51 protein-coding genes, 1 tRNA gene and 1 pseudogene (2 of these 53 running past the window's edge) are annotated in these 56,848 nt (G+C 64.3%); 33 read left to right on the top strand and 20 right to left on the bottom strand.

Annotation, left to right across the window (positions count from 1 at the left end; translation table 11 throughout):
* The 5 genes from hisD to ACTJI5_RS11910 all read left to right on the top strand — a co-directional run.
* Positions 1-1,035: the 3' portion of a histidinol dehydrogenase gene (gene hisD / locus ACTJI5_RS11930; protein ID WP_440860467.1), read on the top strand. It extends 258 nt beyond the left edge of the window; only the last 1,035 of its 1,293 coding nucleotides appear in the window; the start codon falls outside the window, past its left edge; its stop codon occupies positions 1,033-1,035.
* Between the two features lie 10 nt (positions 1,036-1,045).
* On the top strand, positions 1,046-1,495 hold the full coding sequence (gene nusB / locus ACTJI5_RS11925; RefSeq protein ID WP_440860466.1) for a transcription antitermination factor NusB: 450 nt from the start codon (positions 1,046-1,048) through the stop codon (positions 1,493-1,495).
* Positions 1,496-1,685: 190 nt separating this feature from the next.
* Positions 1,686-2,618, top strand: a complete 933-nt coding sequence (thiL, locus tag ACTJI5_RS11920) for a thiamine-phosphate kinase (protein ID WP_440860465.1) — start codon at positions 1,686-1,688, stop codon at positions 2,616-2,618.
* Positions 2,619-2,746: 128 nt separating this feature from the next.
* Positions 2,747-3,778, top strand: a complete 1,032-nt coding sequence (locus tag ACTJI5_RS11915; RefSeq protein WP_440860464.1) for a tetratricopeptide repeat protein — start codon at positions 2,747-2,749, stop codon at positions 3,776-3,778.
* Between the two features lie 202 nt (positions 3,779-3,980).
* A complete protein-coding gene (locus ACTJI5_RS11910; protein ID WP_440860463.1) occupies positions 3,981-6,107 on the top strand; it encodes a sodium-translocating pyrophosphatase in 2,127 nt (708 codons plus the stop codon).
* 233 nt (positions 6,108-6,340) lie between these two features.
* Here the strand turns inward: ACTJI5_RS11910 and ACTJI5_RS11905 are convergent, their stop codons facing one another.
* On the bottom strand, positions 6,341-7,159 hold the full coding sequence (locus ACTJI5_RS11905) for an SDR family NAD(P)-dependent oxidoreductase (protein ID WP_440860462.1): 819 nt from the start codon (positions 7,157-7,159) through the stop codon (positions 6,341-6,343).
* A 313-nt stretch (positions 7,160-7,472) separates the two neighbouring features.
* On the opposite strand from ACTJI5_RS11905, the gene ACTJI5_RS11900 reads away from it, so the two are divergent.
* Entirely contained in the window at positions 7,473-8,000 is a 528-nt protein-coding gene (locus ACTJI5_RS11900) for a CarD family transcriptional regulator (RefSeq protein ID WP_037511307.1), read from the top strand.
* A gap of 194 nt (positions 8,001-8,194) precedes the next feature.
* On the opposite strand, the gene truA is transcribed toward ACTJI5_RS11900, so the two are convergent.
* Together truA and fmt are read right to left on the bottom strand one after the other, a co-directional pair.
* On the bottom strand, positions 8,195-8,935 hold the full coding sequence (gene truA, locus ACTJI5_RS11895) for a tRNA pseudouridine(38-40) synthase TruA (RefSeq protein ID WP_440860461.1): 741 nt from the start codon (positions 8,933-8,935) through the stop codon (positions 8,195-8,197).
* Positions 8,936-9,147: 212 nt separating this feature from the next.
* Positions 9,148-10,052, bottom strand: a pseudogene (gene fmt, locus ACTJI5_RS11890) (methionyl-tRNA formyltransferase).
* 35 nt (positions 10,053-10,087) lie between these two features.
* On the opposite strand from fmt, the gene recR reads away from it, so the two are divergent.
* Both recR and def read left to right on the top strand, forming a co-directional pair.
* Positions 10,088-10,684 (top strand): recombination mediator RecR, encoded by a 597-nt coding sequence (gene recR, locus ACTJI5_RS11885; protein WP_440860460.1) that lies wholly within the window; start codon positions 10,088-10,090, stop codon positions 10,682-10,684.
* A gap of 32 nt (positions 10,685-10,716) precedes the next feature.
* Positions 10,717-11,250 (top strand): peptide deformylase, encoded by a 534-nt coding sequence (gene def / locus ACTJI5_RS11880; protein ID WP_440860459.1) that lies wholly within the window; start codon positions 10,717-10,719, stop codon positions 11,248-11,250.
* A 72-nt stretch (positions 11,251-11,322) separates the two neighbouring features.
* Here the strand turns inward: def and grpE are convergent, their stop codons facing one another.
* On the bottom strand, positions 11,323-11,877 hold the full coding sequence (gene grpE, locus ACTJI5_RS11875; RefSeq protein WP_058536534.1) for a nucleotide exchange factor GrpE: 555 nt from the start codon (positions 11,875-11,877) through the stop codon (positions 11,323-11,325).
* A 5-nt stretch (positions 11,878-11,882) separates the two neighbouring features.
* Entirely contained in the window at positions 11,883-12,926 is a 1,044-nt protein-coding gene (gene hrcA, locus ACTJI5_RS11870) for a heat-inducible transcriptional repressor HrcA (protein ID WP_439514055.1), read from the bottom strand.
* A 224-nt stretch (positions 12,927-13,150) separates the two neighbouring features.
* On the opposite strand from hrcA, the gene ACTJI5_RS11865 reads away from it, so the two are divergent.
* The 5 genes from ACTJI5_RS11865 to ACTJI5_RS11845 all read left to right on the top strand — a co-directional run bounded on the left by ACTJI5_RS11865 (position 13,151) and on the right by ACTJI5_RS11845 (position 17,593).
* Entirely contained in the window at positions 13,151-13,951 is an 801-nt protein-coding gene (locus ACTJI5_RS11865; RefSeq protein ID WP_440860458.1) for a dienelactone hydrolase family protein, read from the top strand.
* Positions 13,952-13,999: 48 nt separating this feature from the next.
* Positions 14,000-14,716: a ribonuclease PH gene (gene rph, locus ACTJI5_RS11860; protein ID WP_440860457.1), complete on the top strand. Its 717-nt coding sequence runs from the start codon at positions 14,000-14,002 to the stop codon at positions 14,714-14,716.
* A 1-nt stretch (position 14,717) separates the two neighbouring features.
* The gene (rdgB, locus tag ACTJI5_RS11855; RefSeq protein WP_440860456.1) at positions 14,718-15,341 is read left to right on the top strand and encodes an RdgB/HAM1 family non-canonical purine NTP pyrophosphatase; all 624 of its coding nucleotides are present in this window, start codon (positions 14,718-14,720) and stop codon (positions 15,339-15,341) included.
* 107 nt (positions 15,342-15,448) lie between these two features.
* Positions 15,449-16,594 carry a radical SAM family heme chaperone HemW gene (gene hemW / locus ACTJI5_RS11850; protein WP_440860455.1) on the top strand — a complete coding sequence of 382 codons (1,146 nt, stop codon included), beginning with the start codon at positions 15,449-15,451 and terminating at the stop codon, positions 16,592-16,594.
* 108 nt (positions 16,595-16,702) lie between these two features.
* Complete coding sequence (locus tag ACTJI5_RS11845; RefSeq protein ID WP_440860454.1) at positions 16,703-17,593, top strand: tyrosine recombinase XerC; 891 nt, start codon at positions 16,703-16,705, stop codon at positions 17,591-17,593.
* On the opposite strand, the gene ACTJI5_RS11840 is transcribed toward ACTJI5_RS11845, so the two are convergent.
* The 4 genes from ACTJI5_RS11840 to rsmI all read right to left on the bottom strand — a co-directional run bounded on the left by ACTJI5_RS11840 (position 17,590) and on the right by rsmI (position 20,528).
* The gene (locus ACTJI5_RS11840; RefSeq protein ID WP_440860453.1) at positions 17,590-18,195 is read right to left on the bottom strand and encodes a DedA family protein; all 606 of its coding nucleotides are present in this window, start codon (positions 18,193-18,195) and stop codon (positions 17,590-17,592) included. The genes ACTJI5_RS11845 and ACTJI5_RS11840 overlap by 4 nt on opposite strands.
* Before the next feature lie 22 nt (positions 18,196-18,217).
* Positions 18,218-19,168 carry a glutathione synthase gene (gene gshB, locus ACTJI5_RS11835; RefSeq protein ID WP_440860452.1) on the bottom strand — a complete coding sequence of 317 codons (951 nt, stop codon included), beginning with the start codon at positions 19,166-19,168 and terminating at the stop codon, positions 18,218-18,220.
* A gap of 152 nt (positions 19,169-19,320) precedes the next feature.
* Positions 19,321-19,671, bottom strand: a complete 351-nt coding sequence (locus ACTJI5_RS11830; protein ID WP_058539078.1) for a YraN family protein — start codon at positions 19,669-19,671, stop codon at positions 19,321-19,323.
* Complete coding sequence (gene rsmI, locus ACTJI5_RS11825) at positions 19,668-20,528, bottom strand: 16S rRNA (cytidine(1402)-2'-O)-methyltransferase (RefSeq protein WP_440860451.1); 861 nt, start codon at positions 20,526-20,528, stop codon at positions 19,668-19,670. The genes ACTJI5_RS11830 and rsmI overlap by 4 nt, the downstream gene beginning before the upstream one ends.
* A gap of 61 nt (positions 20,529-20,589) precedes the next feature.
* Here rsmI and ACTJI5_RS11820 point away from each other — a divergent pair, with 61 nt between their 5' ends.
* Together ACTJI5_RS11820 and infC are read left to right on the top strand one after the other, a co-directional pair.
* Positions 20,590-21,726 (top strand): penicillin-binding protein activator, encoded by a 1,137-nt coding sequence (locus ACTJI5_RS11820; protein WP_440860528.1) that lies wholly within the window; start codon positions 20,590-20,592, stop codon positions 21,724-21,726.
* A gap of 172 nt (positions 21,727-21,898) precedes the next feature.
* Positions 21,899-22,435: a translation initiation factor IF-3 gene (gene infC / locus ACTJI5_RS11815; protein WP_037511353.1), complete on the top strand. Its 537-nt coding sequence runs from the start codon at positions 21,899-21,901 to the stop codon at positions 22,433-22,435.
* 11 nt (positions 22,436-22,446) lie between these two features.
* Here infC and ACTJI5_RS11810 read toward each other — a convergent pair whose 3' ends face one another.
* Positions 22,447-23,145 (bottom strand): NRDE family protein, encoded by a 699-nt coding sequence (locus tag ACTJI5_RS11810; protein WP_440860450.1) that lies wholly within the window; start codon positions 23,143-23,145, stop codon positions 22,447-22,449.
* 133 nt (positions 23,146-23,278) lie between these two features.
* Between ACTJI5_RS11810 and ACTJI5_RS11805 the strand changes: the two genes are divergently transcribed.
* Positions 23,279-23,716, top strand: coding sequence for a hypothetical protein (locus tag ACTJI5_RS11805; RefSeq protein WP_058539109.1), 438 nt, complete (start codon positions 23,279-23,281; stop codon positions 23,714-23,716).
* A gap of 120 nt (positions 23,717-23,836) precedes the next feature.
* Here ACTJI5_RS11805 and ACTJI5_RS11800 read toward each other — a convergent pair whose 3' ends face one another.
* Together ACTJI5_RS11800 and uvrB are read right to left on the bottom strand one after the other, a co-directional pair.
* Positions 23,837-25,345, bottom strand: a complete 1,509-nt coding sequence (locus tag ACTJI5_RS11800) for a S10 family peptidase (protein WP_440860449.1) — start codon at positions 25,343-25,345, stop codon at positions 23,837-23,839.
* 98 nt (positions 25,346-25,443) lie between these two features.
* Positions 25,444-27,630 carry an excinuclease ABC subunit UvrB gene (gene uvrB, locus ACTJI5_RS11795; RefSeq protein WP_058539072.1) on the bottom strand — a complete coding sequence of 729 codons (2,187 nt, stop codon included), beginning with the start codon at positions 27,628-27,630 and terminating at the stop codon, positions 25,444-25,446.
* Between the two features lie 88 nt (positions 27,631-27,718).
* Here uvrB and ACTJI5_RS11790 point away from each other — a divergent pair, with 88 nt between their 5' ends.
* The 11 genes from ACTJI5_RS11790 to ACTJI5_RS11740 all read left to right on the top strand — a co-directional run bounded on the left by ACTJI5_RS11790 (position 27,719) and on the right by ACTJI5_RS11740 (position 37,588).
* The gene (locus ACTJI5_RS11790) at positions 27,719-28,237 is read left to right on the top strand and encodes a DUF3617 domain-containing protein (protein ID WP_056370746.1); all 519 of its coding nucleotides are present in this window, start codon (positions 27,719-27,721) and stop codon (positions 28,235-28,237) included.
* A 168-nt stretch (positions 28,238-28,405) separates the two neighbouring features.
* A complete protein-coding gene (locus ACTJI5_RS11785) occupies positions 28,406-29,071 on the top strand; it encodes a hypothetical protein (protein WP_440860448.1) in 666 nt (221 codons plus the stop codon).
* Between the two features lie 331 nt (positions 29,072-29,402).
* Positions 29,403-31,157, top strand: coding sequence for a tetratricopeptide repeat protein (locus ACTJI5_RS11780; protein WP_440860447.1), 1,755 nt, complete (start codon positions 29,403-29,405; stop codon positions 31,155-31,157).
* A 31-nt stretch (positions 31,158-31,188) separates the two neighbouring features.
* A complete protein-coding gene (locus tag ACTJI5_RS11775; protein WP_440860446.1) occupies positions 31,189-32,388 on the top strand; it encodes a serine hydrolase domain-containing protein in 1,200 nt (399 codons plus the stop codon).
* A gap of 46 nt (positions 32,389-32,434) precedes the next feature.
* The gene (locus tag ACTJI5_RS11770) at positions 32,435-32,671 is read left to right on the top strand and encodes an acyl carrier protein (RefSeq protein ID WP_003039428.1); all 237 of its coding nucleotides are present in this window, start codon (positions 32,435-32,437) and stop codon (positions 32,669-32,671) included.
* Between the two features lie 169 nt (positions 32,672-32,840).
* Entirely contained in the window at positions 32,841-34,100 is a 1,260-nt protein-coding gene (fabF, locus tag ACTJI5_RS11765; RefSeq protein WP_137890616.1) for a beta-ketoacyl-ACP synthase II, read from the top strand.
* 288 nt (positions 34,101-34,388) lie between these two features.
* Complete coding sequence (mltG, locus tag ACTJI5_RS11760; RefSeq protein ID WP_440860445.1) at positions 34,389-35,330, top strand: endolytic transglycosylase MltG; 942 nt, start codon at positions 34,389-34,391, stop codon at positions 35,328-35,330.
* A 105-nt stretch (positions 35,331-35,435) separates the two neighbouring features.
* Positions 35,436-36,188 carry an alpha/beta fold hydrolase gene (locus ACTJI5_RS11755; RefSeq protein WP_082639956.1) on the top strand — a complete coding sequence of 251 codons (753 nt, stop codon included), beginning with the start codon at positions 35,436-35,438 and terminating at the stop codon, positions 36,186-36,188.
* 142 nt (positions 36,189-36,330) lie between these two features.
* A complete protein-coding gene (locus ACTJI5_RS11750) occupies positions 36,331-36,891 on the top strand; it encodes a peroxiredoxin (protein ID WP_037511378.1) in 561 nt (186 codons plus the stop codon).
* Positions 36,892-36,964: 73 nt separating this feature from the next.
* Positions 36,965-37,450, top strand: coding sequence for a 2'-5' RNA ligase family protein (locus tag ACTJI5_RS11745; protein ID WP_440860527.1), 486 nt, complete (start codon positions 36,965-36,967; stop codon positions 37,448-37,450).
* A 61-nt stretch (positions 37,451-37,511) separates the two neighbouring features.
* Positions 37,512-37,588 (top strand) — tRNA-Met (locus ACTJI5_RS11740).
* Positions 37,589-38,290: 702 nt separating this feature from the next.
* On the opposite strand, the gene ACTJI5_RS11735 is transcribed toward ACTJI5_RS11740, so the two are convergent.
* Positions 38,291-39,481: a lipid-transfer protein gene (locus ACTJI5_RS11735; RefSeq protein ID WP_440860444.1), complete on the bottom strand. Its 1,191-nt coding sequence runs from the start codon at positions 39,479-39,481 to the stop codon at positions 38,291-38,293.
* Between the two features lie 135 nt (positions 39,482-39,616).
* On the bottom strand, positions 39,617-40,510 hold the full coding sequence (locus ACTJI5_RS11730) for a LysR family transcriptional regulator (RefSeq protein WP_310252362.1): 894 nt from the start codon (positions 40,508-40,510) through the stop codon (positions 39,617-39,619).
* A 93-nt stretch (positions 40,511-40,603) separates the two neighbouring features.
* Here ACTJI5_RS11730 and ACTJI5_RS11725 point away from each other — a divergent pair, with 93 nt between their 5' ends.
* The gene (locus tag ACTJI5_RS11725) at positions 40,604-41,746 is read left to right on the top strand and encodes a CaiB/BaiF CoA transferase family protein (RefSeq protein WP_440860443.1); all 1,143 of its coding nucleotides are present in this window, start codon (positions 40,604-40,606) and stop codon (positions 41,744-41,746) included.
* 54 nt (positions 41,747-41,800) lie between these two features.
* Here ACTJI5_RS11725 and ACTJI5_RS11720 read toward each other — a convergent pair whose 3' ends face one another.
* The 6 genes from ACTJI5_RS11720 to ACTJI5_RS11695 form a co-directional block, all read right to left on the bottom strand.
* Complete coding sequence (locus tag ACTJI5_RS11720; protein ID WP_440860442.1) at positions 41,801-43,957, bottom strand: TonB-dependent receptor; 2,157 nt, start codon at positions 43,955-43,957, stop codon at positions 41,801-41,803.
* A 130-nt stretch (positions 43,958-44,087) separates the two neighbouring features.
* On the bottom strand, positions 44,088-44,867 hold the full coding sequence (locus ACTJI5_RS11715; RefSeq protein ID WP_440860441.1) for an enoyl-CoA hydratase-related protein: 780 nt from the start codon (positions 44,865-44,867) through the stop codon (positions 44,088-44,090).
* A 31-nt stretch (positions 44,868-44,898) separates the two neighbouring features.
* Entirely contained in the window at positions 44,899-46,449 is a 1,551-nt protein-coding gene (locus ACTJI5_RS11710) for an acyl-CoA synthetase (RefSeq protein ID WP_440860440.1), read from the bottom strand.
* A 52-nt stretch (positions 46,450-46,501) separates the two neighbouring features.
* Positions 46,502-46,999 (bottom strand): DUF4442 domain-containing protein, encoded by a 498-nt coding sequence (locus tag ACTJI5_RS11705; protein ID WP_440860439.1) that lies wholly within the window; start codon positions 46,997-46,999, stop codon positions 46,502-46,504.
* Between the two features lie 29 nt (positions 47,000-47,028).
* Entirely contained in the window at positions 47,029-49,269 is a 2,241-nt protein-coding gene (locus ACTJI5_RS11700) for an SDR family NAD(P)-dependent oxidoreductase (protein ID WP_440860438.1), read from the bottom strand.
* Between the two features lie 29 nt (positions 49,270-49,298).
* On the bottom strand, positions 49,299-50,441 hold the full coding sequence (locus tag ACTJI5_RS11695; RefSeq protein ID WP_440860437.1) for an acyl-CoA dehydrogenase family protein: 1,143 nt from the start codon (positions 50,439-50,441) through the stop codon (positions 49,299-49,301).
* 722 nt (positions 50,442-51,163) lie between these two features.
* Here ACTJI5_RS11695 and ACTJI5_RS11690 point away from each other — a divergent pair.
* The 5 genes from ACTJI5_RS11690 to ACTJI5_RS11670 all read left to right on the top strand — a co-directional run.
* A complete protein-coding gene (locus tag ACTJI5_RS11690; RefSeq protein ID WP_440860436.1) occupies positions 51,164-51,775 on the top strand; it encodes a hypothetical protein in 612 nt (203 codons plus the stop codon).
* Positions 51,772-52,518: an HAD-IIB family hydrolase gene (locus tag ACTJI5_RS11685; RefSeq protein ID WP_058539052.1), complete on the top strand. Its 747-nt coding sequence runs from the start codon at positions 51,772-51,774 to the stop codon at positions 52,516-52,518. Before ACTJI5_RS11690 ends, ACTJI5_RS11685 begins: the two co-directional genes overlap by 4 nt.
* A 197-nt stretch (positions 52,519-52,715) precedes the next feature.
* Complete coding sequence (locus ACTJI5_RS11680; RefSeq protein ID WP_440860435.1) at positions 52,716-54,986, top strand: glycosyltransferase family 4 protein; 2,271 nt, start codon at positions 52,716-52,718, stop codon at positions 54,984-54,986.
* A gap of 12 nt (positions 54,987-54,998) precedes the next feature.
* Positions 54,999-56,279 (top strand): glycoside hydrolase family 130 protein, encoded by a 1,281-nt coding sequence (locus ACTJI5_RS11675; RefSeq protein WP_439514081.1) that lies wholly within the window; start codon positions 54,999-55,001, stop codon positions 56,277-56,279.
* A 68-nt stretch (positions 56,280-56,347) separates the two neighbouring features.
* On the top strand, positions 56,348-56,848 hold the 5' end (the start) of the coding sequence (locus ACTJI5_RS11670; RefSeq protein WP_440860434.1) for a catalase. The gene runs 1,650 nt beyond the window's last position; the window shows 501 of its 2,151 coding nt (coding positions 1-501); its start codon is at positions 56,348-56,350; its stop codon lies beyond the right edge, outside the window.

Here is a 56,848-nt window from a genome sequence, read left to right as displayed (position 1 = left end):
CTGAACCTCGCCGCCGACCGTATCCGCGCCTATCACGCCGCGCAGCTCCCCGAGAACCGCGACTATCGCGATAGCACGGGCGCCCGGCTCGGTGTCCGCTGGAGTGCCGTCGATGCCGCTGGCGTCTATGTGCCGGGCGGTCGCGCCGCTTACCCCTCGTCGGTCTTGATGAACATCCTCCCGGCGAAGGTCGCGGGGGTCGAACGCATCGTGATGATGACCCCAACCCCGGGTGGTGAAACCAACCCCGTGGTGATGGCCGCCGCGCATATCGGCGGGGTCGACGAGATATGGCGCATCGGCGGGGCGCAGGCGGTTGCCGCGCTCGCTTATGGCACCGGCCGCATCGCGCCGGTCGATGTCGTCACCGGCCCGGGCAACGCCTGGGTCGCCGAGGCGAAGCGGCAGGTCTACGGCGTCGTCGGCATCGACATGGTAGCGGGACCGAGCGAGATCGTCGTCGTCGCCGACAATCGGAACGTGCCGCATGTCATCGCCGCCGACCTGCTCAGCCAAGCCGAGCATGACCCGACGAGCCAGTCGATCCTGTTCACCGACGACGCGGCTTTTGCCGATGCGGTTGCGGCGGCGGTCGATGCGATCATCCCGACGCTCGGGACCGCTACGACGATGCGCGAAAGCTGGGATGCGAATGGCGCGATCGTCATGGTGCCGACGCTCGCCGACGCGATTCCGCTCTGCGACCGGCTCGCGCCCGAACATCTCGAACTCGCGGTCGATGCCGCCGAGGCCGATGCGCTCTTTGCCAAGGTGCGCCATGCCGGCTCGGTCTTCCTCGGCCGCCAGACCCCCGAAGCGATCGGCGATTATGTCGCCGGCCCCAACCATGTGCTGCCGACCGGCCGCCGCGCGCGCTTTTCGAGCGGGCTGTCGGTCAGCGACTTCATGAAGCGCACCAGCTTCCTCGCGCTCGACGAAGCGAGCCTTGCCGCGATCGGTCCGGCCGCGGTCGCGCTCGCGGGCGCCGAGGGGCTTCCTGCCCATGCGCTTTCGGTCAGCCAGCGTCTCAGCTAAGAAAAGAGTCATGAACAAACGCGCCCAGTCCCGATCCGCCGCCCGTCTCGCCGCCGTCCAGGCGCTCTATCAGCATGAGATGGAGGGCACGCCCGTGCCCAAGCTGATCCACGAATTCCATCAGCACCGCATCGGCGCGACGATCGAGGACGAGGAATATGCCGACGCCGACACCGCTTTCTTCGACGATATCGTCAAGGGCACGCTCGCGCGCATCGAAGAGATCGACGTGGCGATCGTCGCGCGGCTCGCGAGCGGCTGGTCGATGGAGCGGCTCGACCGCACGATGAAGGCGATCCTGCGCGCCGGTTCCTATGAGCTGATGGCGCGCGGCGATGTGCCCGTCGGCGCCGTGGTCAGCGAGTATGTCGATGTCGCAAAGGCGTTTTTCGATACGCGCGAGGCGGGGTTCGCCAACGGGCTGCTCGATGCGATCGGCAAGGATGTGCGGGCCAAGTGATGAAAGATCCTCCCTGTGGCGAAGCCATGGGGAGGGGGACCGCTCGCTGAAAGCGAGTGGTGGAGGGGCGGCGACGTTGCGCCAATAGCCCCTCCGTCAGCGCTGCGCGCTGCCACCTCCCCACCGCTGCGCGGCAGGGAGGATCGACGGTATCTTTTATACCGTAGCGGTATCCTCTAGGCTTCCCCGTATGAGCGAAGCCGACTTCATCGCCCGCCTGCGTGCCATCGCGACCGATCCCGCCGCGCGCGGGCTGGCCGACGACGCCGCGGTGCTGGGCGACCTTGTCCTCACCCACGACATGATCGTCGAGGGCGTCCATTTCCTTCCCGACGAGCGGCCACAGGATGTCGCGTGGAAGCTCGTCGCGGTGAACCTCTCCGACCTCGCCGCCAAGGGCGCCGCGCCGCTCGGCGTACTCGTCGGCTACAGCCTGACCGGTGACGAGTTTTGGGACGCCGCCTTTGTCCGCGGTCTGGGCGAGGTGCTGCGGCGGTATGAGGTGCCGCTGCTCGGGGGCGACACGGTGGGCATCCCGGGAGGCGCGCCGCGCACATTCGGGCTCACCGCGATCGGCAAGGCGCCCGCGACCGGCGCGCCGGCGCGGAGCGGCGCAAAGCCCGGCGACCAGATCTGGGTTACCGGCACGATCGGCAATGCCGGGCTCGGCCTCGCGATGCGGCTCGGGCAGGTCGATCCGAACGAAACCTGCCTCGCCGCTTATAACCGTCCCGAGCCGCAGCTGGCCTTCGGGCAAGCGGTGGCGCCGCACGTCCATGCGATGATGGACGTGTCCGATGGCCTGTTGATCGATGCGCAGCGGATGGCCGAGGCGAGCGGATGGCAGCTCGGCATCATGCTGGAATCGGTGCCGCTCTCGGCGGCGTTGCTCGCGGTACGCCCCGACATACTCGACACGCGGCTCGCGGCGGCGACCGCGGGCGACGATTATCAGCTACTGTTTACCGCCGATCCCTCGGCCGCCGCGACGATCCGCGAGACCGCGGCCGGGTTGAATGTCACCGTCACACTTCTTGGTCACGCCGGGGTCGGTGAGGGAATCACGCTGACACACCGGGCACAACGCATCGCGCTGCCCGATCGCCTTGGCTTCATGCACTAGCCACCATTCCCGCCTGCGCCCTGGATCGGCAACGGGATATTTTGCTTTGAAATCCGTTTGATGGCAAAGCGATGCGCTCGGGTGGAACCGTCCGCCCCGGCAGGTGCGGTGAATCAGAAGGACCGGGAATGGTCGACCGAAAAAGCGGGCGTCAAGGCTTTGCCCGGGCGCTTCTCGCGATCTGTTTCGTATGTTTCTGTCATCCCGCGCAGGGCGCCGGCACCCCGGACCCGGCAGAAGACATGCAGGCGCAGACGGTCGCGACCGATCCCGAGCCTCCCGAAGCCGACGAACCACCCGATCAAGTCACGACGCTTGCGACTGACTGCGCGGCGGACGATGCCGAGGCGTGCACGCGGCTTGGCTATGTCCATCACGAGGGCGATGGCGTTCCGAGGGACGACGCGCGTGCGACACCGCTGTTTGCCCGGGCCTGCCATCTCGGCGACATGACGGGCTGCACGATGGCAGGTTATGCCTATAGCGAAGGGAGTGGCGTCGAACGCTCGCGCGAGTTCGCCGCCGCCTATTACGCCTTCGCGTGCCACGGCGACGAGGCGACGGCATGCTCGAACCTTGGCCTCGCCTATGTGGGCGGAGACGGAGTTGCCAAGGATACCCGGCGCGCCACACAGCTGTTCGCAAAGGCCTGCGATCTGGGCAGCGTGTCGGGATGCGCGAACCTTGGCGCATCCTATTCGCTGGGCAAGGGCGTCGCACCGGACCAGCGTCAGGCAGCGCGGATCTTCGAGCGCGCCTGCAAGGCGGAAGATCAGCACGCCTGCTATAATCTCGGCGTCCTCCACCGCGACGGGCTCGGCATGCCGCGCGACGAAAAGAGAGCCGTCGCGCTGTTCGAACAAAGCTGCCGCGCCGACGACGCATCGGCCTGCGGCAATCTGGCGACGCTGGTCGACGACGGGCGCGGTGTGCGCCGGAACCGCCAGCGCGCCCTCGAACTGTTCGACAAGGCGTGCGCACTGGGTGAGGCCGAAAGCTGCTTCACGCTCGGGCGCGCCTATCAGACGGGCAAGGGCATCGAACGCGATAATGCGCGCGCGATCGAGCTGCTCGAGCGGGCGCTGAAGCTCGACCCCGACACCGAATCCGCTGCCGACGCGCAAAAGGCGCTGAAGGCCGCACGCGACGAAGCCGCTTGACGCCGGCGGCCGCTCGTGCGGCGGAAATCACGGGAAACTCCCGAATAAGCGGGGTTGCGTGTCGCTTTCTTTCTTCCCATAAATCGGCGTCCAAATTTGGGGCGGTCGCATCAGGGGAGAGAGCGAACCGGCATCAATAAGTCGGACGTGCTCGACTGCTATCTTCTGCGTCGCCCTTCTCAATGGGAAGGAATAGTCACGCATGAATCCGGTTTTGATCGCGATAGCGTGCGGCCTGTTGGCCGTACTCTATGGGTTCATTACCTCGCGGCAGGTGCTCAGCGCCTCCGCCGGTAATGAAAAGATGCAGGAAATCGCCGCCGCCATTCAGGAAGGCGCCAAGGCCTATCTCGGCCGCCAATATCGTACCATCGCCATCGTCGGCGTCGTTGTCGCCATTCTTGTCGGGCTGTTCCTTGGCCCAATCTCGGCAACCGGCTTCGTCATCGGCGCCGTGCTGTCGGGGGTTGCCGGCTTCGTCGGCATGAACATCTCGGTCAAAGCCAACGTCCGCACCGCAGCCGCGGCGCAGACCGGGCTGCAGGCGGGCCTGACCATGGCGTTCCGCGCCGGCGCGATCACCGGCATGCTCGTGGCGGGGCTCGCCTTGCTCGCGATCTCGGTCTTCTTCTGGTATCTGACCGGCCCGGGTGGCTTCACCGTCGGCGGTGAGGATCGCACCGTCGTCGACGCGCTCGTCGCGCTCGCGTTCGGCGCCTCGCTGATCTCGATCTTCGCGCGTCTCGGCGGCGGTATCTTCACCAAGGCCGCCGACGTCGGCGCCGACCTTGTCGGCAAGGTCGAGGCCGGAATTCCCGAGGACGATCCGCGCAATCCGGCGGTGATCGCCGATAACGTCGGTGACAATGTCGGCGACTGCGCCGGTATGGCGGCCGACCTGTTCGAAACCTATGTCGTCACCGTCGGCGCCACCATGGTGCTGATCGCGCTGCTGCTGAAGGGCACCGGCGATATGCTGCTCCCGCTGATGACGCTGCCGCTGCTCATGGGCGGCGTGTGCATCATCACCTCGATCATCGGCACCTATTTCGTTCGTCTCGGCAGCGGGAAGAACGTCATGGGCGCGATGTACAAGGGCTTCCTCGTCACCGCGGTGCTCTCGATCCCGGCGATCTGGTTCGCGACCAGCTATGTGCTGAAGGGCGACATGACGACGACGATCGCCGAGGTTGGTGGCAAGGCGTTCAACGGCAGCGACCTTTTCTATTGCTCGCTGCTCGGCCTCGTCATCACCGGGCTGATCATCTGGATCACCGAATATTACACCGGCACCAATTTTCGTCCGGTGCGCTCGATCGCCAAGGCTTCGGAAACGGGCCACGGCACCAACGTGATCCAGGGTCTCGCGGTCAGCCTTGAATCGACCGCGCTGCCGACGCTCGTGATCTGCGTCGGTATCGTCGTCGCGTTCCAGACCGCGGGCATCGTCGGTATTGCCTTTGCCGCCACCGCAATGCTGGCGCTCGCCGGCATGGTTGTTGCGCTCGACGCTTATGGCCCCGTCACCGACAACGCCGGCGGCATTGCCGAAATGGCAGGCCTCGACGATTCGGTGCGTGAAAAGACCGACCTGCTCGACGCCGTGGGCAACACGACCAAGGCCGTCACGAAGGGCTATGCCATTGGGTCGGCGGGTCTCGCGGCGCTGGTGCTGTTCGGCACTTATACCGCCGACATCACCGAATATTCGGCGAAGCTCGGGCTGACCGAGCCGCTGACCTTCTCGCTGTCGTCGCCCTATGTCATCGTCGGGCTGCTGCTCGGCGCGCTCCTGCCGTATCTGTTCGGTGCGATGGGGATGACCGCGGTTGGCCGCGCGGCGGGCGAGGTGGTCAAGGATGTTCGCGACCAGTTCAAGAACAACCCGGGCATCATGACCTATGAATCGAAGCCCGACTATGCGCGCACGGTCGACCTCGTCACCAAGGCGGCGATCAAGGAAATGATCATTCCGTCGCTGCTTCCGGTGCTCGCGCCGATCGTCGTGTTCTTCGTGATCCGTGCGGTGGCGGGGCCCGCCGCGGCATTGGAAGCGCTCGGCGCACTCCTGCTGGGCGTCATCGTCGGCGGGCTGTTCGTCGCCATCTCGATGACCTCGGGCGGCGGCGCATGGGACAATGCCAAGAAATATATCGAAGACGGCAACCACGGCGGCAAGGGCAGCGAGGCCCATAAGGCCGCGGTGACCGGCGACACCGTGGGCGATCCGTACAAGGATACCGCGGGTCCGGCGGTCAACCCGATGATCAAGATCACCAATATCGTGGCGATCCTGCTCCTCGCGGCGCTGGCGCACGGCGCGGTCTGACCCACGCCGCCTGCGGGCAAAAGAAAAGCCCCGCCGGAGCGATCCGGCGGGGCTTTTTCATAGTGACGGCTTGGGGTGGGAAGTCGTCGTTGCTTCCTTACCCTTCGTCATCCCGGACTTGATCCGGGATCCCGCTTTTGTGATGCATCGGCAGGCTTCGACCTCAAGCGGGACCCCGGATCAAGTCCGGGGTGACGAGAGTGTAGGAGTCGGCGACCGTTCGTTGCAGCCGTTCAGGTCGTGTTCGTCGCTTTCATCTGCTGTGCATAGCCCGCCTGTACCATCGCGCTCATCCGGTCGAACAGCGCATCGGGGTCGCTGCGGCGGAGGCCGGCGATCATCGCTTCGGCGCCCTCGGCGACGACCAGTTCGCGCGTCCCGGCATCGACCGCCGCCAGCATCTGTGCCGCGGCGTCGTCGGGTGACAGGCCGTTATCGATCGCCGCGTCGCTTTCCCCGCGCGTGCTGCCGTCGGCGTTGAGCGCGTTGCGGCTGACGTTCGTCCGCACCGATCCCGGCGCGACGACGAGGACTTTCAGCCCCAGATGCTCATTTTCGGCGCGCACGCTGTCGTGATAGCCGATCAGGCCGTGCTTGGCGGCTGAGTAAGCGCTGCGCAGCGGCACCCCCGCGATCCCCGCGACGCTGGAGATCGCGATAATCTGGCCGCCGCCCGCGCCGACCATGCGCGGCAAGAGTTGCTGGGTCAGCGCGATCGGGGCGAGCAGGTCGACGCCGATGATTTGCTGATAAACCGCAAAATCGGTTTCGATCGCGAGGCTGCGCTGCGAGATGCCGGCGTTGTTGACGAGCCCGTCGATGCGGCCCTGCCAGCCCCATGCCTGCTCGGCGATGGCGGGGAGGGCGGCATAATCGGTCGCCTCGAACGGCAGGACCAGCGTCTCGGTGGCGCAATCGGCGGCGACGGCTTCCAACGCCGCGACGTTGCGGCCCGACAGAATCAGCTTTGCGCCGCGTGCCCCGAGCGCGCGAGCGAGCGCGGCGCCGATGCCCGAGGAGGCGCCCGTGATCCACCAAATTTGATCCTGCATACCGGCTCCCTATCTATGATTTCGTTTCAACCTGAAACGGGTCTGCGGAGCCGTCAAGGTGCCGACCGACGCATTTCCGCGCAGGGGTGGCAATTTTGTTGCGAATCTGTTATAATAAATATCAACACGCCGACACCCTGCCTCTTCCCGCCGCTCGGGCTGGGGCACATTCGGCGTTTCCGATGGAGCCATATCCCTTGTCACTCTGACTGGCTAGCGCCGCCCGAATGCTCATCCCCCTCAATACGGAGGGCCGGATGTCCCGGTGTTGTCGCAGTTTCCGGTCAGGGTCAAGGCACAGAAAGGAATTTGCATGTCCGTGAACACGCTCTTGTTCGAAGTCGGCGATTATGTTGTTTATCCCAAGCATGGCGTGGGGCGCGTCATCGAACTGCAGCGGTCGGAAATCGCCGGCATGCAGCTCGAACTTTATGTCCTGCGCTTCGAAAAGGAAAAAATGACGCTTCGCGTGCCGACGAACAAGGCCGAAGGCGTGGGCATGCGCAAGCTGTCGTCGGACAAGACGCTGAAGGAAGCGCTGCAGGTTCTGACCACCAAGCCGAAGGTCAAGCGCACCATGTGGTCGCGCCGTGCGCAGGAATATGAAGCGAAGATCAATTCGGGCGACCTCGTGTCGATCGCCGAAGTGACCCGCGACCTGTTCCGCGCCGACGACCAGCCCGAGCAGAGCTATTCGGAGCGCCAGATCTTCGAAGCGGCATCGAGCCGCCTCGCGCGCGAACTCGGCGCGATGGAAGAAAGCGACGAAAAGACGGCGCAGGCGAAGATCCTCCAGATCCTCAACGAGCATGCGCCGCTGTACTACGCCGAAAAGGTGTAATTGCGTCCACAGCGATGAAGGAACGGGCGGTCCGAAAGGGCCGCCCTTTTCGATTCAGGCGAGCCCTGTTTCTCGTCATGTCGGACTTGATCCGGCATCGCGCTTTCTTGCGTAGCAAAGCGACGTCAGCGGGACCCCGGATCAAGTCGAACGAGCCACGTGTCTCGTTCGAGGGTGACGAAGGGGGTTGTATTCTATGGATAGGTCGCGCTCACGAAATAGAGCCCGTCGGGGGGCGCATTCAGCCCCAGCGCGTTGCGGTCGGCGGCATCGAGCGCGGCCTTCAGGTGGCGCGCCGACCATTTGCCATAGCCGACGAGCGCGAGGCAGCCGACCATCGAGCGTACCTGATGATGCAGGAAACTGCGCGCCGCGGCCTCGATAATCAACTCGTCGCCGTGGCGGCTGACGGTCAGTTTATCGAGCGTCTTCACCGGGCTTTGCGACTGGCAATGCGCCGAGCGGAAGGTGGTGAAGTCGTGGAGGCCGATGAGTAGCTGCGCCGCGGCGTGCATCGCATCCGAATCGAGCGGCCTGGCGACCTGCCACGACAGACCCTTGTCCCACGTCAGCGGCGCGCGGCGGTTGACGATGCGATACTCGTACGACCGGCCGATGCAGGCGAAGCGCGCGTGCCAGTCGTCGGGGACGATCTCGCAGGCCACCACCGCGACCGGCGCGGGCCTCAGCTGCGCGTTGAGTGCCTCGGTCAGCTTGAACGGGGTCAGCGGTTTTTCGATGTCGACATGCGCGCGCATCGCGATGGCATGGACACCCGCGTCGGTGCGTCCGGCGCTGAATACCTGCACGGTCTCGGCGGTGAAGCGGTGGATTGCTTCCTCGATCGCCTGCTGGACGCTCGGGCCGTGCGCTTGCCGCTGCCAGCCCATGAACGGGCGGCCGTCAAATTCGATCGTGAGGGCGAAACGGGTCATGGGTGCCCCTTAGCGTCGCGATACAAAATTGTCGAAGCGGGTAATTACCCCCTCTCCCGTCGGGAGAGGGTTGCGCAGCCTTGGCGGCTTTGCCGCCTAGGCGAAGCTGGGTGAGGGGTTTTGCCCTCGCGATGGCGCACAACCCCTCACCCGCTGCGACTAGCGAACAAGTTCGCAAGTCTCGCTGCCCTCTCCCGGTGGGAGAGGGAGATTCAGGCGAGCCGTGTGCCCTTGGCTATCGCGCGCCCGCGCAGCAATTCGCCGGCATCCATCGCCGGCTTGCCCGCACGCTGCACCCGCGTCGCGTGGATCGCGCCGGGGTTGCATGCGATGGTCAGCGCATCGTCGAGCGTGACGCCGGGCGCCGCCCCCGCGACCGTTTCCGCCGGATGGACAACCTCGGCCGCCAGGATCTTGTACCGCTCGCCGTCCAGCTCGAAGAAAGCCCCCGGCATCGGATTGAACGCGCGCACCTGCCGTTCGACCTGCACCGCGCTGGTCAGGAAATCGAGCCGCGCCTCGCTCTTGTCGATCTTGGCGGCGTAGGTAACGCCGTCGTCGGGCTGCGCTTCGCATGCGAAGGCGTGGAGGTCGCTCAGAACCTTGACCATCAGCCCGGCGCCGATCGCCGCCAGCTCGTCGGTCAATTCGCCCGCGGTCTTGCCATCGACCGGGGTCCGGCCGATCAGCCGCATCGCGCCGGTGTCGAGCCCGACATCCATCTGCATGATCGTCACGCCGGTCTCGGCATCGCCCGACAGGATCGCGCGCTGCACCGGCGCGGCAGGATCGAGCCATGGACGTTGAGGCAGCCTTCGCGCGGCGCATCGAGGATCGCCTGCGGCAGGATCAGGCCATACGCCGCGACCACCGCGACATCGAGGTCGAGCGCCGCAAATTCGGCCTGCGCTTCCTCATTCTTCAGGCTCTTCGGTGTGCGGACGGGCAGGCCATGTGCCTCGGCCCAGACATGTACCGCGCTCTGCTGCACCTTCTTGCCGCGCTGCGCCGGGCGCGGCGGCTGCGTATAGACGGCCACGACCTCATGCCCCGCGGCATGAAGCGCGGCGAGCGCCGGCACCGCGAAGGGCGGCGTTCCCATAAAGGCGATGCGCATTGTCATTTCTTGCGCGCCGCTTAAGACCATCCGTCATGGCATCGCAAGAGATTGAAGCGCTCGTCCAGCAACTCGCCCGCCTGCCGGGCCTCGGCCCGCGTTCGGCGCGGCGTGCTGTTCTGCACCTGATGAAGAAGCGCGAGAGCGCGTTTGTGCCGCTGCTCGCGGCGCTGCAGACGGTGTCCGAACGGCTCATCACCTGCGGAATCTGCGGCAATGTCGACACGCACGATCCCTGCGCGATCTGCGCAGACCCGCGCCGCGATGCGCGGTCCTTGTGCGTCGTCGAGGAGGTGTCGGACCTGTGGGCACTCGACAAGTCGCGGCTGTTCCCCGGCAAATATCATGTGCTCGGCGGGCGATTGTCGGCGCTCGAGGGCATCCGCCCGCAAGATCTCGCGATCGACGCGCTGGTCGCGCGCGTCGCCGCGGGCGGCATCGACGAGGTCGTGCTCGCGATGAACGCGACGCTCGAGGGACAAACGACGGCGCATTATCTCGCCGAACGGCTTGAGGGTTATCCGGTGCGGTTGACCCAGCTTGCGCACGGTCTGCCTGTTGGCGGCGAGCTTGATTATCTCGACGAGGGGACGCTGGCGCAGGCGCTGCGGGCGCGGCGGCCGGTGGGTTGACGTCGGGCGTTCGAGTTCATACCTGAGCCCCCATGGCCTTACTTCCTATCATAGAGACCCCGGATCCCCGGCTGCGTATCATTTCGAAGCCCGTCGAGACCTTCGACGCCGAGCTGAAGACGCTGATCGCCGATATGTTCGAGACGATGTACGACGCCCCCGGCATCGGGCTGGCCGCGATTCAGGTCGGGGTGCCGAAGCGCATCCTCGTCATCGACCTGCAGGAACCCGATCCCGAGGACGAAGAGGGCCAAAGGCTCATCCGCGAGCCGCGCGTGTTCATCAATCCCGTCTTTTCGGACGAGAGCGAAGAGCATAGCGTCTATTCGGAAGGCTGCCTGTCGGTCCCCGAGCAATATGCCGATGTGACGCGCCCCGCCGAGGTTACCGTCGACTGGCAGGACGAGGACGGCAAGCATCATCAGGAACGGATGACCGGCCTGATGGCGACGTGCATCCAGCACGAGCATGACCATCTGGAAGGCATCCTCTTCATCGACCATCTGTCGCGGTTGAAGCGCGACATGGTGCTGAAGAAGCTCGCGAAGATGCGCAAGGCGGCGTGACCGGCCAATAACCGACAAAAAGAAACCCCGGCTTCCACCGGGGTTTCTTTTTGTCTGCGATATCGCGGCGGCTTACCCCGCCTTTGCGACGCCCACCATCGCGGGGCGCAGCAGGCGATCCTTCAGCATATAGCCCGCCTGCATTTCCTGCACGATCGTGCCCGGCGTCTTGTCGCTCGGGATTTCGAGCATCGCCTGATGCTGGTTGGGGTCGAGCGGCAGGCCGATCGCGGCGATGCGCGTGATGCCGTTGCGTTCGAAGACGCTGAGCAATTCGCGCTCGGTGGCTTCGAGGCCGGTAATCATCGGCTTCATCGCCTCGTCGGCGCGCTGTTCGTCGCTGAGCGCGGCGAGTGCGCGGCCGAGATTGTCGGCGACCGACAGGATGTCGCGCGCGAACTTGGTCGCGGCATACGCGTGCGCGTCGGCGATTTCCTTGTCCTTGCGGCGCGTGACATTCTGCGTCTCGGCGCGCGCATAAAGCAGATCCTGCTGGAGCGTCGCGACCTGTTCGGCGAGCTGCGCCAGCTCTTCATTTTCGCCTTGCGCGGGGTTTGCCGCTTCGGCGGTTTCAACTTCGGGGTTCGCGCCGTCGTCGACCGGCGTGTCGTTTTCAATGTTCGTCATAAGCCTTATCGTATCAGTCTGGAGAGCGATTGTGCGGTGAAATCCACCATGGGAACGATGCGGGCATAGTTCAAGCGCGTGGGACCAATGACCCCGACCACGCCGACCACGCGCCCGTCCGATCCGCGATACGGCGCCGCTATCACGGACGAGCCCGAAAGCGAGAATAATTTATTTTCCGACCCGATGAAAATTCGCGTCGCGGCGCCCTCGCGCGCGCTGTCGAGCAGCTGCGCGATATCCTGCTTGGTTTCGAGCTCGTCGAGCAACTGGCGCACGCGGTCGAGGTCGCCGACCGCGCTCTCGTCGAGCAGATTCGCCTGGCCGCGCACGATCAGCACCGGGCGGTCGGCGCCGTCCGAGGACCAGATCGCGAGCCCGCGGCTGACGAGGTCCTGCGCCGCGCGGTCGATCGCGATGCGCTCGGCCTCGATCTCATGCCGCACGCGCGCCATCGCCTCTGTGAGCGTGAGCCCGCTGAGCATCGACGAGATATAATTGCCCGCCTCGACGAGCGCCGAGGGGTTGAGCCCCGGCGGAATGTCGATGACGCGATTCTCGACCGCGCCGTCGCCCGCGACGAGCACGACGAGCGACTGGTTCGCCGACAGCGGCACGAAGGCGAGCTGTTTGAGCACGCGCTCATGCTTGGGCACGAGCACGAGGCCCGCGCACGCCGACAGCCCCGACAGCGCCGAGGTCGCCTGTGCGAGCGCACTTTCGATCGGGCCAGCGTCGGACAGGCTTGCCTCGATCTGCGCGCGGTCCTCGGCGCTGGGTTCGGCGACCTGCATCATCCCGTCGACGAAGAGGCGCAGCCCCTGCTCGGTCGGCAGGCGCCCGGCGCTGGTGTGCGGGCTCGCGAGCAGGCCGAACTCCTCAAGGTCCTGCATCACGTTGCGGATCGACGCGGGCGAGAGGTTGAGCGCGGCGAGCTTCGACAGCGTGCGCGAGCCGACGGGCTGGCCGGTTTCGAGATAGGCGTCGACGACCAGCCGGAACACGTCGCGGGCGCGCGTGGTGAGTTCGGTGATCGGCGGGGTGGTCATAATGGGGATTTAGGGATGGGGAGGGGATGGGGCAAGCGCATGATCGTCCCTGCCGCGAAGCGGTGGGGAGGGGGACCGCGCCCGGAGGGCGTGGTGGAGGGGCGGCGACGTCGCTTCAAAGCCCCTCCGTCAGCGCTCCGCGCTGCCACCTCCCCATCGCTGCGCGACAGGGAGGATTGCCGTTGCGTGAGATCGTCACTAGCCTCCCCGTGGGAGAGAAAATCATGACGACACCGCCACTCGACCGCGACGACCCGCTCGACGATTTCGACCATCGCGACATCACGCTGCTCGGCCGCAGACATCGTGTCTACACGATGGGCAGCGGTCCCGCGGTGATCGTGATGACCGAAATGCCCGGAATCAGCCCGCATGTCGCGCGTTTTGCGCGCTGGGTCCGCGACGCGGGCTTCACCGTCTATATGCCGCATATTTTCGGCAAGGATGGCGCAGTGCCGACGTCGGGGCAGTTCCTTCTGACCATGGGACGCGCGTGTATCAGCCGTCAGTTCCGTGCCTTTCAGGCCAACGAAAGCTCGCCCGCGACGCAGTGGCTGCGCGCGCTCGCAGCGCAGGCGCATCAGGAATGCGGCGGCAAGGGCGTCGGTGCGATCGGCATGTGCTTCACCGGCAATTTCGCGCTGTCGATGATGCTTGAACCATCGGTGCTTGCGCCGGTGCTGTCGCAGCCGTCGCTGCCGCTGAACGATCCGGCGGGTCTGCACATTCACCCGGACGAATTGGCCGCCGTGAAAGCGCGGATGGACGCCGAGGACCTGACCGTGCTCGCCTATCGCTTCGAAGGCGACAAATATTGCAAGGCGGCGCGTTTCGCGGCGTATGAAGCCGCGCTTGGCGACCGGTTCGTCGGGCGCACGCTCTCCGACAGCGCCGCGAACCCCGATACGCGGTTCGACAATCCGCACAGCGTCGTCACGATCCATCTGATCGACGAGGCGGGGCAACCAACGGTGCAGGCGCGCGACGAAATCCTCGATTTTTTCAAGATGCGGTTGAGCGAATGAGGTCGGCGGCCTAAGGGCCACCGCAATCACCAATCGAAAGGAAATTTCATGCGCCCTTCCGGCCGCGCGCCCGACCAGATGCGTCCCATCGTCATCGAAACCGAATATACCATTCACGCCGAGGGCAGCGTCCTCGTCAGCTTCGGCAACACCAAGGTGCTGGTGACCGCCAGTGTCGACGAAAAGGTGCCGTCGTGGATGCGCGGCAAGGGCGCGGGTTGGGTGACGGCCGAATATGGCATGCTGCCCCGCGCGACGCACACGCGCGGCAGCCGTGAGGCGGCGAAGGGCAAGCAGTCGGGGCGGACGCAGGAAATCCAGCGGCTTATCGGGCGGTCTTTGCGCGCCGTCGTCGATATGAAGAAGCTCGGCGAGCGCCAGATCATCATCGACTGCGACGTCATCCAGGCCGACGGCGGGACGCGCACCGCGTCGATTTCGGGCGCGTGGGTCGCGCTGCGCCTCGCGGTCGACAAGCTGCTTGCGGCGAAGACGATCGCCGAGGATCCGATCGAGGACAAGGTCGGCGCGATCTCGTGCGGAATCTACAAGGGCACCCCGGTGCTCGACCTCGATTATGACGAGGATTCGGTCGCCGAGGCCGATGGCAATTTCGTGCTGACCGGCAAGGGCCAGATCGTCGAAGTGCAGGCAAGTGCCGAGGGTGCGACCTATGACGAGGAGGGCCTGCTCCGCCTGCTCCGCCTCGCGCGTATCGGCTGCGGCGAGATTTTCGCGGCGCAGGACAAGGCCACGGGCCGCTGAGATGACGCGCAGGCTCGCCCCCGGCAGACTGGTGATCGCCAGCCACAATGCGGGCAAGGTGCGCGAGATTCGCGCGCTGCTCGAACCGTTCGGGATCGAACCGGTGTCGGCGGGCGACCTCGGGCTTCCCGAGCCCGAGGAGACGGGGACCAGCTTTCGCGAGAATGCGCTGCTGAAGGCGCATGCGAGCGCGTCCGCGGCGGGACTTCCCGCGCTCGCCGACGACAGCGGGCTCGAGGTCGCGGCGCTCTCTGGCCGGCCCGGCGTCTACACCGCCGACTGGGCCGAGCGGCAATGGTTCGAGGGCAATCCGGGCCGCGACTGGTATATGGCGATGGGCAAGGTCGAAGGCCTGCTTGCCGAACAGGGGCCAGAGGTCGACCGCAGCGCGCGTTTCATCTGCACCCTCGCGCTCGCCTGGCCCGACGGCCATGCCGAAGTGTTCGAGGGCCGGGCCGACGGCAGCCTGACCTGGCCGCCGCGCGGGAAACTCGGTTTCGGTTATGATCCGGTCTTCGTTCCGGAAGGTAACACACTGACTTATGCCGAAATCGATCCGGCGGAAAAACATGCGATCAGCCACCGCGCCGATGCGTTTGCGAAGCTGGTGGCCGGAGTCTTCTGACCTTCCTTCGTCACCCCGGATCGGGTCTGGGGCCGCCATCGGCCTTGGGGAACGTCCGCGAGAGATTCCGGCTTTCGCCCGAATGACGAAAGGGAGTAGGGGGCCGCATGGCCGAACCGCTCGCCCTTTATGTCCATTGGCCGTTTTGCGTGTCGAAATGCCCCTATTGCGACTTCAACAGCCATGTGCGCGAGAGCGTCGATCAGGCGGTGTGGCGCGACGCGTTGCTCGCCGATCTGCGGCATGAGGCGGCGTTGCTGCCGGGGCGCACCATCGGGTCGATCTTCTTTGGCGGAGGGACGCCCAGCCTGATGCCGCCCGCCACGGTCGCGGCAGTGATCGCGGCGGCTGGCGATGCGTGGGGGCTCGCGGATGACGTCGAAATCTCGCTGGAGGCGAATCCCAATTCGGTCGAGGTCGCCAATTTCGCCGACCTTGCCGCGGCGGGGGTCAATCGCGTTTCGATAGGGGTTCAGAGCTTCGATTCGGAAGTGCTTGAATTTCTGGGCCGCGCGCACAGCGAGGATGAGGCGCGCCGCGCGATCGCGACGGCGCAGGAGCATTTCGCGCGCGTCAGCTTCGATCTGATCTATGCGCGGCCGGGCCAGTCGATGACGGCGTGGGAAAACGAACTGGCGGGCGCGCTCGCCTTCGGCACCGACCATCTTTCGCTCTACCAGCTCACCATCGAGCCCGGCACGCGCTTTGCGACGCTCGCGGCGAAGGGTGATCTCACCATCCCCGATGGCGATACCGCCGCCGACCTGTTCGACGCGACGCAGGCGATGACGCGCGCCGCAGGGCTGCCTCGCTATGAGGTGTCGAACCACGCGCGGGTAGGGCAGGAAAGCCGCCACAATCTCGCCTACTGGCGCTACGCCGATTATGCCGGCGTCGGCCCCGGGGCGCATGGCCGAAGGCTGGGCCAAGCGACCGAGCGGCACAAGAAGCCCGAGAATTTCGTCACGGCGGTCGAGCGCAACGGTCATGGGCTCAAGGTCGAAAGCGACCTCCCGGCGCACGAGCGCGCGACCGAGGCGATGCTGATGGGGCTGCGGCTGAACGAAGGCATCGATCTGGCGCGGATCGAGGCGCGCAGCGGGCTGTTGCGCGAGGCGTTCGTCGATGACGGCGCGGTGGCGCGGCTCGCGAAGCAGGGGCTGATGACGTACGATGGCGACCGGCTGATGGTCACCGACGACGGGATTCTCCTGCTGGACTCGATCCTTTCCGACGTGGTTCGGACCGGCTAGACTCTCGAAACCCGTTCGCATCGAGCGAAGTCGAGATGCCCCTCAGGCTCGCGCCACGCCGATGGGTGTCTCGACTTCGCTCGACACGAGCGGGGTATAGGAGTTGATTTGGCGCAGCATTTGATCCGCGACTGGGATGCCCATCTGGCGCATGAGAAGCGCCGGTCGGAGCATACGCGCCGCGCCTATATCGCGACCGCCGAGCGCTTTTGCGGCTTCCTGTCGCGGCACCGCGGCGGCGGGGTTGACGCACGGATGCTGAAATCCCTGACCCCGAACGACCTCCGTGCTTATTTGGCCGACCGCCGCGCCGAGGGGCTGGGCAATGCATCGGCGGCGCGCGAGCTTTCGGCGCTGCGCGGCTTTCTGCGCTTTGTCGGCGGATCGGGCGCGAGCGTGCCGCAGATGCGGGGGCCGCGCGTCAAGAAGGGGCTGCCGCGGCCGGTCTCGCCCGCCGAGGCGTTACAACTCGCGCAGGATGTCGAGGATAATGCGCGGGAGGGCTGGGTCGGTGCGCGCGATTTTGCGCTGCTGTTGCTGCTCTACGGCGCAGGGCTGCGCATCGGCGAAGCGCTGTCGCTGACAGGCGCGGTATTGCCGCTTGGCGAGACGCTGCGCGTGACGGGCAAACGCGGCAAGACACGGATCGTCCCGATCTTGCCCGCGGTCGCGAGCGCGGTGTCGCGCTACGTTGCGGCTTGCCCTTATCCGATCGCCAAAGAAACGCCGATCTTCCTTGGCGCGCGCGGCGGGCCGCTCCAGCCCGGCGTTGTTCGCGCGAGCGTGCGGTCGGCGCGGCGCGCATTGGGTCTTCCCGAACGCACGACGCCGCACGCGCTGCGCCACAGCTTCGCGACGCATCTGCTCGCGGGTGGCGCCGATTTGCGCAGCCTACAGGAATTGCTCGGTCATGCGAGCCTTGCCTCGACGCAGGTCTATACCGCGGTCGATGCCGCGCATTTGCTCGATATTTACCGGAATGCGCACCCCAGGGCTTAGTCGGCCTGCTTCGGCTTCCAGGTGATGACGCGGTAGATATAGACGGCGACGAGCGAGCCGATCGCGACCAGCGCGACGGGGCCCACGAAGGCGTCGAGGTTCGCGAACTTGCCGCCGAACCAGTTGCCCGCGCCCGCGAGCGCGGCGATCCAGATCGTCGAACCCGCGGCGGTCCAGGCCAGGAATTTCGCCTGGTTCATCTTCACCATGCCTGCGGGCAGCGACACCATCGTCCGCGCGACGGGCATGAAGCGCGCGACGAAAATGATCGCGGGGCCATATTTCAGGAAGAAATTGTGGAGCCGCTCGACCTCGGCCCAGTCGAGCGTCAGCCAGCGGCCGTGGCGGTCGATAAAGGGCTTGAGCCGTTCGTAGCCGATCCAGCGCCCGATCCCGTACCAGACCCAATTGCCCGCGGTCGTGCCCGCGACCGCGACCGCGACGAGCGTCCAGAAATCGAAATGGCCCTTGGCGACTGCGATGCCGCCTAGCCCCATGATCACTTCGGACGGGATCGGCGGAAACACGTTCTCGAGGAACATGAGGATGAAGATCCCCACATAGCCCCAGTTCTGGATCAGATTGAGAATGAAGTCGGTCATGAGGAGGGAACGCGCGGGCGCGTCAGCCGATCCGGCGGACGATCGCATCCCAGATCATTCCCGCCGTATCGCTGTTGTTGAAACGGTCGATCGCGACGATCCCGGTGGGCGAGGTGACGTTGATTTCGGTGAGCCATTCGCCGCCGATCACGTCGATGCCGACAAAGACGAGACCGCGTTCGCGGAGCTGCGGGCCGAGCACGTCGCAGATTTCCTGCTCGCGCGGGGTCAGTTCGGTCGCCTCGGCAAAACCGCCGACCGCGAGGTTTGAACGGAACTCGCCTTCGCCGGGCTTGCGGTTGATCGCGCCCGCGACCTCGCCGTCGACGAGCACGATGCGCTTGTCGCCTTTCGACACGCTCGGCAGGAATTGCTGGACCATGAAGGGTTCGGGCCACACCTGTCCGAACAGCTCGACGAGCGCGCCCAAATTGCTGCCGTCGGCGTCGATGCGGAACACCGCCTTGCCGCCATTGCCGTGGAGCGGCTTGATCACCACCGCGCCATGGCGCGCCTGGAAATCCTTCACCGCGTCGAGGCTGCGTGTCACCATCGTCGGCGGCATGAACTCGGGGAAGTCGAGCACAAACACCTTCTCGGGGGCGTTGCGGACCGAGACGGGGTCGTTCACGACGAGCGTCTCGTTCGCGATGCGTTCGAGCAGCCACGTGCCGGTGAGATAACCGAGGTCGAAGGGCGGGTCCTGCCGCATCAGCACGACATCGACGTCGCGGCCGAGGTCGAGCAGAACTTCGTCGCCGAACTTGTAATGCGCGCCGGCTTCGCGCTGCGCCTCGAGGATGCGGTGCGCTTTCGTCGTCAGCCGTCCGGCCTCCCATGTCAGGCCGCGTACATCGTAATGATAGAGCTCGTAGCCGCGTTCGAGCGCCTTCAGGATCAGCGCGAAACTGCTGTCGCCCCCGATGTTGATATTGTCCATCGGGTCCATTTGTACCGCGGCGCGCAGGGTCATCTTCTTCTCCTCAAGGCGTGCGCCATCAGACAGCACCCCCAACCTGAATCGTCATCCCGGCGCAGGCCGGGATCTCATCGTTGCAACAGAGCGCGCCGGCGAGATCCCGGCCTGCGCCGGGATGACGAGAATGGAGCGTTGTTGCCGCACCCCTAAGGCTGCCAGACGTGGACCAGATGGCGTGGCAGGCGCCTTGGCGCAAGGAGCATCACGTCGATCCTGATGTCGTCGCGCGGGCCGGCGAAGCGCGGGCGCAGCATTTCGGCGGCGGCGGCGACGCGGCGCAGGCGATAATGGTCGATCGCAAGGTCGAGGTCGGCGGCGCGGTCGCGCCATTTGACCTCGATGAAGGCGATCGTGCGGCCGCGCCGCGCGACAAGGTCGACCTCGCCGACGGGGACGCGCAGCCGTTCGCCGATGATGCGCCAGCCGTGAAGGCGCAGCCACCACGCCGCGCGGCGCTCGGCCTTGCGTCCGCGTGCTTCGGCGGCGGCGCGGTTCAAGCCTGCTCTTTCAGCGTGAGTGCGCGCGCATAGACGTCATGGCGGTCGAGCCCGAAGCGTTTGGCGACCGCCTTCGCCGCCTGCGCGACGGGCTTGTCGGCCATCGCTTCGCGCAGCGCCGCGTCGAGCGTATCGTCGTCGGCTTCTTCGGCCACGGCTTCGCCGGGCGGGCCGACGATGACGACGATCTCGCCCTTCGGCGGCGCATCGGCATAGCGCGCGGAAAGCTCGGTCAGCGTGCCGGTGACGCATTGCTCGAACATCTTGCTGATCTCGCGCGCGACCGCCGCCCCGCGGTCGCCGAGCCCTTCGGCCATCGCCGCCAGCGACGCCGACAGCCGCGGCCCGCTTTCATAGAACACCAGAGTCGCGCGCAGCCCCGCGAATTCGGCGAGCGTGTCGGCGCGCGCCTTCGCCTTGTTTGGCAGAAAGCCCGCGAACAGGAAGCGGTCGCTCGGCAGCCCCGACAGGGTGATCGCGGCAATTGCGGCGCACGGGCCGGGCAGGGTGGTGACGTGCCGCCCCGCCGCGCGCGCGTCGCGAACGAGCTTGTAGCCCGGGTCGGAAATCAGCGGGGTTCCCGCGTCCGACACCAAAACGACAATTTCGCTCTCCATACGCGCAACCAGCGCGGCGCGGGTGCGTTCGTCGCTATGATCATGATAGGGGGTCATCGGCACACGCAAACCCAGATGCGACAGCAATTTCGCGGTCACGCGCGTATCCTCTGCGGCGATCACGCCGGCGGAGGCGAGTGTCGTCGCCGCGCGCGCGCTGATGTCGCCAAGGTTGCCGATGGGCGTCGCGACGATATAGAGACCGGGCAAGGGAGAATCTGAGATGTTCGAATCTGGCATGACGCCGAAAATGGCAGAAACTGCCGACCAGCGCCAAAATAAAGCACCGGCCCGCCGCCAAATGTTGCGCGGGCTCGGCGTGATGGCGATGGCGGGTCTGCTCGCGGCGTGTCAGGTGGTGCCGAAGTCGAACGGCCCGGCGACCCCGCCGCCGCCCACCAACCCCGACGACAATGTTGGCCCCGGCCTGCCGACCGACACCGATCGCCACCGCGTCGCATTGCTCGTGCCGCAGACAGGGCCGAACGCCGACGTCGGCACCGCGATCGCCAATGCGACGACGCTCGCTTTGCTCGATTCGCGCACCGAACGCGTCCGCATCACCACCTATGATACCGCGCTCGGTGCGGCCGCGGCGGCGCGGCAGGCGGTCGCCGACGGCAACAAGCTGATCCTCGGCCCGCTGCTCAGCGAAGATGTCACCGTGGTGGCGCCGATCGCGCGCGCGGCGAAAGTGCCGGTGCTGAGCTTCTCGAACGACAGCAGCGTTGCGGGCAACGGCGTCTTCATCATGGGCTTCGTCCCCGGCCAGTCGGTCGAGCGCGTCGTCGCTTTCTCGCGGTCGAAGGGTCATCAGCGGTTCGGCGCGCTGGTGCCAAAGAATGTCTATGGCGACCGTTCGGCGGCGGCGTTCCGCGCCGCGGTGGCCGAAGCGGGCGGCACGCTCGTCGCGGTCGAAAGCTATGACCGCAGCGCGACCGCGCTGACGGGTGCGGCGCGGCGGATCGCCAACGCCGGCGCGATGGACGCGGTGCTGATCGCCGACAGCGGCGGCAACGCCATTCGCGCCGTGCCGGTGATCAAGACCACGGGGAACAAGCAGATCCTCGGCACCGAACTGTGGAACACCGACGCCGCACTCGGCAGCAGCGCGGTGATGCGCGGGTCGTGGTTCGCCAGCGTGTCGGACGGCCTCTACGGTCAGCTCGCGACCAAATATCGTACCCGCTTCGGCAAGACGCCGTACCGGCTTGCCAGCCTCGGCTATGATTCGGTGCTGCTGACGGTGCGCATCGCGCGCGACTGGAAACCGGGCACCAATTTTCCCGCGAACCGCCTACTCGCCGCCGACGGTTTCGGCGGCATCGACGGCATCTTCCGTTTCAGTAACAGGGGTATCGCCGAACGCGCGCTCGAGGTCAGCGAAATCGGCGCGGGCGGCTTCCGCGTCGTCGATCCCGCGCCGACCAAATGGTAGCCGCCGGCTGACAGTGGCAGACTGGCCACAGTCGGCCCGAAAAGCGTTATAAGGTGAGCGCGGCGGCCTTTACGACGGCGCTTTGATCACTATATGACCACCACGCGTGTTTTTGCGTCGATGCTGCACGCCCTTTTTAAACGACCCAGGAGATACAGCTATACCACCGCCCATGACCCGTCGCCCAATGGCACCGATGCCGCCCAAAAACGGCCCGCGTTACAATGAATTTATCGCCTCCCCCAAAGTCCGCGTGATCGACGAGGAAGGCGAAAATCTGGGCGTGATGCTGACGGCCGAAGCGATTGAGCAGGCGGCTTCCGTCGGGCTGGACCTGGTTGAAGTATCCCCGAACGCCGATCCGCCGGTGTGCAAATTCCTCGACGTCGGCAAGTTCAAATATGAGGCGCAGAAGAAGGCGAACCTCGCACGCAAGAGCCAGAAGACGCAGGAAATCAAAGAGATCAAGATGCGTCCGAATATCGACGATCATGATTTCGACGTGAAGATGAAGAAGGTCTTCGATTTCCTCGGCGAAGGCGACAAGGTCAAGATGACCATGCGTTTCCGCGGCCGCGAAATGAGCCACACCCAGCTCGGCCTCAACGTGCTCCAGCGCGTCGCCGAACTGACGTCGGAAATCGCGAAGGTCGAGGCGCACCCGCGCACCGAAGGTCGCCAGATGCTGATGGTGATCGCGCCGAAATAAGCGCGACCGGCTCAGCCGATACGAAATTCGAGGGCGGTCGTTCCAGCGGGACGGCCGCCCTTTTCGTATCGCCGCTCGATCATCCTGACGTCGCCCTCCGCCGAAATCGCGACGAGCGTCGAGGCGCGCGTGCCATAGACGTCGCCGCGCAGGAACAGCGCGGGGTCGTCCTCGGCCATCAGCGCATCGAGCAGACTCTCGGGGTCGCCACTGGCCGCGACCGTCGCTTCGAGCGCAAGGCGCAGCCGCTCGGCGCGCGGGCAGGGCGCGTCGACGGGTTCGTTAGCGAGCGCATGGACGCCGGGCTCGAGCGGCATGATCAGCGGGACCGGCCGGTTGGTAAGCAGCCGCGTTTTGCCGTCGCCCACCGCGAAGAGGTTGAACGCGTTGAAGCGTGGCAGGTCCCCGGCCGCGGGGTCGGCGAAGCGCCCTTCGCCGCGCAGCATGTCCGACACCAGCGCGCCGCGCGATTCCTTGGCGGGATCGGGCATCGCCCCGCGGACATTGGTGACGACCACGGCGCCGCCGCTGGGGCGATGAACCCCGAGCCATGTGCCGCCGGCCTGCAGATCGCGGCCGGCGACGATGCCGCTGCCGTCGTCCCATTCGGCGAGCGGCGCGGCGGGGCGCGCGTGGAGCTCGTCGCGATTGCCGATGAGGATGAGGGGCCAGTCGGGATGGGCTTTGTGAGCAAGGGCGACGACGCACATGGGGTGCCTATCGCGATTTGACGGCGGCTTGCCAAGCGCCTTTGCCGGCGTCGCAGGATAAGCTGTTTCGCCGGTGTCGCGGGTGTGTTATATTGTTACTGCAGTGCGATCTTTCTGGAGGGGGAGACGAATGATGACCGAAGTGCGCAAAACGCCGTGGCACCTGTGGGTGGTCGGGGTGGTGTCGCTGATCTGGAACGCCTTCGGCGCGATGGATTATACGATGACCAAAATGGGCAACGCCGAATATCTCGCGGCCTTCACACCCGAACAGCAGGCCTATTTCGCCAGCTTTCCCGTCTGGGCGAACATCGGTTGGGCGCTCGGGGTATGGGGGGCGCTGCTCGGGTCGCTGCTGCTGCTCGTGCGCAGCCGCCACGCGGTGACGGCATTCCTCGTCTCGCTGATCGGGCTGGCGCTCAGCAGCGTCTATCAGTTTGGCATGCATTATGGCGACCTGATGCGGATGTTCGGCGCCTTCCCGATGATTTTCACCGCAGTGATCTGGGTGATCGCGATTGCGTTGTTTCTATATGCGCGGTCGCAAGCGGCAAGGGGCGTGCTGCGCTGAAGTATCCGCTGAGCGGACGTTCGTCATTCCCGTGAAGGCGGGAACCCAGTAGCAATGGTAGTTCGCTGGGTCCCCGCCTTCGCGGGGATGACGAAGTAAGAAATACTCGGGCTTTCCGTATCAGCGCCCCCGGATGAAGGCGCGGATATCGGCCGACAATTTGTGCCGGTCTTCGTCGCGAATATACATCATGTGGCCCGCGCCATAATAGGTGTAGCTGATGCGATCCTGCGGGATGCCGGTGCGCGACAGCGCATATTCGGCGGCGAAAAAGGGCGTCGCGAAATCATAATAGCCCTGTGCGACGAGCACTTTCAGCCCCGAATTTTCGCGTAGCGCCTGCCCGATATAGGGCGCGACATTCAGATAGCTATTGGTGTCGCGGTCGCCGATCCGCCAATCCCATTGCCCGCCGATGCGGCCGATCGACTGATATTCGCGGTCGGTCTTGAACCCCAGCCCGTCGCGGCTCCAGCTGTTGATCGCGGCGGTATAGCTCGCGTCGATGCCATAGAAGCTCGGGTCGTTGTCGGGGCCTTCGCCGGCGCTGTCATAATCCTTGCCGGTATAGCGGCTGTCGAGGCGGCCGACGGTGAGCCCGCGGTCGCGCAGCAGTTCCTTGTAGAACCGGTTGGGCGTGACGCGGAGGTCGGCGCTTTCGAGATAGGTTTCCGATAGCCCCGTAAAGCGCGACAGCTCGCGGCGCACCGCGGCGCGTTCCTCGCCCTGCAGCTTCTGGCCCTTGAGCAAGGCGGTCGCATAGGGGCCGATCGCCCATTGCCGCGCTTCCTCGGCAAAGGCTTCGGGCGACGCGGCGGTCGCCTTGCCATGATAGAGCGCGGTCACTGCCATCGAGGGCAGGTTGGTAATCGGCGACAGCTCGTTGCCCGGCGTGTCGGCGCCCGCCGCGAAATCGAGCACCGTCGAGATCAGGATGATGCCGTTGAGCGCGACATCATTGTACGTCTCGTTCATCAGCTGGTTCGCGACCGCCGCCGAGCGCGTCGTGCCATAGCTTTCGCCGCCGAGATATTTGGGGCTGTTCCAGCGGCCATTGTCGTTCAGCCAGCGGCGGATCACCTCGGCGACGAGCTTTGCGTCCTGCGTGACGCCGTAATAATCCTTGGGGTCGGCCTTGCCGATCAGGTGCGAAAAGCCCGTGCCCGGCGGATCGATGAAGACGACGTCGGTGACGTCGAGCAGCGCATCGGGATTGTCGACAATCGGGTAGGGCGGGGCGCCATCGTCGACGCCGGTGCCGGGGATCGCGACGCGCTTCGGCCCGAATGCGCCCATCATCAGCCAGACGGTGCCCGATCCGGGGCCGCCGTTGAACAGGAAGGTGATCGGCCGGCCCGGATCGCGCGGTTCCTTGACATAGGATGTGGTGACAACCGCCACCTCGGGCACGCCATCCTTGTTCTTGATGATCGTCTCGCCGATCGTCGCGGCATAGTTGATCCGCTGGCCGCCGAAGGTGCCCGATAGCTTGGTGGTGCGGACCTGCGGTTCATAGTCGGCGGGCTTTTCAGCCTTCGCCTTGTCGTCAGCGGGCTTGTCCTGTGCGTAAAGCGCGGCAGGCGTGATGGCGGCAAGCGCCAGGGCAATAAGCGACAGACCTGTTTTCATTGATGACTCTCCCCGGTTTCGGGGCGGACCCTAAGCAGCGGCCAGAGGCGGGGCAAGAGCGCTTGTCGGAAAACGTATACGTTTTGTCGAAGCGAAGACTATCGCCCCCACTTGGTCTTGCTCTGCTTCCCGAACCGCCCCTTGCGGGTGCCCGGCTTGCCCTCGTTCGACCGCCCGACGCGCGGCGCGACTTGTTGGTCGGCGGGTAGGCCGAGCTCGTCGGCCTCCAGCTTGCGGATTTCGTCGCGCAGGCGCCCGGCCTCTTCGAATTCCAGATCCGCCGCCGCATCGCGCATCTTCTTTTCGAGGTCCTGGATATACGCGCGCAGATTGTGCCCGACCATGTGCGTCGGCTTGTCCTCGCCGATGTCGATCGTCACCTGATCCTTCGACGCGACGTGGGCGATGATGTCGCCGATGTTGCGCTTGATCGTCGTCGGGGTGATGCCGTGCGCGACGTTATATTCGGTCTGCTTTTCGCGGCGGCGGTCGGTTTCGCGCATCGCGCGTTCCATGCTGCCGGTGATGCGGTCGGCGTAGAGGATGACGCGGCCGTCGACGTTGCGTGCGGCGCGGCCGATGGTCTGGACGAGGCTGGTCTCGCTGCGCAGGAAGCCTTCCTTGTCGGCGTCGAGGATCGCGACGAGCCCGCATTCGGGAATGTCGAGCCCCTCGCGGAGCAGGTTGATGCCGATGAGCACGTCGAACACCCCGAGTCTCAAATCACGGATGATCTCGATGCGCTCGAGCGTCTCGACGTCGGAGTGCATGTAGCGGACCTTGAGACCCGCTTCGTGGAGGAACTCGGTGAGGTCTTCGGCCATGCGCTTGGTCAGCGTCGTGACGAGCGTGCGATACCCCGCGGCGGCGGTCTTCTTCGCCTCGACGATCAGGTCGTCGACCTGCTCCTCGACCGGCTTGATCTCGACCGGCGGGTCGATCAGCCCGGTGGGGCGGATCACCTGTTCGGCGAACACGCCCTGCGTGCGGTCCATCTCCCACGTCCCCGGCGTCGCCGATACGCTGACCGTCTGCGGGCGCATCATGTCCCATTCGGCGAAGCGCAGCGGCCGGTTGTCGATACAGCTCGGCAGGCGGAAGCCATATTCGGCGAGGGTGATCTTGCGGCGGTGATCGCCCTTCGACATCGCGCCGATCTGCGGGATCGTCTGGTGGCTCTCGTCAACAAAGAGCAGCGCGTTGTCGGGAAGATATTCGAACAGGGTCGGCGGCGGTTCGCCGGGCAGGCGGCCGGTCAGGAAGCGGCTGTAATTTTCGATGCCCGCGCAGCTTCCCGTCGCGGCGATCATTTCGAGGTCGAAATTGGTGCGCTGTTCGAGCCGCTGGGCTTCGAGCAGCCGGCCCTCGGCTTCCAGCTCCTTCAGCCGCTCGGTCAGCTCATGCCGGATCGCCTCGCTCGCTTGCTTCAGGGTCGGGCCGGGGGTCACATAGTGGCTGTTGGCAAAGACGCGGACATAGTTGAGGGTCGCGATCTTCTTGCCCGTCAGCGGGTCGAACTCGGTGATCTCCTCGATCTCGTCGCCGAAGAAGCTGACGCGCCACGCCATATCCTCATAGTGCGACGGGAAGATTTCGAGAGAGTCCCCGCGCACGCGGAAATTGCCGCGCGCGAACGCCTGATCGTTGCGCTTGTACTGCAGCGCGACGAGCTTGCGGATGATTTCGCGATTGTCGGCGACCTGACCCTTTTTGAGGTCGAAGATCATCGCCGAATAGGTCTCGACCGATCCGATGCCATAGAGGCACGACACCGATGCGACGATGATCACGTCGTCGCGTTCGAGCAGCGCGCGCGTCGCCGAGTGGCGCATCCGGTCGATCGCCTCGTTTACGCTCGACTCTTTCTCGATGTAGGTGTCCGAGCGCGGCACATAGGCTTCGGGCTGGTAATAGTCGTAATAGCTGACGAAATATTCGACCGCATTGTTCGGGAAGAAGCTCTTGAACTCGCCATAGAGCTGCGCCGCGAGGATCTTGTTCGGCGCGAGGATCAGCGCGGGGCGCTGCAATTCGTCGATGACCTTCGCCATCGTGAAGGTCTTGCCCGATCCGGTGACCCCGAGCAGCACCTGGTCGCGCTCGCCGTCGAGTGCTGTCGACACGAGTTCCTTGATCGCGGTCGGCTGGTCGCCCGCGGGCTCATAGTCGCTAACCAGTTCAAATCGCTTGCCGCCTTCGACCTTGTCGGGGCGCGCCGGACGATGCGGGACATAGCCCTCCGCCGTGTCGATTTCATCGAGCGATGTACGAATCTGAATTGCCATTGCTGCCAATATGGTATCGATGGGGCGGGTCCACAATCGCAATGAATCAAAACAGAACCCCCGAACGAACAGTCACAGGAGACAGGGTATGAAGAAATTTCTGACGGTCGCCGCGATCGGCGCCCTCATCGCGGTGTCGGGTTGCGGCAAGAGCGAGAATGCGGCCGCCAGCGGTCCGGTGAAGCGCGAAGCCGGTAACTGGAAGACCGACGTCAAGCTGGTGAAGTTCGAAATGCCCGGCATGCCGCCCGAGGCGAAGGACCAGATGACGAAGATGATGGAAGGCGCCAGCGGCATGGACCAGTGCTTCACGCAGGAGCAGGTCGACAAGGAAGACATCGCGGCCGAACTCGCGAAGGGCCCGGGCAACGGCGGCGAATGCAAATGGTCGAAGAAGGATGTCGCGGGCGGCAAGATCGACATTGCCGGCACCTGCACGCAGAACGGCCAGACGGTCGACATGGCGATGGCGGGTACGATGGATGCCAAGAAGAACGACGTGACCATCACGACCAAGGGCAAAGCCCCGACCGGCGGCGACATGGAAATGGTCATGCAGATGACCAGCGTTCACACCGGTCCGTGCAAGGCACCGGCCACGACCTAAGCCCTCTATCTTTTGACGAAAAATGATGGGGCGTCGGTGGAAACCGGCGCCCCTTTCGTATATGCAGAGAAAAAATGGGGTCGCAAATATGCTTGGTTATGGGACGTTGGGCGCCGACGAGCTGACACCTGTGTGCGTTCGCGCCTTGCGCATCGAAGCCGTCTGAATTTGACCGGCTGGCTCGACCGCCGCGGGACCCCCCTCTGGCTCGGCCTCGCCGCCGGGCTGCTCGCGGTCGCGGCGGGATTGCTGGTGGGCGGCGATGCCGCCGAGCGCGCGGGGCTGGCAGCGCGATGGACCGCCCGCGCCGGCCTGCCGCTCTTCCTCGTCGCGTTTCTCGCATCGACGCTGGTGCGCCGCTGGCCGGGCGCGACAACGCGCGCGCTGCTTCGCCGACGGCGGCAATGGGGGCTGGGCTTCGCGCTCGCCCACACGATCCACCTCGTCGCGCTGGGCATTAACGTCATCGTCTATGCGCCGGGTCGGACCTGGCAGTCGCTCATCGGCGGCGGCCTCGCCTATGTCATCCTCTATCTGATGGTGCTGACCTCGACCGACGGGTGGCAGCGGCGGCTGGGCCAATGGTGGGGGCACCTGCACCGGTTCGGAATCTATTATATCTGGTTCATTTTTACCGCGAGCTACGCCGGGCGTGCCTTTGGCGCCGATCCGGACAAGCAGGTTGTCGGTATGGTCTTTGGCACCGTCATGGTCGCGGCGCTCGCGCTGCGCCTGTGGCCAGCACGGCGCGTTGAGGGGAGAGCGAGGGATGTCGACTTGCCGGGCGACAGAACAGGTGGGGCTGTCGGGCCGCCCGGCGAAGTCTTGAAATGAGGCCTGAGGGGGATCGAAGGGTGCCAGGGACCAGCTCGCACCTTTCGCCTTTTGGCCTCAACACCGCGTCATCGTAGGAATGCCGCGATGCCCAAAGGATGCCACAGTTTCGAAACTGTGGCAGTTACAAGGGGTCACATGCCGTTATGTTGCCATTTGATAACCAATCCTTAACCCGTTTTCGCGTTTTTCCTCGCAGATTGGCGCACGGCTTTTCTTCTGATATGGCGTAAGGTTTCCTTGTTACCGTTACGTCAAAGTAACAATGGGTGGCCGCGCTTGTTGATTGGCGTATCACCCGCACCGCCCGCCAGGGGTATTTGAGGGTAGCATGGACCAGGCGAAAACGAACGAGACACAGGACCCCGCCCAGGTCGATCGGATCATCGCGGGAGAACTCGAGCGCCTGCTCGATTCCCCGATGTTCACCCGCTCGCCAGTGCTGTCGCGGCTGCTGCAATTCCTTGTCGAGCACCGCCTTCGCGGCGGGCGCAGCTCGCCCAAGGCTTATGCCATCGCGACCGAGGCGCTCGGCCGCAGCGAAGATTTCGACCCCGCCGTCGACAGCTATCCGCGCGTCATGGTGGGGCGGCTGCGCAGCCTTCTCGACCGCTATTATGCCGATACGCCCTGGGTCCACCGGCTGCGCGTTCCGCAGGGCAGCTATGAAGTCGTCGTCCAGTATCGCGCGGCGCCCCCCTCGGCGCGGTCGGCCGACGACCCGGCTGGCGATGATGACGTCAAGACCGCAGGCGCCGCAGGGCGGACGACGGGGCGCGGCGGCGTCGTCCGGCGCGCGCCCGATCGCGGCGCCCACTTTGGTCGCTGGATCGTCGTCCTCATCCTCCTCGCGCTCGCGCTCTTCACGCTCTGGACGCTCCGCGGCGGCGACCGGCTGTTCGTCGGCGACCCGGTGCCGGTCCCCTTGCTCGAAGTCAGCGCGCCGGCCGCGGGAAATCTGCCCCAATCGCGCGCGCTCGCCCGGGCGCTCGATGGAAAGCTGCGCGACGGGCTGCGGCGCTTCGATCTCGTCGACCTCCTGAGTTCGAAGGCGCCGGGCAGTGCGGTCACCGGCAAAAGCGACTATCGGCTCGACACATCGCTCGTCCGCACGGTCGAGGGCAACACCGACGTCACGCTCGTTCTCAACCGCGTCGCGGACCAGCGCGCCATCTGGTCGCAACAATTGCGCCTGACACAGGATGAAACGCCCGAATTTACCGCAATCGAGCCGCTGATCGCGCAGCTTGCCGGGGATTATGGCGTGATCGTGCGCGACCAGGTTCAGCGCCAGCCCGACAATTTCTCGCCCGGCTTCCCGTGCCTCGCGCAGTTCAACCGGGTGCGCCAGATGCGCAATACCGCGAACGTGAAACAGGTCGACGCCTGCCTGCGCGCGACCCTCAAGGCCAACCCGCGCGATCCCGTCACGCTCACCGCACTGTCGCTCGTGCGCTATGGCGACTGGCAGCCGCAGCGGATGACGCCGGCGGGGCGCGAGGCGTTTGCCGAAGCGCGGGCGCTGGCGCAGCGCTCGTATGAAAGCAGCCCCAATTCGTCGGCGGGCATGTTCGCGATGGCGCGCGCCAATTTCTATACGGGCAATTGTGCGGCCGGCAATGCGATGGGCGACGCCGCGATCGCGCTCAATCCCTATGATGCCGACATGGCGGGCTTTCTCGGCCTGTTCAAGCTGACATGCGGGATGGGGCCCGAGGGCGAGCTGTTGCTCCGGCGGTCGCTCCAGCTCGATTCTTCCTATCCCGGCGTTCCGGCGGTCACGCTCGCTTTCACGCTGTCGGAGCGCGGCGAACAGGATGAGGCGCGGCGGATCCTCGATCAGATGCCGTCGCCGAGCAATATGGAGCCGCAATATATGATGGTGCGCGCGATCGTGCAGGCGCGGCAGGGCCAGGTGGCGGAGGCGCGCGCGCAATGGCAGCGGCTGCTCGCCTATACGCGCCAGCCCGCCGATGCGACGCCCGAACGGGTGCTGGGCCGGTTCATCATCACCCCGGTGGTGATCCAGCGCGCCTCGGCCGCGCTTCGCGATTCGGGCGTCGTTGCGGCCAAGGCGGCGCCTTGACGCTGCGCCGCGTGCTGCGCAGAGTGGCGCCATGCTCTCGCTTCTAGCCCTGCTGACTTCGGTCGCGTCGCCCGCCCCCGCCGCCGTGGCAGTGCATTTCAACCGCGAAGGACAGGTCGAGGCGCGCGTCGCCCAGAGGCTGGCCGACCGGGCGAGCGGCCGCGCGATCACGCCCGACGATCCGGTGCGCGTCGCTTCTGTCTCCAAGCTGATCGTCGCGCTCGGCGTGCTGCGGCTGGTCGAGGCGGGCAAGCTCGATCTCGACCGCGACGTGTCGGACTATCTCGGCTGGCGGCTGCGCCATCCTGCTTATCCCGACCGGCCGATCAGCCTGGCGCAGTTGCTGGGGCACCGGTCCGGCCTCAACGACCAAACCGACTATGCACTGCCGCTGGATGCCGATCTCGAAACCGCGCTCCGCAATCCCGCCGCCTGGGACAAGGCGCGTCCGCCGGGGGGCGACTTCGCCTATGCCAATTTCAATTATCCGGTCGTTGCCGCCGCGATCGAGGGGGCAACCGGCGAGCGCTTCGACCAGGCGATGACGCGGCTCGTTTTTCGTCCGCTCGGCCTCGATGCCTGCTTCAACTGGCCGACGTGCAGCGACGCTGCGGTCGCGCGGGCCGTCGTGCTGTCCGATGCCGAGGGCAATGTCGTGCGCGATGACCTGAAGGGCGCGCGGCCCGCCTGTCCGGTCGTGCCGGCGGCGAACGGCGGCTGCGACCTCGCCACCTATCGTCTCGCCCGCCACGGCGCGGGGTTCAGCCCGCAAGGCGGGGTTCGCATCTCGGCGAACGGCCTCGCGCGGATCGGCATCATGCTGCTGCGCCGCGGCGAGGGCTTTCTGAAACCCGAAAGCCTTGCCCGGCTCGAAGCGATGGCGCGCGTCCGCCCCACAAGCGGCGAGGGGACGGGCGGCTTTTTCTGCGAATATGGCATAGCTATGCACAGCACCGGCGGCCCGGCGCTTCGCGACCCCGCCTGCCGCGACGACCTGTTCGGCGACGGCCGTTTGCGCCGCGGCCATTCGGGCGATGCCTATGGATTGCGCTCGGGCCTGTGGTTCGACCTTGAAGGCGGCGATGGCATTGCCTATTTCGTCACGCAGGTGCCGGAGGGGCAGAAAGGGACACGGTCGGCATATAGCGCTGCAGAGGAAGTCTTGGTCGACGCGGCGCTTCGCCGCACGGCCGATGCCAGCCCTCTTGCCAGCCCCGCCCACGGGCACTAGGGCAATTTTCAACATTCACGACATAGTCAGAAAAAAGGAACTGTGCATGAGCGATTCGGCCGAAAAGGTTAAAAAGATCGTCGTCGAACATCTGGGCGTCGAAGCCGACAAGGTCACCGAAGAAGCGAGCTTCATCGACGATCTGGGCGCCGACAGCCTCGACATCGTCGAGCTGGTGATGGCGTTCGAAGAAGAATTCGGCGTCGAAATCCCCGACGATGCGGCGGAAAAGATCGCCACCGTCAAGGATGCGATCGACTATATCGAAGCGAACAAGGGCTGATCGGGCCCGGTCCGGCCTAGCCGGACGCGGCGGCGACGCCGCCCACGCGTTTCCGGCTTCCCGGTCCCGAGCGTTCGCGCGCAGTGGCCGGGAAGCTTTTTTTATGGATATGCGTTTTCAAACGTGACGCGGCGCCCTGCGGGGGCAGGGGCCGATGAAAGGAATGACTATGCGCCGGGTTGTGGTGACGGGTTTGGGTTTGGTGACGCCGCTGGGCGCCGATGTGGAAACCACATGGGCCAATCTGCTCGCGGGCAAATCGGGCGCCGGGACGATCACCCATTTCGATGCGTCGGACCAGAAATGCACGATCGCGTGCGAAGTGAAGGGCCCTGACCATGAATATGGGTTCGATCCGGGCAAGCGCGTCGACCACAAGGTCCAGCGCCAGGTCGATCCCTTCATCATCTATGGCATCGACGCCGCGGGGCAGGCTATCGAGGACGCGGGCCTTGAGGACATGTCCGAGGAAATGAAACTGCGCGCCGGCTGCTCGATCGGTTCGGGAATCGGCGGGCTGCCGGGCATCGAAAGCGAAAGCTTGCTGCTCGCCGAAAAGGGTCCGGGCCGCGTTTCGCCGCACTTCGTCCACGGCCGTTTGATCAACCTGATCTCGGGTCAGGTCAGCATCAAATACGGCCTGCAAGGGCCCAACCACGCCGTCGTCACCGCCTGCTCGACCGGCGCGCATTCGATCGGCGACGCCGCGCGCATGATCCGCGACGATGACGCCGACATCATGCTCGCGGGCGGCGCCGAGGCGACGATCTGTCCGATCGGCATCGCGGGCTTCGCGCAGGCGCGCGCGCTCAACATGAGCTATAACGACCGCCCCGAACAGGCGAGCCGCCCCTATGACAAGGACCGCGACGGCTTTGTGATGGGCGAGGGCGCGGGTGTCGTCGTGCTCGAGGAATATGAGCATGCCAAGGCGCGCGGCGCGAAAATTTACGCCGAAGTCGTCGGTTACGGCCTGTCGGGTGACGCCTATCATGTGACCGCGCCGCACCCCGACGGTTCGGGCGCGTATCGTTCGATGGAAATGGCGCTGAAAAAGGCGGGCATGACCGCCGCGGACATCGACTATATCAACGCGCACGGAACCTCGACGATGGCCGACACGATCGAACTCGGCGCGGTGAAGCGCCTGTTCGGCAACGAAATCGCCAATGTGTCGATGAGCTCGACCAAGTCCGCTATCGGCCACCTGCTCGGCGGCGCCGGCGCGGTCGAGACGATCTTCTGCATCCTCGCAATCCGCGACCAGATCGTCCCGCCGACGCTTAACCTCGACAATCCCGACGAAGGCACCGACGGCGTCGACCTCGTCCCGCACACGGCGAAGAAGCGCGAAGTGAAGGCCGCGCTCAACAACAGCTTCGGTTTCGGCGGCACCAACGCCAGCGTCATCGTCAAGGCGGTCGACTGATTATTCGATCCTCCCTGCGGCGAAGCCGTGGGAAGGGGGACCGCCGGCGAAGCCGGTGGTGGAGGGGCCGTGGCGTTATAGCCCCTCCGTCAGCGCTTCCCGCTGCCACCTCCCCATCGCTGCGCGACAGGGAGGATCAAAACCTCTTTCCTACATTGCACCGCCATGCTCTAGCAGCAGGGCGTTCGCCGAGGCTTCGCTCAAAGCCACAAAGGACACAAAAAGACGATGCACATGCGGGTCTTTTGTGGCTTTAAGCAGGGGCCATCCAACCGACGGGAGAAAAGCGTGCATCCGTTCCGCAGGCTGACGATCACGATCTTGGCGCTCCTCCTCGCCGCCTGCTCGGGCGGCGCGCCCAAGGATGCCGAAGTCGTCGTCCCGCCGGGCGCGAGCATCGCGAAGGCGGGGCAGATCCTCGAGGAGGCCGGGCTCGTCTCGGCATCGAGCTTTCGCAACGAAGCGCGCTTCTTCGGCTCGGACGACCCGATCAAGCCCGGCGAATACAAGGTCGAGAAGGGGATGGACGCGGGCGACATTCTCGAGCTCTTCCAGTCGGGCAAGACGATCCAGCGCATGGTCATGATCCCCGAGGGCATGCCCTCGATCATGGTGTGGGACCGGCTGATGGCCGAAAAGCGGCTGAAGGGCGAAATCCCGGTTCCCGCCGAGGGCAGCATCCTACCCGACAGCTACGCCTTCACCACCGGCGAGACCCGCGCCGCGGTCGTGAAGCGCATGCAGGCGGCGATGGACAAGGCGTTCAACGAGCTTTGGGCCAAACGCACGCCGCGCACTGCGGTCAAGGACCGCAACCAGGCGATGACGCTGGCGTCGATCGTCGAAAAGGAAACCGGCGTCGCCGCCGAGCGCCGCACCGTCGCGGGCGTCTATACCAACCGCCTCGGCGTCGGCATGCGGCTTCAGGCCGACCCGACGATCATCTATCCGATCACCAAGGGTAAACCGCTCGGGCGCCGCATATTACGCTCCGAAATCCAGGCGGTGAACGGGTACAACACCTACAGCATGATCGGCCTGCCGCAGGGCCCGATCGCCAACCCCGGCAAGGCCTCGATCGCCGCGGTGCTCGATCCCGAAGCGAACGACTATCTCTTCTTTGTCGCGAAGGGCGACGGCGGTCACATCTTCGCGCGCACGCTCGCCGAACATAATGCCAATGTGCAGAAATGGTATCAGCTGCGGCGCGACCGCGGGGAGATGGAGTAGCGATCCCCAAAAGATCGTCATCCCGGCGAAGGCCGGGATCTCGACATTGCGGATCAGAGCCACGGTGAGATCCCGGCCTTCGCCGGGATGACGAACGGGGGACCAATGGTGACCGCGAAGCTCTTCATCCACGGGGTCCCCGACAGCCCCGCCATCTGGCGTCCGCTGCTCGCCGCGCTCGACCTCGGCGACACCCCGGTCGTGGTGCCCGCGCTTCCCGGCTTCACCGCTCCGCTGCCTGCCGGTTTTGCCGCGACCAAGGAAGCCTATGCCGACTGGGCGGTGGAGCAGACGGAGGCGCTGGTCGCGGCGCACGGCCCGATCGACATCGTCGGCCACGACTGGGGCGCGCTCATCGCGCAGCGCGCCGCGATGCTGCGCCCCGATTTGATCCGCAGCTGGGCGGTTTCGAACGCGGTGATCGATCCCGAATATCGCGGCCACCGGATCGCGCGCATCTGGAACACGCCGGTGCTGGGCGAAATCTTCATGGCGCTCAGCAAACCCGGCAAGCTTGCCGAAGGGCTGGCGGCGCAGGGTATGCCCGCCGACATCGCGCACGAAGAGGCGGCGCAATGGGCGAACAAGGACAAGCGCCGCGCGATCCTGAAACTTTATCGTTCGGCAAACGGGCTCAGTTTCGAGCATGACTGGGCGCGCGATATCGGCAAGCTGCCCGCGAACGGCACGCTGATCTGGGGCGAGGGCGATCCCTATGTCGAACTGTCGGTGGCGCAGCGCTTCGCCGCGAACACCGGCACACCGCTGACGGTGATCGAAAGGGCAGGGCATTGGGCGATCGCCGAACGGCCTGCCGAAGTCGCCGCCGCGCTGCGCAGATTCTGGGCCAGCCTATAGCTCCTCACCCGCATCCGGCATTCGAATTTTTGCAATCCGAGTTAATCGATAAATCCGATCAACCTTTGCCAATTTATCGATTGGACCGCAGCAGCCTTTCATGCGCTTAGGCGCACGAAACCAACAACAGAAAGGCTCTCCCATGATCAATCAGCCCGTTCCCGCCGTCACGCTCAAGACCCGCGTGCGCGACGAAGCCGTCGACGGCCCGAACCCGTTCCGCTGGCAGGATGTCGACACCGGCGAGCTGTTCGGCGAAGGCCGCCACATCCTGTTCGGCCTGCCCGGCGCCTACACCCCGACCTGCTCGAACGAACAGTGCCCGGGCTTCGAGCGTCTGCACGGCGACTTCGCCGCTGAAGGCGTCGCCGACATCCATTGCATCAGCGTCAACGACGCCTTCGTGATGTACAACTGGGGCAAGAACCTCGGCGTCGAAAATGTGAAGATGGTTCCCGACGGTTCGGGCGCCTTCACGCGCCGCATGGGCATGCTGATCAACAAGGATCACCTTGGCTTCGGCATGCGCAGCTGGCGCTACACCGCGATCGTCGATGACGGCGTCGTGGTCCAGATGTTCGTCGAACCCGGCATCAACGACGTCGGCACCGACAGCGATCCCTATGTCGAATCGACGCCTGAAAAGGCGCTCGAGTGGGTGAAGGCGAACCCCTACCAGGGCAAGCTGTCGCAGGCGGCTTAAACCGATAAGCGGCCCGGCATCCCCCCCTCCCGTCCGGGCCGCTGGCGCCGTACCCATCATCGTGACCGCGACGATGGGTGCGGCGGACCAGCTTCACTTCAACAATCTGCGCGCGGCGCATTATCCGCCCGAGCGGAATCACCTCGCGGCGCACGTCACGCTGTTTCACCAGCTGCCCCCGTCGTGTCTCGACGAACTCGACCGGCTGATTCGCCGCATCGCCGCCGACACGCCGCCTCCTGCCGCAAACCTGCGCGAGATCTATTCGCTCGGCGGCGGCGTCGCCTTTCGCATCGACAGCGCAGACCTGCTGGCGATTCGCGAGCGTATCGCCGATCATTTCACCGGAATGCTGACGCTGCAGGACCAGGGAACGCCGCGGCTCCACGTCACCGTCCAGAACAAGGTGGAACCCGCACAGGCGCGCGCGCTCCTCGCCGAACTCGCCGCCGGCTTCCGGCCGCGCGCGCTGACGATCGCGGGTCTCGCCGCGCATCACTACCTCGGCGGCCCGTGGCAACCGGCCTTCGCACGCAATTTTCGCGGAGTGCGCACATGATATTGACCAGCGCGAATGCCCTGCCTATAGGCGCTGCTCGCCCATCGCGGCGGCCCTTCGGGGCGGAGTAGCTCAGCTGGTTAGAGCAGCGGAATCATAATCCGCGTGTCGGGGGTTCGAGTCCCTCCTCCGCTACCAACCTATCTAAGTTTTTGAATTAATTAGCTAATTTGTGGAGCAGATCGTTGCCACATCTATCGGCCGTCCCATCTAACTCTTTGAAATCCTGAGGGCCGGACTTTGGCTTTCGGCTCCGGGCGGGGTTGGTCGAACTCGCAGATTCGCGAGGATCGAGCGCGCGTTGCTGTTTCATGTCGGTGATCGAGGACGGGCTGTGCCAGCCTGTCATGAGGCCAGTCTGGCCGAGCGGGAATGTGGAGAGGCTGAGATCGGCGCGCGCTTGCCGTCCGCGAGATAGCCGAACCCAGAAGCAGGGCATAAAAGCCTGGATTTCTTGACGATGGAAAATGCCAGGAGCGCATTCAAATCAATGAACCTCGCTCTCCAGAGATGTCGGATGGCGATCGTGTGTCGGGGCTGACGGCGGAGGCAACATTCGGTGAGAATGGATGTGTCGTTCGGCAGGAGTCATTGGCATCGATGGGGGTCTGTTCATCCCAAAATGCCCGCTTTTTATGATTTGAGCCTAGAAGCAGACTGTCTCCAACCGGCCATCTCCACCAGTTCAAGTCCCGCGATATTCGTCATTGAACTATGTGTTTTTCGTCGAGTGGATATCCTGGCTGGGATGTGCCGTCTGGATTCCAGCCGGTGCGGCTCAGCATCGACTGCTTTGTCACTATGCTGAGCCTCCGACCATTTTTGCTAGAAGTTACAAGCTCAGACCTTTTCGTACAGCGTGACAACGCATGCTCCGCCAAGGCCGAGATTATGCTGAAGTGCATGGCGTATACCATCGACCTGGCGTGTGTCGGCGGTACCGCGAAGTTGATGGGTCAATTCATAGCATTGAGCAAGGCCGGTGGCGCCGAGCGGGTGGCCCTTGGACAAAAGCCCGCCTGACGGATTGGTGACGACGCGCCCGCCATAGCTGTTGTCGCCATCGGCGATGAATTTCTGCGCCCCGCCTTCGGGGCAAAGGCCGAGCCCTTCATAGGTGATCAGTTCATTATGCGCGAAGCAGTCGTGCAGTTCGACGACGCGGATGTCGTCGGGGCCGACACCGGCGGCCTCATAGACCTGCCGCGCCGCCCGGCCGGTCATGTCGTAGCCGACAACTTGCATCATGTCGTTGGCATCGAAGGTCGAGGGCTGGTCCGAAACCATTGCCTGTGCGGCAATGCGGACGCCGGGCGTGAGGCCGTTGCGTTTGGCAAATTCTGGCGAGACGAGGATGGCGGCTGCGGCGCCGCAGGTCGGCGGGCAGGCCATCGGGCGCGTCATCACGCCGGGCCAGATTAGCTGTTCGCCGAGCACATCGGCCTCGCTCATTTCCTTGCGGAACACCGAAAGCGGATTGTTCACCGCATGGCGGCTCGCCTTGGCGCGGATCTTGGCGAAATCCTCCATCGTCGTGCCATATTTCTGCATGTGCGAGAGCCCGGCTCCGCCGAAATATTTGAGCGCGAGGGGGAGTTCGGTATCGACGAGCGCATCGGTTGCGGTGTTGAAGTCGACAAAAGGGCTCGGTCGGTCGGTAAAGGTTGCGCCGAGCGCGCCCGGCGTCATCTGTTCGAAGCCGACCGCGATGGCGCAATCCACCGCGCCGCTCGCGACCGCCTGCCGCGCCAGATAGAGCGCGGTCGAACCCGTCGAGCAATTATTGTTGACGTTGAACACCGGAATGCCGGTCAGCCCGACCTGATAGACGACGCGCTGGCCGCAACAGCTGTCGCCATAGACATAGCCGGCATAAGCCTGTTCCACATCGGCATAGTCGATGCCGCCGTCGGCGAGCGCGAGGCGGATCGCTTGCGATCCCATCTCATCATAGGCGGGACCGGCGCCCGGCTTAGTGAAGGGGACCATGCCCACACCGGCGACAAGGACTTCGCGTTCAGATTTGGCCATTTTTCTTCTCTCCGACAGATTCATTGTTCCGTGGAGGCGTATCGGATGCCCGCCGACGTTGGGTCCAATTCAAAATAGTAGAGAACTATTCGTTTATGGAATAATTCTCGCCATCGGGACCGGAGTGGACGCAGCTTAGCCCAGCCTCTCGCGCACTTGTGCGATCATTGCCCTGGTCGCTGGCTTTGCGGGCCAGCGGGCCCGCACCGCGCAGCATAGCGGCGGCCCTTCGAAAAAATTCGTATCCCGCAGGGCCACGAACCGTTCCTGGAATCGCCGGCTGTTCGCAAATTCGACGGCAACGAAACCGATGGTATCCGACGAGGCGACGACGCGCTCGATGAGCGGGAAAAAATCCATCACATGCAGGCGGTCACCCAAGGCTTGCCCGCTTGCTTCATACATCCGGCGTACCGCGGTTGTGTAGGGTTCGGAGGACGAAGGGACGACGAAATCGAACTGGGTGAGCGTCTCCACCGTCACCGGGCCCATGGCAAGGATCGGATGCTCGCGGCGGACAAACGGTACGGCGTCGAGCACGCCCATCTTCTCGCACTTGAACTGGGCCCAGTTGGCGAATGCCGCGTGCATGCCGAAAGCCACATCGATGTCGCCGCGCGTCAGGAGCTGGACCCCCCGTTCGCTGGACCCCGTCACCATCTCGATGCGAATGCTGGGGCGACGGTGCAGCAGTGCGAGGAGCGGCTCGGTCAGCATCCACTCGAGCGAGCCCGGGAAGATGCCGATGCGCAAAAGCCCCTTGTACGGGTCGGCGCTTCGCTCGGTGTCGCCCACCAGTTCGGCGGCATCGGACAGGAGACGCGAGGCGCGGTCGATGAAATCGCGCCCCTCTTCGGTCAGCAGCGCGCCGCGCGAGGTCCGGTGAAACAAGGGATAGCCAAGCTGCCGCTCAAGATCGGCGACGCTCTTGGTCACCGCCGATTGGGTGACGCCGACATCGTCCGCCGCGCGCGAGAAGGAACCGAGCTTTCCCACCGCCACGGCATGCTTCAATCGGGAATCGAACATATCATTCCTCTCAGGCATGATTCGCGAAGATAATGAATTAGAGCAAATAGGCCGGTTCCGCCAATCTTTCCCTTTTCAACGAGGAGAGGATTTATGGCCGGACCTTTGGCTGGACTGCGGATTATCGAGATTGCCGGCATCGGGCCGGGGCCGTTTTGCGGCATGATGCTTGCGGATCATGGCGCGGAGGTGATCCGCATCGAGCGCCCCGGCGACGGTCCGGGCTTCGCGCCCGGGGTTGCCGACGACATATTGGCGCGCTCGCGGCGGTCGGTCATGGTCGATCTCAAAACGCCCGAGGGCATCGCGATTATCCGTGATCTGTGTCGCACGGCCGACGGCCTGATCGAGGGGTTTCGTCCGGGGGTGATGGAGCGCTTGGGTCTTGGGCCGGACGTCCTGTTGCAGGACAATCCGCGCCTCGTTTACGGCCGGATGACCGGCTGGGGGCAGGAGGGCCCCTACGCACACACTGCAGGGCACGACATCAACTATATCGCGCTTTCGGGCAATCTGCACACCTATGGGCGCGCGGGCCAGAAGCCAACACCGCCCGCCAATGCCGTCGGCGATTTCGGCGGTGGCGGGATGATGCTCGCTTTCGGAATGGTGAGCGCGATCCTTCATGCCCGGCAAAGCGGCCAGGGTCAGGCAATCGACTGTGCGATGGTCGATGGCGCCGCGGTGCTGGCGAGCATGATCTGGTCCTTCTATGGAAATGGTCACTGGCGGGATGAACGTGGCGCCAATCTGCTTGATACGGGGGCTCCGTTTTACGACAGCTATGAAACCGCGGACGGCAAGTTCATCGCCATCGGTCCGGTCGAGCCGCAATTTTACCGTGAACTGCTTCGGTTGGTCGAAGCGACGGACCTGCCGTCCAATCATTTCGACGCCAGGACATGGCCGGAGATGGGGGCCAGCCTTGACCAACTGTTCCGGATGCGGACCCGGGAAGAGTGGTGCGCCCTGCTCGAGGGTTCCGATGCCTGTTTCGCGCCGGTGTTGTCGCTGTCCGAGGCGCCGCTGCATCCACATAATCAGCAACGCGGCACCTTCCTTTGTGTCGATGGCAAAATCCAGCCCGCTCCGGCACCGCGCTACACCCGGACTGTGACCGAAAAGCCCCGGATGTCGCGCGCCGCGGGCGAGGATAGCGCAGAAGTGCTCTCCTCGGTGGGCTATGACGTCGCGCACATCGCCGACCTGAAGGCGCGGGGTATCATTGGCGGCTAAAAAAACGAGGCGCGGCCGGAGAGGAGGAGATCGGCCGCGCCTCGTTTCGGTGCGTCAGAAGCTGACCGCTACCTCGCCACCGATCACGCGCCCCTTGTTGAGTGGCGAGAAGCTGGCGCCAACCCCGCCAAAGGCCGCCGGGAGCTGTACATCGCTTCCAATCGTGGCCTCGTTCAGCAGGTTGCGGCCATAGATGGAGAATTTCCAGTGGTTGTCCGCTGTCGCGAGCGTCAGGCTCGCATCGAGCATGTCCGCACCCTGGAGGAAACCCTGATTGTTATCGGTGAAGGCTGCCTTGTCACGATGGTTGTAGCTTACCCGCGCGGTCGCCGTACCCAGAGAACCGAGGCGCTGGTCGTAGGTCAGGCCGGCGCCATAGGTCCAGGGTGACAGGCGAGGCAGTTTGAGTCTGCGATCGACGCCGTCGATCACGCCGTCGCCGCTGAGGTCAAACTGGACATTGCGGTATTGGCCGTCGACATAACCGACCTGGCCCGACAGCGCGAGGTTCGGGAGGATGAAGAACAGCCCCTCGGCCTCGATCCCCTTGATCGTCGCATCGGCGGTGTTGCGGATCACCTGGCTTGCGCCGAGCGGCCCCGGCAGGACGATCTCGCGCTGCAGATCCTTGATCCGGTTGTAGAAGCCCGCAACATTGATCCGGTTGCGACCGAACTGCTGCTTCACGCCAAGTTCGAAACTGTCCTGCACTTCCTGGTCGAACGGCCCCGGCGGTACGTTCGGATCGGTGTTGCGCAGATTATAGCCGCCGCTGCGAAAGCCGCGGGTGTAGACGCCATAGACCTGCGTATCGTCGCCGGGTTGCCATTGCAGGCCGATCTTGGGAGTGAAGCCCTTCCATTTGTCGCTGTCGGCGAAGTTGGTCGTGCAGATGATCGTATCGAGATTGCAGCCATTGGGCCGGAGCGTCGACACTTGCACGGCCTTGCGCTCCCAGGTGTAGCGACCACCGAGGTTCAGCGTCAGCGTCTCGCTCAAATGCCAGTCCGCCGAAGCGAACACACCCCAGGTCGTCTGATCCTGAGCGCCGCCACCGGAGACGATCTGCCGGCCACCAAGCAGCGTGCGGCGCTCGCCATAGCGAATATCCTGCGTGAAATAATAGAGGCCCGTCGTGACATCGACATCACCGAATTTTCCGGCATAGCGCAGTTCGTCGCTGAGCTGGCTTTGTGCGATCTCGATGTCGGCATGGAAGAGCGACAGGGGCGTGGCATCGATGTCGGATGACGCGGAGGACCGATAGCGCCGATAACCCGCTATATTGGTGATGACGCCCTCGCCGAAGCGGACGTCGACATTGGTCTCGGCGCTCGCCTGATCCCATTTGTTGTCGTAAAAACCGCGATTGTTGACCGAGAAGTCGAAGCTGTCGCGGCGGAACAGTCCATGATTTTGGCCTGCGGGGCCGTCGCCCTTGGTTTCGCCATGCTCATAGCGAATATCCATGCGGAAATCCTCGCCGCCCCGGATCGATAGGGCGGGGCGGATAATCAGATCCTTCGCCTTGCCAAAGCTCTTGCCGTCGAAGCGATTGCGGAACCAGCCATCGTCGTCGCTGTAATAGACCGCGAGTTTTGCTGCCACGACATCGTCGACAATCGGCCCCGTCACAACGCCGCTGACGGTCTTTTTGAGGCCGGTCTCGACCGAAGCCTTGCCCCGGAATTCAAGATCGAAGCTCGGCCGCGACGTGCGGACGACGACCGCGCCGCCGGTGACATTGCGGCCGAAGAGCAGGCCTTGCGGGCCGCGCAGCACTTCCAGTCCCTCGAGGTCGAAATTGTCGAACACGACCCCCGCATTGATGCCGAGATAGACGCCATCGATGAAGACGCCGACCGTCGGGTCGATCGACGGGATCGAACTGTTGATGCCAAGCCCGCGGATCGAAAAATTCGCATAGCCGGGCGTCGAGCCAACATCTTCGAGCTGGACGTTGGGAACATCATAGCTCAGGCTTTGCAGATTCTGGACAAACTTGGCGTCGAGCTGCGCCTCGCCATAGGCGGTCACCGCGATCGGCACATCCTGGACATTCTCGCCATAGCCTTTCTTGGTGGCGGTCACGATGATCTCGTCGGCGAGCGCGCTGGTCGATCCTTGCGGGGCCGGATCGGTTCCGGTTTGCGCGAATGCAGTCCCAGGACACAGTAGCGATGCGCTCGCCAGCAGCCAATATTTCCTCATGAGCAATATCCTCTCCCTCAATATTTTGTTTTTCGAGGTTGAGTGTCGTGCGCCGGGTGCAAGGCGTCCAATTCAAACTGCTACTGAGTTATTCCTGACAGTCATATCGCGACATTGGATCGCGGCAATCTCATGCGCCGCAGAAATTCGGCGAGCGACGTTCGCGAAAAGACGTCACGCCTTCCCGGAAGTCCCTGGTCTGGGCAGCGGCGTGTTGGTCGAGTCCCTCCATCGCGAGCGTCTCGGAAAAGCTCTGATTCAGCGCGGCGCGCATGCCGTGCCGGATAAGCCGGTACGACGTTGTCGCACCCTTGGCGAGCCGATCCGCCAGCGTGCGGGCGGTTCCGGCAAGTTCTTCATCGTCGACACAGGCATGGATCATGCCCCAGTCGCAGGCCTGGTCGGCACTGATCTTTTCGCCGAGCAACAGCATTCTGCCCGCGCGCTGGAGGCCGATCAGCCTTGGAATGATCCAGGTCGCCCCGGCATCGGGCACGAGTCCGATATTGGCGAACGACTGGTAGAAATAGGCAGAGCGGGCCGCGACGACGAAATCCCCGTACAGGGCAAGCGAACACCCCGCGCCCGCCGCCGGCCCGTTCACCGCGGTAACGATGGGAATGGGGAGGTTTGCGAGCTTCTCGAAGGCGGGATTGAGCTGCTCGACGAACATTTGGCCTATGTCGCGGGCGAACGCATCCAGATCCATCTCCTGAAGGTCGGCGCCGGTCGAAAACCCGCGCCCGTTGCCCGTGAGCAGCAGGCAACGCGCGCCTTCTTCCACCACCCGATCGAGTTTGGCCGACAAATCGTCGATCATATCGAACGTCAGGGCATTCAACCGGTCGGGGCGATTGAATGTGATCGTCGCGACGTCGCCGTCGAGCGCGTACAGAATGGCATCAGACATAGTTGCATTTCGCTTTCGGCATGGGGGTGGCTCAGGCCGCGTCCTGTTTCGTCCAGTAGGGCGCGCGCAATTCGGTTTTCAGCACCTTGCCCGCTGCCGAAAGCGGTAGCGGTTGTTCGCGAACCTCGCATGAGCGCGGGCATTTATAGCCGGCGATCAGCGTCTTGCAGTGCGCGATCAACATATCGAGGGTTAGGGATTCCCCGGCGCGCGGGACGATGATCGCATGCACGCGCTCGCCCCATTGATCGTCGGGCACGGCAATCACCGCGCAATCCGCAACGGCGGGATGTTTTAGCACCGCATTCTCGACCTCGGCGGAAAAGACATTTTCGCCGCCCGAGATGATCATGTCCTTGACCCGGTCGACGATGAACAGGAAGCCGTCGGCATCCATATAGCCGGCGTCGCCGGTCAGCACCCAATGGTCGATGATGGTCGCGGCAGTGACCTCGGGTTTGTTCCAATATCCCATCATGATATTGGGGCCGCGAACCCAGACTTGGCCGACCTCGCCGCGCGCCAGTTCGCTGCCGTCGTCCGCGGCGACTTTCACATCGATCCCGGGGAGCGCATGGCCGACCGAGCCGAGTTTGGACATGTCGCCGTCCAGCCGTTGATATTCGGGAGAGAGGACCGTCGCTCCCGGCGACAGCTCGGTCTGGCCATAGCCGTGAAAAAGCTGCGCATCGGGCAACGCCGCGATGGCGCGGCGCAAAATCGGTTCGGGCATCGGCGCGGCGCCATAGACAAGCGTCCGGATCGACGACAGGTCGCCGCCATGCTCGTCGCAATGATCGAGCAGCATTTTCACCATCGTCGGAACCAGCAGGATATCGGTGATCCGGTCGGCCGCGATCGCATCGCAGACGAGGGCAGGAACAAAGCCGGGGATGATCGAATGGGACCCGCCGAAAAATGTGGTGGAGAACATCATGGCTGCCGCCGCCATATGAAAGAGCGGGGGGGCATGTAAGGTGATGGAGTGACGACCGGGTCGCGTGATCGCGCCCATCGACTGCACGCTGGAGATAAGCCCCGCGTGGCTCAGCATGACACCCTTGGGGAACCCCGTCGTCCCGCCGGTATACATGATCGCCGCCAGCGCCTCGCCGCCGTGCCGCAGGTCCTCGATCGGGGCGGCCTCGGCGATCAGCCGCTCATAGTCCTGCGCCCAGTCGGGAGATATGCCTTCGCCAGCGTAAATAAGATGGCGCAGCGACGCAGCCTCATCGCGCAACGCCGCCGCCTGATCGGTGAAGCTGTCGTCGAACAGCAATACCGACGGCGTCGAGTCGTCGAGCGAATAGAGGATTTCCGCCATGCTCCAGCGCGTGTTCACCGGGACCGCGACGGCGCCGATCCAGAACAGCGCATAATAATGTTCGACATAGCGATCCGAATTATGCGCCAGCATCGACACCCGGTCGCCCGGCCCCACGCCCAGTGCACGGAGCGCCCCGGCAAGCCGGGCGACGCGGTCGCCAAATTCACACCAGTTTCTTTTGCGGCCCTGGAACGATGTCGCAGTGCCACTGCCGTTGATCTGAACCGATCGGTGAACGCCTTGAGTCAGGTACATATAATTCCTCTCCACAGCCGCTCTTATGGCGGTCCGTCATTCCAACCGGTCGCTACATTCCGGCGCGGCCCAGCCGCACGTCCGCTTTGGCAGGGCGCAGGGGGCGCACGACATAGACGGCTTCGGTCACCGCCACTGTTGCACCGCCGTCGTCCCGAACGACGGCGTGAAGGTGAAACGTCGCATCCTGTCCGTCCCCCATCATCTGTTCGATCCGCCGGGCCTCGCGCTCGTCGAACAGGGCTTCGGCGACGATCGCCGACCGGGCCGGGCGCTGGAAATCGATCGAGACCGACTGGACGGCACCGTACATTTTGTCCAGTTGCTCCAGGCCGAAAATGGCCATGACCACCAGACCGCCCAGAACCTCGGCCGCGGCCCATTGCAAAGCTGCATGGACGGTGTTCAGGTGGTTGCCATTCTCGCGGTTCAGCGGGATGCGCACCCGATAGATGCCGTCACGCACCGATTCCACGGTCAGGCCGGCATGCTCGTAGATCGGGAAGATCCGCCGCAGGGCGGCTTCCACTTCAGTCTCGCTGGCGGCCATTTCCATCTCCTGTCCTTGACCCATGCGGATCATGTCACATTACCCGCGAGCCGTCTTGCCTTGGCCTTGTCGTACTGATCAGGATCGATCACCGAGAGTTCGCTAAGCTTGTTCGACGCCATCACGTCGCCGCCCACCTTCATCTGTCCGCCGAAAAAGAGCTTCTGGACGTCGGCGAGCGGGGCGGTCACGACGGTATGCAGCAGGTCCGCGTCGAGTTCGATCGTGCAGTCGGCCTTGTCGGCGATGCCTTCGCGAACGGCATCGGCCCCGGTCTTCAGATCGAGCACCCAGTGGGATTCGGGGTTGTTGAGCTTGAACTGAAAGGCGGTGTCGACCTTGGCGGCAAGCTCGGGGTGTCCCGCGACATGATCGGCGATCACAGCGAACACGTCCTGCGGGATAACCTTGTCGGGTTGGACCGCAGCCGTCGCGTTGGCGTCTTCACTCGCAGCCTTCGGCTTGCGAACCGGAATCTCGTCATAGAATTCGACCACGGCATTTTTGATCACGACCTTGCCGCGTTCCTTGACGCTCGTCTCGACGATCACGCGATTGTCGGCTTCCTTCCACATCTTTGTCACCAGCGTCTCGCCGGGGAAGACCGGCTCGGCGAAGCGCACCTTGATGCTCTTGAACTTGCGCGGATCATTGCCGAGCATAGCCTTCACCACATGGCGGCCGACATGGCCGAAGGTGCAAAGGCCGTGCAAGATCGGCTTGTCATAGCCGAACGCCTTGGCGAACGCGGGGTCGGCGTGGAGCGGGTTCCAGTCGCCCGACAGGCGATAGAGCAAGGTCTGGTTGGCATCGGTCGCTTCCTCGACGATGGCGTCGGGCTCGCGCGCCGGTGGCACATTAATGTCTGCCGAGGGGCCGCGCTCGCCGCCCCAGCCGCCCGCGCCCCTCACGAAGGACGTCATCTCGTTATAGACGATTTCCTCGCCATGCTCGTCGACCGTGCTGACGCCGAACACGACAACGGCGTGGGGATCCTTGTCATAGGCTTGCTTGAACTTGAAGATATGCTTGAGCTTCGCCGATTTGGGGAGCGGCCCGCGCACTTCGGTATATTGCTCGCCGTGAAGCACGCGGTCGAAACCATAGCTCATCCCCGGCAGCTTCAGCCCCCCGTCCTTGGCCAGCGCCAGCATCGCGTTCGATTGCGGCATCACGCCCCAGGTCGGCAGCGCATGGAAATCGCCGAGCTCATAGACGAACTTGCGCTCGTCATCGTCCATCGGATCGCGCGCGGCGCCAACGCCCAGCGCATAGATGGCGAGGTCGCGCTCGTCATAGGCGGATTCGAGGACCAGCTCCTCGCGCATCGCGACATCGAGATCGATGAATTCATTGCCGCCGAGCGTCTTTGTGTTCACCGCCTGCATCACCGCGGTGAAGGTGTCGTTGACGGTCACGGGATGTTCGGCGTCGGCGAAATCGCTGATCTTGTTCCATTGCCGGGCGATATCGTCGGGTGTGAAGGCGCGATCGGTGCCGAAGCTGTAGCCGCGGGTGCGTTCCCAGCGCAGCTTGGAGATATAACCCGCGCCGACCTCGAACAGCCCCTTGGTTTCGGTGCAGCTCTCATGCGCGAGCCATCCGACCAGCGGGCTGACCGCCTCGGGCTTGAGATTGGCGAGAAATTCTTCGGGAAAGGCGGTTTCGGTGAGGCGTGAGGCGGCGATCGGCGCGATCGTATTGACGAGGATATTCTTCGCGCGCCCTTCTTCGGCCAGCGTGTTGGCCAGGCCATAGATGCCAAGCTTCGCGGCCGAATAATTGGCCTGGCCGAAATTGCCATAGATGCCGGCCGCCGAGGTGGTCATCACGATGCGACCATAGGCCTTTTCGCGCAGAATCGGCCAGGCGGCGTGGGTGACGGCCTTGGTCCCGTTCAGATGAACGCGCACGATCAGATCCCAGTCGGCGTCGGTCATCTTCGCAAAGCTCGCATCGCGCAGGATGCCCGCGTTATTGACGAGAATGTCGACCGTCCCGAACGCATCGAGGGCGGTCTGGACGATCTTCGCGCCATCCTCGACCGAGTCATAATTGGCGATGGCGTCGCCGCCCAACGCCTTGATCTCCTCGACCACGGCATCGGCCGCGGCGGATGATTTGCCGCCGCCGGCGATGTCGCCGCCCAGATCGTTGACGACGACCTTCGCGCCGCGCGCACCGAACATCAGTGCATGCTGGCGGCCAAGCCCGGCGCCCGCGCCGGTGATGATGACGACCTTGTTATCGAAACGGAGTTGTTCAGTCATTTTTCTGTCCACTTGCTTATAGGGGCGCGTCAAAGCGAGCGCGCGATGATGGTCTTCATGATTTCGCTGGTGCCGCCAAAGATGCGGCCGACCCGAACATCGGCGTAGAGCCGCGCGATGGGATATTCGGTCATATAGCCATAGCCGCCGAACAGCTGCAGGCACTCGTCGATGACCTGACATTGCTGCTCGGAAATCCAGAGTTTCGCCATCGCCGCGGTGGCCGCGTCGAGCTCGCCGGCCAGCAGTCGAACGATCATCTGATCGACGAAGGTCCGCGCGACGCTGGCGACCGTGGCGCATTCGGCCAGTTTGAACTGGGTGTTCTGGAATTCGAAGAGCGGCTTGCCGAACGCCTTGCGCTCCCTGGTATAGGCCGTCGTCATGCGGACCGCTTCTTCGATGTGGATCGCGCCCATGATCGCCAGTTGCAGCCGCTCCCACGCGAGCTGGATCATGAGCTGGGTAAAGCCCTGGCCTTCGACGGTGCCGAGCAGGTTGCCCATGGGCACGCGAACGCCATCGAAGAACAGCTCGGACGTGTCCTGCGCGCTCATTCCGATCTTGTGGAGATTGCGGCCGCGGCGAAACCCCTGCGCCTGATCGGCGTCATCGGCTTCGACGACGATGAGCGACAGGCTTTTCGCCCCCGCTTCGCTGCCGGTCCGCGCGACGACGATGACAAGGTCGGCATTCTGGCCGTTGCTGATGAAGGTCTTGGACCCATCGATCATATAGTGACCGCCATCGCGTTTCGCAGTCGTGCGGACCGCTTGCAGATCGGACCCGGTACCCGGCTCGGTCATCGCGATCGCGCCGATCTTCTCGCCCGACGCCAGCGCCGGCAGCCACCGCAGCTTCTGCTCCTCGGTGCCATAGGACAGGATATAATGCGCGACGATGCCGGCATGCACGCCGACCCCGCCGCCGAGGCCGCCCGTCAGGCCGGCCCGGGCCATTTCCTCGAAGATGACGATGTCATGGGCGTAGGTACCGCCCGCGCCGCCATAGGCTTCGGGGATGCTCGCACAGAGTAGCCCCGCTTCGCCCATCTTGCGCCACGACGCTCGATCGACAATGCCTTCGGCTTCCCAGCGTTCGCGCTGCGGCACCATCTCCTGCGCCAGAAAGCGCGACGCAGCATCGCGAAGCAGCGACAACTCTTCATTCATCCAAGGGGAATTGCTTCCGGACATTCAGCTCTCCAAATCCATCGCCTTTGTCCGCCGTCGTGACAGCAGGTGCGATTGGGCTCGAGGGTGTTGGAAAGCTCGGCGACGGTCCAATTCATTCTAATGAGATCATATGCCTATCAGGAATATTGGAACCGCTAGCGCCCATGGACATTGGCCGGGCGCGCTTCGAGTTAATTGGGAAAGCCGGCCGACGACCGTTCTGATTGATGCGCCAAATTTCCGGATCGCGCCTAGCAGCAGCAGCCCTGCTGATGACGCACGCGAGGCCGAGGCCGACGCGATTGAGAAGCAGCGCGGTGCGCAAGGTGTCCGACGGGGGCGCTGAAGCGGCGATATCGCCAAAATGGGGGCTGGAAAGTTAGGCCGGCCGTCCGTAACCGGCCATAGCCCGCCTGCAATGGGCATCCCACCACTGCCGCAAAAGGGCTCCGCTACCGCGAAGCCCTCTCATCCTCTGCGTTCATGACCAAAGGAAGCCCCATCGACTTTCCGGGTCGCGTGGAAAGCCTCTGCCGATCGAGGCTAGGCCTATTCTGCGGGGAGTCGAGTCATATGAGCGGCCACCCGCCGGTCATCGCAATTATAAATTCACGCTCATTGTATTTGGAGCCCTGCAACCCCACCTCCATGGCATCGCCCGCTTCCACCGCGTGCCGGCGACTGAGAGACCACTGCGCTCCCGCTAAAGGAGCTAAGCTATGGACCTCAATCAACTTCTCCACCACCATCAGATGGCCTTGATGGCCGTCAGCCAGGGACGACACGATGGGCAGGCGATGCCCAGTTTCGACCTGCCGCGTTATTATGCCAAACGCATCAACGAATATCGCGAGCGTCGCGGACTGAGCGGCGACGCCGAGGCCATTGCCGATCTTGCCATACCATCCACGGACGCGGTCGATGCGCAGGGCGGTTTGGTCGGTGATGTGCTGATCGCCGAATTGCTGATGGCAAAGACATTCGAGAAGGCGAAAGGCCAGCATCCATCTGGGGCGGTTGACGGAGCGGACGGTCGGCCGCTCGACATTCGCGCCACCCTGCTGGCCGTCGGGCGCGACTTTTATAGCTCCCTGGGTGTGGAGGATGGCGCTCTCGCAGCCGCAATCGACGAGGCGGCGTCGCGCTCGGCGTGGGAAGACGAGGGAGGGAGCCTGCGCCCGCCGGCCGACGACGAGGATGGCATCATCCGGACCTATGTCGAACAATTCGCGGTGGGGACCTATCGCTATTCGAACCTTGTCGACGCCAAAGCCTCCGTGCGGCGACAGCGCGAGGCGGCAAGAGTCGAAGCCGGACAGACGCCTGTATGAAGCGGCTGATCGCTTTCGATCTCGACGGGACGCTCGCCGAGAGCAAGCAGCCGCTCGATAACGCGATGGGAGACGCACTTGCCGACCTCATGGGTGTTGCCGAGGTTGCTATAATCTCGGGCGGCGACTGGCCGCAGTTCGACAAACAGGTGGCGACGCGCCTTCCCGAGCGTGCGGACCGTGCGCGGCTGTGGCTCATGCCGACGACCGGCACCAAGCTTTACACCTTCCGTTCGGGCGCGTGGCAGGCGCGCTATGCCGAAATCTTCGCCGACGAAGAGAAGCAGCGCATATTCGAAGCCTTCGATGCGGCGCTTCGGGCGACCGGGTTCGTTCCCGAAGCCGTCTGGGGAGAACGGGTCGAGGATCGGGGGAGCCAGATCACATTCTCGGCATTGGGTCAGGAAGCGCCGATCGATGCCAAGGAAAAATGGGATCCCGATTTCGCGAAGCGCAAGGTGATCCAAGCCGACCTTCGCCAACGTCTGCCGGGTCTGTCGATCAATATGGGCGGCGCTACGTCGATCGATGTCACGCGCGAAGGCGTCGACAAGGCCTATGGCCTGACGAAGCTGAGCGACGAAAGTGGTATCGAACTGGGTGCGATGCTCTTCATCGGCGATGCGATATTCCCGGGCGGCAATGACTATCCGGCCAAGGCGCTGGGACTGGACACGATCTCCGTTCGCGATCCGGGCGAAACGCTTGCGATTATCGAAATCATCGTCGCCTGTCTGAGGTGAAAATGTGGCCGCGACATTCGGCCGGCGTGACCGGGATTGCCCCCTACGGCTACCGGCGAGGTGCGTGCCAAGGGGAACAAATGCGCCGCTGAATTGTTCTGTTTCGAGATGTCTGCAGTCTGTTGCGCGTCTCGAAACAACCGAAAACCTGTTGGGTGAGGCCTTCTGTCACATCATTTTTTGGAAGGTAATTGCCTGTGTACGAAACGCTCGATCGCACATCGTTCAATGAAGGCCAGGAGGCGTGCCAAACGCTCCGGCCGGAAGCATTGGCTACCGCCCGGCTCGCTCTTGTCGGCGGCTTTCTTCCCAGGCGCTGCGGCATCGCGACCTTCACGGCGGACATTCGTTCGTCGCTTGGCGAAGCTGCTCCCGACCTCGCGGTCGACGTCTATGCGATGGCGCCCGCGGCCGTCCCGACCATTTTCGATCGGGTCGTTCGCGGCGTCATAACCGAAGGTGACGCGGCCAGCTTTGTCGAAGCGGCGCGGCAAATCGAGGCGAGCCGCGCCGACATTGTATGGCTGCAGCACGAGTTCGGGCTCTTCGGCGGACTGGCGGGCGATATGATCCTCGAACTGGTGGATCGGGTTTCCGCACCCCTGATCATCACCCTTCACACCGTGCTCGCCGAACCCGACGCCGATCAGCGCCGTGTCATGGACCGTCTGATTGCGCGCGCGACCAAGCTGGTCGTCATGTCCGAGCGCTCGCGCGATCTGCTGCGGACTATCTATCGCGCCGATGAAGAGCAGATCGCTTTGATTGCGCATGGCGTTCCCGACCGGCCCTTCGGCCGCGCGTCGCAGTTCAAGCCGCGGTTCGGGTTCGAGGGTAAAGGCGTCGCGCTGACCTTCGGGCTTTTGTCGCCAGGCAAAGGGATCGAGGCGGTCATCGAGGCGTTGCCCGCGATCGTCGAGGATCATCCGGATTTCCTCTATTGTATCGCCGGGGCCACGCACCCCAATCTTCTGGCGCATGAAGGCGAAGCCTATCGCGAACGGCTTCAGGCGCTTGCCGTCTCGCTCGGCGTCGAAGTGCATGTCCGCTGGATCGATGCATTCATGGAGACTGGCGAGCTCCTCGACCTGATCGAGGCGGCCGACATTTATGTGACGCCTTATATCGGCGCGCAGCAGTCGACCTCGGGCACGCTCTCCTATGCAATGGCGCTCGGCAAGGCCGTCATCTCGACGCCCTATGTCCATGCCGTCGAATTGCTCGCCGACGATCATGGCGTGCTGGTGCCCTTCAACGATAGCGGGGCGATCGCGAACGAGATCAAATATCTGCTCGGCGATCCCGAGAGGCTGCTCACGCTGCAGAAGCGCGCTTATGCGCGCAGCCGTGACATGATCTGGCCAGTCTTCGCGGCGCGGACCCACGCATTGATCGAAGAGAACCGCGTCGTGCCGAAGGCAACGCCAATTCCGGATCGGATCGGCGTCGAAGGCCTTTTGCGCATTTGTGACGACACCGGCATTCTGCAGCACAGCATCCACATGATTCCGGACCGCGCGCACGGCTATTGCGTCGATGACAATGCCCGCGCGCTGATGTTGATGCATCGGCTGGACGACGATGCGCTCCGTCAATGCGGGCAATTGACCTCGGTCTTCGCTTCTTTCGTCCAGCATGCCTGGAACACGGACAGAGGCGAGTTTCGCAACTTCATGGGGTTCGGACGGAACTGGCTTGAGGACGTCGGCTCGGAGGATAGCTGTGGGCGAACCCTCTGGGCACTTGGCGCGACGGCGCGCGAGGCGCGCGATCCCGGTTTACGCCAATGGGCGCGTGAACTGTTCGAGCGGACGGCCCCCTCCGCGCTGGAGTATAATTCGCCGCGCGCGATCGCTTTCGCGATGCTCGGTGCCGATTATATGCTGTCGGGCGATCCCCGGCATGGGCCTGCGAACCGGATATTGCAGCGAGGCGCTGATCGGCTGCTCGCGCTGTATAACGCGGCGGCACGTCCCGATTGGCATTGGTTCGAACCCGTTCTCGCTTACGACAATTGCCGCTTGTCCGAGGCAATGCTGCGCGCAGGCGTGCGGCTGGAGCGTGCGGATGTCATCGCGTGCGGGGTCGAGACGCTGCGGTGGATCAACGATGTCCAGATTTCGCCCCGCGGTCATTATCGCCCCGTCGGTTCCGACAGCTTCGGTCGTGCCTATGAACTGCCCCAGCCCTTCGACCAGCAGCCACTCGAGATCTGGGCCGCGATCGATGCCGCGTCGGCGGCCTATGACGTCACCGGCGACGACATCTGGCTGGCGCACGCGCGGCGTGCGTATGAATGGTTCGGCGGGTGCAACGACCGCGGCATGATTGTTGGCGATGCGCTCACGGGCACCAGCAAGGACGGGATAAATCCGCGCGGCCTCAATCTGAATGAAGGCGCAGAGTCGGTTCTCGCCTATCAGCATGCGACCTATGCCATTCGGGATTTCGTCCGGCAGGTCGGCTGAAAGGAAGATCATTTGCATTTGATCCAGCATGAACTGCGTCTGCACGCAGACCCGACGCGCGTCGTCGTGCGACCCTTTCATCTGGCCTGGCAGGCGTCGGGCCCCGATCTCGAACGCGTGCAGCGGCTGGCGCGCGAGATCGTTGAATTCGATCCCCGGACGGTGCGCGCCGAACTCGGCGTCGTGCTGCGCGATTTCGCCGACCGGCACTGGCAGATCGAGAAGGTGTTCGAGGATCGCTTTGACGAAATAGAACCCAAGCTCGGCCTCGAAGGTCTCGCCCTCAAACGCGAAATGCGGCTCCTGATCGGCGCCTATTTCTGCCACGAATATAGCTTTGCGGCGGCAGCGCTGATGAACCCCAGTGTCGTGCGCCACCCCGACCAGAGCGGGCTGCAGGAGGGGAGCATCCGTATCCTGCTGTCGCTGCGCGCGGTCGGCGAGGGGCATATTTCGACCATAGCCTTTCGCGAGGGCATCATCACCTGCGATCGCGAGCTGACGCTGTTGCCGCAGCCGGCCTTCGCCACCGCGGCGATGCTTGGTCCGCACCGCAACGACAAACCGGAAGATGTCGTCTCGCTCTACCGGCAGAAGGATAATACTCTGTCGGGAACCGTGATCTTTCCAATTACGGAGGCGCAGCGCAACGGACTCGAAGATCTGCGGCTGGTCGAGTTCGAGCGCGACAGCGGCAACAGCGAGTGGATCGGAACCTACACGGCCTACAGCGGCCGCGACATCCAGTCCGAGTTGCTCCGCACGCGAGACTTCAAAGATTTCACGCTCACCCCGATCAAGGGCAAGGCTGGGCGCAACAAAGGCATGGCACTCTTTCCGCGCAAGATAGACGGGCAATTCTGCATGATCGGGCGGCAGGACGGCAAGAACCTATATCTGCTGCGATCCGACACGATCGATCGATGGGAGGAGGGCGAGTTGCTGCTCGAACCGCGCTTTCCGTGGGAGCTCGTCCAGATCGGAAATTGCGGGGCGCCCATCGAGCTTGACGAGGGCTGGCTGGTATTGACGCATGGCGTCGGGGCGATGCGCAAATATGCGATCGGGGCGATGTTGCTCGACAAGGAGGATCCGTCGAAGGTGATCGGCCGGACCCCCAATCCGATCCTCTCCGCCGCTGACGAGGACCGCGAGGGCTATGTTCCCAACGTTGTCTATACGTGCGGAGCGATCCGCGTCGGCGACGATATCTTCCTGCCTTATGGCGTGGCCGACAGCTCGGTGTGCTTTGCGTTTGTCGCGATTTCGGAAATTCTGGCGGCAATGGCCTAGGCCCACGCAACATATGGCGATGCGGCGGATTGTAGCAGTGTCGCCTTCCGCGGCTGAAGGAACGATCGATGCCGAAAGCTCCGCCACCGTCCCCCGCGAATGACCATGAGCTTCGCGAGCACCAACCGGGCGCAGGCCAGCCCAAGATCGAGGCGAGCCGCGGGAATGGTGACGAGCTGCACCAGAATGTGGCAGCGGGCGGGAGCCCAACGGATGCGTCTTTTCTGACCGACAATTTCGGTCACCGCATTTCCGACAACCAGAATTCGCTTCGCGCCGGAGAGCGCGGGCCGACGCTGCTCGAGGATTTTGTCCTCCGCGAGAAAATCTTCCATTTCGACCATGAGCGCATCCCCGAGCGGATCGTCCACGCGCGCGGTTCGGGCGCGCACGGCGTATTCGAATGCACCAAGGCGATTTCCGGGCTGACCAAGGCGTCGATCTTGCAGAAGGAGGGCGCGACCTGCCCGGTCTTCGTCCGCTTCTCGACCGTTGCCGGCGGCGCCGGGTCGGTCGACACCCCGCGCGACGTGCGCGGCTTCGCGGTCAAGCTCTACACCGACAGCGGC

The organism is Sphingopyxis sp. 22461 (assembly GCF_052044915.1).
Lineage (GTDB): Bacteria > Pseudomonadota > Alphaproteobacteria > Sphingomonadales > Sphingomonadaceae > Sphingopyxis.
This window is presented reverse-complemented; position numbering and strand designations above follow the sequence as displayed.

Excerpts from the sequence above, each read along its gene's own strand:
- nusB (WP_440860466.1), top strand. The coding sequence starts at position 1,046 with ATGAACAAACGCGCCCAGTCCCGATCCGCCGCCCGTCTCGCCGCCGTC.
- thiL (WP_440860465.1), top strand. The coding sequence starts at position 1,686 with ATGAGCGAAGCCGACTTCATCGCCCGCCTGCGTGCCATCGCGACCGAT.
- ACTJI5_RS11915 (WP_440860464.1), top strand. The coding sequence starts at position 2,747 with ATGGTCGACCGAAAAAGCGGGCGTCAAGGCTTTGCCCGGGCGCTTCTC.
- ACTJI5_RS11910 (WP_440860463.1), top strand. The coding sequence starts at position 3,981 with ATGAATCCGGTTTTGATCGCGATAGCGTGCGGCCTGTTGGCCGTACTC.
- ACTJI5_RS11905 (WP_440860462.1), bottom strand. The coding sequence starts at position 7,159 with ATGCAGGATCAAATTTGGTGGATCACGGGCGCCTCCTCGGGCATCGGC.
- ACTJI5_RS11900 (WP_037511307.1), top strand. The coding sequence starts at position 7,473 with ATGTCCGTGAACACGCTCTTGTTCGAAGTCGGCGATTATGTTGTTTAT.
- truA (WP_440860461.1), bottom strand. The coding sequence starts at position 8,935 with ATGACCCGTTTCGCCCTCACGATCGAATTTGACGGCCGCCCGTTCATG.
- recR (WP_440860460.1), top strand. The coding sequence starts at position 10,088 with ATGGCATCGCAAGAGATTGAAGCGCTCGTCCAGCAACTCGCCCGCCTG.
- def (WP_440860459.1), top strand. The coding sequence starts at position 10,717 with ATGGCCTTACTTCCTATCATAGAGACCCCGGATCCCCGGCTGCGTATC.
- grpE (WP_058536534.1), bottom strand. The coding sequence starts at position 11,877 with ATGACGAACATTGAAAACGACACGCCGGTCGACGACGGCGCGAACCCC.
- hrcA (WP_439514055.1), bottom strand. The coding sequence starts at position 12,926 with ATGACCACCCCGCCGATCACCGAACTCACCACGCGCGCCCGCGACGTG.
- ACTJI5_RS11865 (WP_440860458.1), top strand. The coding sequence starts at position 13,151 with ATGACGACACCGCCACTCGACCGCGACGACCCGCTCGACGATTTCGAC.
- rph (WP_440860457.1), top strand. The coding sequence starts at position 14,000 with ATGCGCCCTTCCGGCCGCGCGCCCGACCAGATGCGTCCCATCGTCATC.
- rdgB (WP_440860456.1), top strand. The coding sequence starts at position 14,718 with ATGACGCGCAGGCTCGCCCCCGGCAGACTGGTGATCGCCAGCCACAAT.
- hemW (WP_440860455.1), top strand. The coding sequence starts at position 15,449 with ATGGCCGAACCGCTCGCCCTTTATGTCCATTGGCCGTTTTGCGTGTCG.
- ACTJI5_RS11840 (WP_440860453.1), bottom strand. The coding sequence starts at position 18,195 with ATGACCGACTTCATTCTCAATCTGATCCAGAACTGGGGCTATGTGGGG.
- gshB (WP_440860452.1), bottom strand. The coding sequence starts at position 19,168 with ATGACCCTGCGCGCCGCGGTACAAATGGACCCGATGGACAATATCAAC.
- rsmI (WP_440860451.1), bottom strand. The coding sequence starts at position 20,528 with ATGCCAGATTCGAACATCTCAGATTCTCCCTTGCCCGGTCTCTATATC.
- ACTJI5_RS11820 (WP_440860528.1), top strand. The coding sequence starts at position 20,590 with ATGTTGCGCGGGCTCGGCGTGATGGCGATGGCGGGTCTGCTCGCGGCG.
- infC (WP_037511353.1), top strand. The coding sequence starts at position 21,899 with ATGACCCGTCGCCCAATGGCACCGATGCCGCCCAAAAACGGCCCGCGT.
- ACTJI5_RS11810 (WP_440860450.1), bottom strand. The coding sequence starts at position 23,145 with ATGTGCGTCGTCGCCCTTGCTCACAAAGCCCATCCCGACTGGCCCCTC.
- ACTJI5_RS11805 (WP_058539109.1), top strand. The coding sequence starts at position 23,279 with ATGACCGAAGTGCGCAAAACGCCGTGGCACCTGTGGGTGGTCGGGGTG.
- ACTJI5_RS11800 (WP_440860449.1), bottom strand. The coding sequence starts at position 25,345 with ATGAAAACAGGTCTGTCGCTTATTGCCCTGGCGCTTGCCGCCATCACG.
- uvrB (WP_058539072.1), bottom strand. The coding sequence starts at position 27,630 with ATGGCAATTCAGATTCGTACATCGCTCGATGAAATCGACACGGCGGAG.
- ACTJI5_RS11790 (WP_056370746.1), top strand. The coding sequence starts at position 27,719 with ATGAAGAAATTTCTGACGGTCGCCGCGATCGGCGCCCTCATCGCGGTG.
- ACTJI5_RS11780 (WP_440860447.1), top strand. The coding sequence starts at position 29,403 with ATGGACCAGGCGAAAACGAACGAGACACAGGACCCCGCCCAGGTCGAT.
- ACTJI5_RS11775 (WP_440860446.1), top strand. The coding sequence starts at position 31,189 with ATGCTCTCGCTTCTAGCCCTGCTGACTTCGGTCGCGTCGCCCGCCCCC.
- ACTJI5_RS11770 (WP_003039428.1), top strand. The coding sequence starts at position 32,435 with ATGAGCGATTCGGCCGAAAAGGTTAAAAAGATCGTCGTCGAACATCTG.
- fabF (WP_137890616.1), top strand. The coding sequence starts at position 32,841 with ATGCGCCGGGTTGTGGTGACGGGTTTGGGTTTGGTGACGCCGCTGGGC.
- ACTJI5_RS11755 (WP_082639956.1), top strand. The coding sequence starts at position 35,436 with ATGGTGACCGCGAAGCTCTTCATCCACGGGGTCCCCGACAGCCCCGCC.
- ACTJI5_RS11750 (WP_037511378.1), top strand. The coding sequence starts at position 36,331 with ATGATCAATCAGCCCGTTCCCGCCGTCACGCTCAAGACCCGCGTGCGC.
- ACTJI5_RS11745 (WP_440860527.1), top strand. The coding sequence starts at position 36,965 with ATGGGTGCGGCGGACCAGCTTCACTTCAACAATCTGCGCGCGGCGCAT.
- ACTJI5_RS11735 (WP_440860444.1), bottom strand. The coding sequence starts at position 39,481 with ATGGCCAAATCTGAACGCGAAGTCCTTGTCGCCGGTGTGGGCATGGTC.
- ACTJI5_RS11730 (WP_310252362.1), bottom strand. The coding sequence starts at position 40,510 with ATGTTCGATTCCCGATTGAAGCATGCCGTGGCGGTGGGAAAGCTCGGT.
- ACTJI5_RS11725 (WP_440860443.1), top strand. The coding sequence starts at position 40,604 with ATGGCCGGACCTTTGGCTGGACTGCGGATTATCGAGATTGCCGGCATC.
- ACTJI5_RS11720 (WP_440860442.1), bottom strand. The coding sequence starts at position 43,957 with ATGAGGAAATATTGGCTGCTGGCGAGCGCATCGCTACTGTGTCCTGGG.
- ACTJI5_RS11715 (WP_440860441.1), bottom strand. The coding sequence starts at position 44,867 with ATGTCTGATGCCATTCTGTACGCGCTCGACGGCGACGTCGCGACGATC.
- ACTJI5_RS11710 (WP_440860440.1), bottom strand. The coding sequence starts at position 46,449 with ATGTACCTGACTCAAGGCGTTCACCGATCGGTTCAGATCAACGGCAGT.
- ACTJI5_RS11705 (WP_440860439.1), bottom strand. The coding sequence starts at position 46,999 with ATGGCCGCCAGCGAGACTGAAGTGGAAGCCGCCCTGCGGCGGATCTTC.
- ACTJI5_RS11700 (WP_440860438.1), bottom strand. The coding sequence starts at position 49,269 with ATGACTGAACAACTCCGTTTCGATAACAAGGTCGTCATCATCACCGGC.
- ACTJI5_RS11695 (WP_440860437.1), bottom strand. The coding sequence starts at position 50,441 with ATGAATGAAGAGTTGTCGCTGCTTCGCGATGCTGCGTCGCGCTTTCTG.
- ACTJI5_RS11690 (WP_440860436.1), top strand. The coding sequence starts at position 51,164 with ATGGACCTCAATCAACTTCTCCACCACCATCAGATGGCCTTGATGGCC.
- ACTJI5_RS11685 (WP_058539052.1), top strand. The coding sequence starts at position 51,772 with ATGAAGCGGCTGATCGCTTTCGATCTCGACGGGACGCTCGCCGAGAGC.